The organism is Lactococcus sp. AK05 (assembly GCF_041026685.1).
In the GTDB taxonomy this organism is placed as follows: domain Bacteria; phylum Bacillota; class Bacilli; order Lactobacillales; family Streptococcaceae; genus Lactococcus; species Lactococcus lactis.
Genome location: NZ_JBFTEI010000003.1, coordinates 1 through 57,671, shown reverse-complemented (window position 1 = coordinate 57,671; position 57,671 = coordinate 1). Strand labels below are relative to the sequence as shown.

General features: G+C 33.7%; 56 protein-coding genes (1 of these 56 running past the window's edge). 10 read left to right on the top strand and 46 right to left on the bottom strand.

The window, feature by feature from the left end:
• A protein-coding gene (locus AB6B24_RS07435; RefSeq protein ID WP_047206600.1) for a zinc-binding alcohol dehydrogenase family protein crosses the window boundary here: on the top strand, positions 1-660 show its 3' portion. The gene continues 327 nt to the left of window position 1, outside the view; 660 of the gene's 987 nt are visible here — the last part of the coding sequence; its start codon lies off the left edge, out of view; the stop codon is at positions 658-660.
• A gap of 31 nt (positions 661-691) precedes the next feature.
• Here the strand turns inward: AB6B24_RS07435 and AB6B24_RS07430 are convergent, their stop codons facing one another.
• A complete protein-coding gene (locus AB6B24_RS07430; protein WP_003129657.1) occupies positions 692-1,354 on the bottom strand; it encodes a YoaK family protein in 663 nt (220 codons plus the stop codon).
• A 209-nt stretch (positions 1,355-1,563) separates the two neighbouring features.
• Here AB6B24_RS07430 and AB6B24_RS07425 point away from each other — a divergent pair, with 209 nt between their 5' ends.
• From AB6B24_RS07425 to AB6B24_RS07410, 4 genes are all read left to right on the top strand, one after another.
• Positions 1,564-1,782: a zinc ribbon domain-containing protein gene (locus AB6B24_RS07425; RefSeq protein WP_003129656.1), complete on the top strand. Its 219-nt coding sequence runs from the start codon at positions 1,564-1,566 to the stop codon at positions 1,780-1,782.
• 106 nt (positions 1,783-1,888) lie between these two features.
• Positions 1,889-3,883 (top strand): ATP-binding cassette domain-containing protein, encoded by a 1,995-nt coding sequence (locus tag AB6B24_RS07420; protein WP_195935648.1) that lies wholly within the window; start codon positions 1,889-1,891, stop codon positions 3,881-3,883.
• Between the two features lie 206 nt (positions 3,884-4,089).
• Complete coding sequence (locus AB6B24_RS07415; protein WP_311804133.1) at positions 4,090-4,734, top strand: DedA family protein; 645 nt, start codon at positions 4,090-4,092, stop codon at positions 4,732-4,734.
• Between the two features lie 70 nt (positions 4,735-4,804).
• Complete coding sequence (locus AB6B24_RS07410) at positions 4,805-5,416, top strand: TMEM175 family protein (protein WP_015426050.1); 612 nt, start codon at positions 4,805-4,807, stop codon at positions 5,414-5,416.
• 18 nt (positions 5,417-5,434) lie between these two features.
• Here the strand turns inward: AB6B24_RS07410 and lmrA are convergent, their stop codons facing one another.
• From lmrA to AB6B24_RS07185, 45 genes are all read right to left on the bottom strand, one after another.
• Positions 5,435-7,189, bottom strand: coding sequence for a multidrug efflux ABC transporter LmrA (lmrA, locus tag AB6B24_RS07405; protein WP_311804176.1), 1,755 nt, complete (start codon positions 7,187-7,189; stop codon positions 5,435-5,437).
• Positions 7,190-7,290: 101 nt separating this feature from the next.
• Positions 7,291-7,965, bottom strand: coding sequence for an SGNH/GDSL hydrolase family protein (locus tag AB6B24_RS07400; RefSeq protein ID WP_029343579.1), 675 nt, complete (start codon positions 7,963-7,965; stop codon positions 7,291-7,293).
• A gap of 26 nt (positions 7,966-7,991) precedes the next feature.
• Positions 7,992-8,480, bottom strand: coding sequence for a flavodoxin domain-containing protein (locus AB6B24_RS07395; RefSeq protein WP_311804132.1), 489 nt, complete (start codon positions 8,478-8,480; stop codon positions 7,992-7,994).
• Positions 8,481-8,505: 25 nt separating this feature from the next.
• Entirely contained in the window at positions 8,506-9,381 is an 876-nt protein-coding gene (locus AB6B24_RS07390; RefSeq protein ID WP_003129644.1) for a MarR family winged helix-turn-helix transcriptional regulator, read from the bottom strand.
• Between the two features lie 293 nt (positions 9,382-9,674).
• Complete coding sequence (gene cydC, locus AB6B24_RS07385; protein ID WP_311804131.1) at positions 9,675-11,396, bottom strand: thiol reductant ABC exporter subunit CydC; 1,722 nt, start codon at positions 11,394-11,396, stop codon at positions 9,675-9,677.
• Positions 11,396-13,258, bottom strand: a complete 1,863-nt coding sequence (gene cydD, locus AB6B24_RS07380) for a thiol reductant ABC exporter subunit CydD (protein ID WP_259745963.1) — start codon at positions 13,256-13,258, stop codon at positions 11,396-11,398. Before cydD ends, cydC begins: the two co-directional genes overlap by 1 nt.
• 282 nt (positions 13,259-13,540) lie before the next feature.
• Positions 13,541-14,536, bottom strand: a complete 996-nt coding sequence (gene cydB / locus AB6B24_RS07375) for a cytochrome d ubiquinol oxidase subunit II (protein ID WP_003129639.1) — start codon at positions 14,534-14,536, stop codon at positions 13,541-13,543.
• Positions 14,536-16,011, bottom strand: coding sequence for a cytochrome ubiquinol oxidase subunit I (locus tag AB6B24_RS07370; protein ID WP_369164417.1), 1,476 nt, complete (start codon positions 16,009-16,011; stop codon positions 14,536-14,538). The genes cydB and AB6B24_RS07370 overlap by 1 nt, the downstream gene beginning before the upstream one ends.
• Before the next feature lie 56 nt (positions 16,012-16,067).
• Positions 16,068-16,364 (bottom strand): hypothetical protein, encoded by a 297-nt coding sequence (locus tag AB6B24_RS07365; RefSeq protein WP_047206605.1) that lies wholly within the window; start codon positions 16,362-16,364, stop codon positions 16,068-16,070.
• 2 nt (positions 16,365-16,366) lie between these two features.
• A complete protein-coding gene (locus AB6B24_RS07360) occupies positions 16,367-16,771 on the bottom strand; it encodes a hypothetical protein (RefSeq protein WP_047206606.1) in 405 nt (134 codons plus the stop codon).
• Positions 16,772-17,024: 253 nt separating this feature from the next.
• On the bottom strand, positions 17,025-18,518 hold the full coding sequence (locus AB6B24_RS07355) for a peptide MFS transporter (RefSeq protein WP_153241831.1): 1,494 nt from the start codon (positions 18,516-18,518) through the stop codon (positions 17,025-17,027).
• Between the two features lie 225 nt (positions 18,519-18,743).
• Entirely contained in the window at positions 18,744-20,546 is a 1,803-nt protein-coding gene (locus tag AB6B24_RS07350; RefSeq protein WP_311804128.1) for a glycoside hydrolase family 13 protein, read from the bottom strand.
• Positions 20,547-20,635: 89 nt separating this feature from the next.
• A complete protein-coding gene (locus AB6B24_RS07345; RefSeq protein ID WP_311804127.1) occupies positions 20,636-23,038 on the bottom strand; it encodes a glycogen/starch/alpha-glucan phosphorylase in 2,403 nt (800 codons plus the stop codon).
• Between the two features lie 88 nt (positions 23,039-23,126).
• The gene (glgA, locus tag AB6B24_RS07340; RefSeq protein ID WP_311804126.1) at positions 23,127-24,563 is read right to left on the bottom strand and encodes a glycogen synthase GlgA; all 1,437 of its coding nucleotides are present in this window, start codon (positions 24,561-24,563) and stop codon (positions 23,127-23,129) included.
• Positions 24,564-24,654: 91 nt separating this feature from the next.
• Complete coding sequence (gene glgD / locus AB6B24_RS07335; protein ID WP_146977879.1) at positions 24,655-25,794, bottom strand: glucose-1-phosphate adenylyltransferase subunit GlgD; 1,140 nt, start codon at positions 25,792-25,794, stop codon at positions 24,655-24,657.
• The gene (locus tag AB6B24_RS07330; protein ID WP_047206612.1) at positions 25,784-26,926 is read right to left on the bottom strand and encodes a glucose-1-phosphate adenylyltransferase; all 1,143 of its coding nucleotides are present in this window, start codon (positions 26,924-26,926) and stop codon (positions 25,784-25,786) included. Before AB6B24_RS07330 ends, glgD begins: the two co-directional genes overlap by 11 nt.
• A gap of 99 nt (positions 26,927-27,025) precedes the next feature.
• A complete protein-coding gene (locus AB6B24_RS07325; RefSeq protein WP_311805717.1) occupies positions 27,026-29,029 on the bottom strand; it encodes a 4-alpha-glucanotransferase in 2,004 nt (667 codons plus the stop codon).
• Between the two features lie 215 nt (positions 29,030-29,244).
• The gene (nusB, locus tag AB6B24_RS07320; RefSeq protein ID WP_029343571.1) at positions 29,245-30,216 is read right to left on the bottom strand and encodes a transcription antitermination factor NusB; all 972 of its coding nucleotides are present in this window, start codon (positions 30,214-30,216) and stop codon (positions 29,245-29,247) included.
• A complete protein-coding gene (locus AB6B24_RS07315; protein WP_038599769.1) occupies positions 30,209-30,610 on the bottom strand; it encodes an Asp23/Gls24 family envelope stress response protein in 402 nt (133 codons plus the stop codon). Before AB6B24_RS07315 ends, nusB begins: the two co-directional genes overlap by 8 nt.
• A gap of 146 nt (positions 30,611-30,756) precedes the next feature.
• Complete coding sequence (gene efp, locus AB6B24_RS07310; RefSeq protein ID WP_003129623.1) at positions 30,757-31,314, bottom strand: elongation factor P; 558 nt, start codon at positions 31,312-31,314, stop codon at positions 30,757-30,759.
• A gap of 131 nt (positions 31,315-31,445) precedes the next feature.
• A complete protein-coding gene (locus AB6B24_RS07305) occupies positions 31,446-32,504 on the bottom strand; it encodes a Xaa-Pro peptidase family protein (protein ID WP_311804120.1) in 1,059 nt (352 codons plus the stop codon).
• A gap of 100 nt (positions 32,505-32,604) precedes the next feature.
• Positions 32,605-33,489 (bottom strand): 16S rRNA (adenine(1518)-N(6)/adenine(1519)-N(6))-dimethyltransferase RsmA, encoded by an 885-nt coding sequence (gene rsmA / locus AB6B24_RS07300; protein ID WP_023188909.1) that lies wholly within the window; start codon positions 33,487-33,489, stop codon positions 32,605-32,607.
• Between the two features lie 110 nt (positions 33,490-33,599).
• The gene (gene rnmV / locus AB6B24_RS07295) at positions 33,600-34,220 is read right to left on the bottom strand and encodes a ribonuclease M5 (protein ID WP_311804119.1); all 621 of its coding nucleotides are present in this window, start codon (positions 34,218-34,220) and stop codon (positions 33,600-33,602) included.
• On the bottom strand, positions 34,198-34,731 hold the full coding sequence (locus AB6B24_RS07290; protein WP_311804118.1) for an adenylate kinase: 534 nt from the start codon (positions 34,729-34,731) through the stop codon (positions 34,198-34,200). The genes rnmV and AB6B24_RS07290 overlap by 23 nt, the downstream gene beginning before the upstream one ends.
• A gap of 37 nt (positions 34,732-34,768) precedes the next feature.
• Positions 34,769-35,542, bottom strand: coding sequence for a TatD family hydrolase (locus AB6B24_RS07285; RefSeq protein WP_311804117.1), 774 nt, complete (start codon positions 35,540-35,542; stop codon positions 34,769-34,771).
• A 145-nt stretch (positions 35,543-35,687) separates the two neighbouring features.
• Positions 35,688-36,827, bottom strand: a complete 1,140-nt coding sequence (locus AB6B24_RS07280) for a site-specific integrase (protein WP_014570452.1) — start codon at positions 36,825-36,827, stop codon at positions 35,688-35,690.
• Positions 36,828-36,909: 82 nt separating this feature from the next.
• Positions 36,910-37,116 carry an excisionase Xis gene (xis, locus tag AB6B24_RS07275; RefSeq protein WP_014570451.1) on the bottom strand — a complete coding sequence of 69 codons (207 nt, stop codon included), beginning with the start codon at positions 37,114-37,116 and terminating at the stop codon, positions 36,910-36,912.
• 54 nt (positions 37,117-37,170) lie between these two features.
• Complete coding sequence (locus tag AB6B24_RS07270; protein WP_003131802.1) at positions 37,171-37,662, bottom strand: antirestriction protein ArdA; 492 nt, start codon at positions 37,660-37,662, stop codon at positions 37,171-37,173.
• A gap of 24 nt (positions 37,663-37,686) precedes the next feature.
• The gene (locus tag AB6B24_RS07265; protein WP_369164411.1) at positions 37,687-38,181 is read right to left on the bottom strand and encodes a hypothetical protein; all 495 of its coding nucleotides are present in this window, start codon (positions 38,179-38,181) and stop codon (positions 37,687-37,689) included.
• Positions 38,182-38,275: 94 nt separating this feature from the next.
• On the bottom strand, positions 38,276-39,316 hold the full coding sequence (locus AB6B24_RS07260) for a phage tail tip lysozyme (protein WP_369164409.1): 1,041 nt from the start codon (positions 39,314-39,316) through the stop codon (positions 38,276-38,278).
• Between the two features lie 9 nt (positions 39,317-39,325).
• The gene (locus AB6B24_RS07255; RefSeq protein WP_334202359.1) at positions 39,326-41,440 is read right to left on the bottom strand and encodes a metal-dependent phosphohydrolase; all 2,115 of its coding nucleotides are present in this window, start codon (positions 41,438-41,440) and stop codon (positions 39,326-39,328) included.
• A complete protein-coding gene (locus AB6B24_RS07250; protein WP_369164408.1) occupies positions 41,440-44,049 on the bottom strand; it encodes an ATP-binding protein in 2,610 nt (869 codons plus the stop codon). Before AB6B24_RS07250 ends, AB6B24_RS07255 begins: the two co-directional genes overlap by 1 nt.
• Complete coding sequence (locus AB6B24_RS07245) at positions 44,046-44,441, bottom strand: TcpE family conjugal transfer membrane protein (protein ID WP_128267683.1); 396 nt, start codon at positions 44,439-44,441, stop codon at positions 44,046-44,048. The genes AB6B24_RS07250 and AB6B24_RS07245 overlap by 4 nt, the downstream gene beginning before the upstream one ends.
• Positions 44,442-44,454: 13 nt before the next feature.
• The gene (locus tag AB6B24_RS07240) at positions 44,455-44,721 is read right to left on the bottom strand and encodes a TcpD family membrane protein (protein ID WP_032398603.1); all 267 of its coding nucleotides are present in this window, start codon (positions 44,719-44,721) and stop codon (positions 44,455-44,457) included.
• Between the two features lie 11 nt (positions 44,722-44,732).
• The gene (locus tag AB6B24_RS07235; protein WP_311875583.1) at positions 44,733-45,968 is read right to left on the bottom strand and encodes a translation initiation factor IF-2 N-terminal domain-containing protein; all 1,236 of its coding nucleotides are present in this window, start codon (positions 45,966-45,968) and stop codon (positions 44,733-44,735) included.
• Positions 45,955-46,137 carry a hypothetical protein gene (locus tag AB6B24_RS07230; RefSeq protein ID WP_311807024.1) on the bottom strand — a complete coding sequence of 61 codons (183 nt, stop codon included), beginning with the start codon at positions 46,135-46,137 and terminating at the stop codon, positions 45,955-45,957. Before AB6B24_RS07230 ends, AB6B24_RS07235 begins: the two co-directional genes overlap by 14 nt.
• A gap of 203 nt (positions 46,138-46,340) precedes the next feature.
• Positions 46,341-46,601 carry a hypothetical protein gene (locus tag AB6B24_RS07225; protein ID WP_003131790.1) on the bottom strand — a complete coding sequence of 87 codons (261 nt, stop codon included), beginning with the start codon at positions 46,599-46,601 and terminating at the stop codon, positions 46,341-46,343.
• A 128-nt stretch (positions 46,602-46,729) separates the two neighbouring features.
• On the bottom strand, positions 46,730-47,041 hold the full coding sequence (locus AB6B24_RS07220) for a hypothetical protein (RefSeq protein WP_369164406.1): 312 nt from the start codon (positions 47,039-47,041) through the stop codon (positions 46,730-46,732).
• An 86-nt stretch (positions 47,042-47,127) separates the two neighbouring features.
• Positions 47,128-47,457: a hypothetical protein gene (locus AB6B24_RS07215; protein WP_014570442.1), complete on the bottom strand. Its 330-nt coding sequence runs from the start codon at positions 47,455-47,457 to the stop codon at positions 47,128-47,130.
• A gap of 134 nt (positions 47,458-47,591) precedes the next feature.
• On the bottom strand, positions 47,592-48,746 hold the full coding sequence (locus tag AB6B24_RS07210) for a replication initiation factor domain-containing protein (RefSeq protein WP_369164404.1): 1,155 nt from the start codon (positions 48,744-48,746) through the stop codon (positions 47,592-47,594).
• A gap of 475 nt (positions 48,747-49,221) precedes the next feature.
• Entirely contained in the window at positions 49,222-50,904 is a 1,683-nt protein-coding gene (locus AB6B24_RS07205; RefSeq protein ID WP_369164402.1) for an FtsK/SpoIIIE domain-containing protein, read from the bottom strand.
• Between the two features lie 3 nt (positions 50,905-50,907).
• A complete protein-coding gene (locus AB6B24_RS07200; RefSeq protein WP_251906260.1) occupies positions 50,908-51,384 on the bottom strand; it encodes a DUF961 family protein in 477 nt (158 codons plus the stop codon).
• Between the two features lie 17 nt (positions 51,385-51,401).
• Positions 51,402-51,701: a hypothetical protein gene (locus AB6B24_RS07195; RefSeq protein ID WP_014570437.1), complete on the bottom strand. Its 300-nt coding sequence runs from the start codon at positions 51,699-51,701 to the stop codon at positions 51,402-51,404.
• Positions 51,702-51,851: 150 nt separating this feature from the next.
• Complete coding sequence (locus AB6B24_RS07190; protein ID WP_369164400.1) at positions 51,852-52,928, bottom strand: hypothetical protein; 1,077 nt, start codon at positions 52,926-52,928, stop codon at positions 51,852-51,854.
• A 184-nt stretch (positions 52,929-53,112) separates the two neighbouring features.
• Complete coding sequence (locus AB6B24_RS07185) at positions 53,113-53,379, bottom strand: helix-turn-helix domain-containing protein (RefSeq protein WP_369164399.1); 267 nt, start codon at positions 53,377-53,379, stop codon at positions 53,113-53,115.
• A gap of 704 nt (positions 53,380-54,083) precedes the next feature.
• On the opposite strand from AB6B24_RS07185, the gene AB6B24_RS07180 reads away from it, so the two are divergent.
• The 5 genes from AB6B24_RS07180 (at position 54,084) to AB6B24_RS07160 (ending at position 57,478) form a co-directional block, all read left to right on the top strand.
• Complete coding sequence (locus AB6B24_RS07180) at positions 54,084-54,440, top strand: helix-turn-helix domain-containing protein (protein ID WP_128267675.1); 357 nt, start codon at positions 54,084-54,086, stop codon at positions 54,438-54,440.
• 68 nt (positions 54,441-54,508) lie between these two features.
• Positions 54,509-55,360 (top strand): ImmA/IrrE family metallo-endopeptidase, encoded by an 852-nt coding sequence (locus AB6B24_RS07175; protein ID WP_369164397.1) that lies wholly within the window; start codon positions 54,509-54,511, stop codon positions 55,358-55,360.
• A gap of 165 nt (positions 55,361-55,525) precedes the next feature.
• The gene (locus tag AB6B24_RS07170) at positions 55,526-55,894 is read left to right on the top strand and encodes a GntR family transcriptional regulator (RefSeq protein ID WP_047207077.1); all 369 of its coding nucleotides are present in this window, start codon (positions 55,526-55,528) and stop codon (positions 55,892-55,894) included.
• Positions 55,891-56,748 carry an ATP-binding cassette domain-containing protein gene (locus AB6B24_RS07165; RefSeq protein ID WP_369164395.1) on the top strand — a complete coding sequence of 286 codons (858 nt, stop codon included), beginning with the start codon at positions 55,891-55,893 and terminating at the stop codon, positions 56,746-56,748. Before AB6B24_RS07170 ends, AB6B24_RS07165 begins: the two co-directional genes overlap by 4 nt.
• 1 nt (position 56,749) lies before the next feature.
• Positions 56,750-57,478, top strand: coding sequence for an ABC transporter permease (locus tag AB6B24_RS07160; RefSeq protein ID WP_237579350.1), 729 nt, complete (start codon positions 56,750-56,752; stop codon positions 57,476-57,478).
• Positions 57,479-57,671 lie beyond the last annotated feature (193 nt).

The following is a 57,671-nucleotide window of genomic DNA, read 5'->3' as shown; positions in this document are numbered from 1 at the left end:
AAAAATTTGGCCAAAGAAAAAGCAGTCGCTATGCCTCTAACAAGTTTGACTGCCTATGAACTTCTCTTTGAAAAACTAGAAGTGACTGATGAATCTAAAGGAAAATCACTCCTCATTATTAATGGTGCAGGGGGTGTTGGCTCAGTAGCAATCCAAATGGCCAAAAATGCCGGATTGACAGTGATTGCTACGGCATCAAATCCCCAAGCGATTGAATGGGTCAAAAATTTTGGCGCCGATTATACCGTCAATCATCATGAAAATTTGGTTACTCAAGTTCATGAACTTGGCTTTAAGTTTGTAGATTATATTTTAATTTTAAATGCCGTTGTTGAACATATGCCAGCGGTAAATGAGTTAATTGCTCCACAAGGTTCGATTGCAAATATTGTTGAACCGGGGCAAGCTATTAATTTAGATCAACTAGCTCATAAATCTGCACGTTTTAACTTTGAATGGATGTTTACAAAAGTAGTCTCAAATACATCTGATTTACAAAGTCAACATGATATTTTAAATAAAGTTTCTGAATGGCTAGATAATGGCGTTCTAAAAAGTACAATGACTCAGAATCTCGGGCCAATTACTGCTGAGAATGTGAAAAAAGCTCATGAACTCATTGAAGAAAATCATACAATCGGAAAAATTATCCTATCTTAACGATTAAAAAAATCCTCTTATTTGAGGATTTTTATATTTCATCAAAACGAACAATTAGATAAACGGCCCCTATCATGAAAGTAGAGCCCATCATCGTCCAACTTCCAAACCAATTTCCAGCAAGTGTTGCAATAGCTGCTCCAGCAAAGAAAATACTGATAAGCGCGGCATATATACCAACTGACCGGAGTTTTTGTTTATCTTTGGTAATGATATACTGGGCAAGATTTGCCGACATGGACTTCATATTACCTGTCATAAAGATACTTCCGTAAGCACGACCATGAACTTTTGTAAAAGTATCGTATTGAATCGCCATAAAATAAGAGAAAATTCCAACATAAAAGGAAACAGGAATCTTCAAGCCCAAACCATAAGCCAAGGCAAAAATTGTCACCCCTAACCATTGAACCAATAACAAATAAGAGGCATCAAAACGGCGACGTTTCATCAAATAGTGAGAATAAAATCCCCGAGTCATTACTCCTAATATAAAGAAGATAATCGGAATTGCAAAATCCCAAAACCTAGCAAAATCTCCTTTGGCAATATTAATCCCCGCCTGAATAACATTCCCTGATTGTGCACCAATAAAACGGTCATTAAAATGAAAAAATGAGAAACCATCCATAAAACCTGCATTTAATGCAAAAATTAATGCAATACGCAGTTTTTCTTTAACTTGTCTATCCATAATTAGAATTATATCACAAAGATTATTTTCATTGTTTTTCAATAATGGTTTGAATTTCACTTTTTTATTTATTATTCTGGATTTAAGTAATATATTAAATAGTGAAGCGGATTCAAAAGACTAAAAGAATCAACTTTTTTGAGTTATAATGGATTTAAACGATTAAGAAGACAAGCGATTTTTCACTTTACTAACGAGGAGGAGTCAAAATGAACGGTTATCAACAACAATACACTTGTATCAAGTGTGGCAATCATAATTTTGAAGAAGATCAACTTCAAGCAACCGGTGGAAATTTTTCAAAGATTTTTGATGTTCAAAATAAGAAATTTATTACTATTTCTTGTTCTCAATGTGGTTATACAGAACTCTACAAAGCACAAACGAGTACGGGAATGAATATTTTAGATTTTTTACTGAACGGTTAGCTCAGGTAGTCAATAAATTTGAAAATAAGACTTAGGTCTTATTTTTATTTAAGAAAATTAAGTTATAATGTAAAGTACATACTTTAAGAAAAGGAAGAGAGTCTTTATGGCCGTTTTGGAATTAAAAAATATTAGGAAATCCTATTTTCTTGGAAAAGAAGAATTTCCTGTCCTCAAAGGAATCAACCTCGAGTTTGAACGTGGTGATTTCGTCAGTCTCCTAGGAGAATCTGGGGGAGGTAAGTCAACTCTGATGAATATTATTGGAGGACTTGACCGTAAATATGAGGGGGATGTCATCGTTGACGGCCTTGCTCAAAAAACAAAAAAAGAAAAAGATATGGATGCTTACCGTCGAGATACAATCGGTTTCATCTTCCAATCTTTCAATCTTGTTAGCTATTTGAGTGTATTAGATAACATTTTAATTAGTCTTAAAATGACAAGCTTATCTGATAAAGAACGTCATGAAAGAGCAATTGAGCTCACAAAACAAGTCGGTCTTTACGAACACCGTAAGAAAAATCCATCACAACTTTCTGGAGGACAAAAACAAAGGGTAGCAATTGCGCGTGCCCTAGCTTCTGACCCTGAAATTATTCTTGCTGATGAACCTACTGGTGCTCTTGACTCACAAAACACGAAAGAAGTTTTAGCGCTCTTACGTCAAATTGCTCAATCTGGTAAAACAGTAATCGTCGTCACTCACTCACAAGAAGTTGCTGATTACGGTACAAGAATTATCCGTTTGGCCGATGGACAAATCACAGGTGACGAACGTCTGAAAGAACCCTATCCTGTTGAATCACATCAACGGATGAACTCAAAAGCGTTGTCATATCGTGATACCTTCAGAACAGCCTTTAAACACTTTACTCACTCTTGGAAAATTAATTTATTAATTGCAATCGGAACAGCAATCGGTCTGTTCTCAGTCATCTTTTTCTTAGGACTAGGAAATGGTGCAACCAAATATATGAATGACACCATTACTTCAAGTGTCAATCCGAATGTGGTTACCATCTTCAAGCGGACAACAACTGATAATAAATTAGGAAATGAGCAAGCACTCCAACAAACGCAACAGGAACTTGGGAATGCTGCTACTAACCTTGACAGTGCTCATCTTTCAAAATTGAAAAAAGTTGATAACGTCAAAAAAGTTGAGCCAACTTATTCAATTTCTGGTTTAGGAACACTTACTGCCAGTGATAAATCTAAATCTGGTTTAATGACTCTTGATACTTGGACTCAATCAAATATTAATGATGATTACGTTGCCGGTTCAAAACCTGCTGATGGCGAAATCGCTATCTATGCTAGTGATGCTAAAGAGTTAAATAAAGATTATAAATCATTAGTTGGCAAGAAAATTACTTTAAAAATTCCGGCTAAAACAGCTGCTGGAACAAGTGTTGAAGTTACAAAAGAATTCACTGTTTCTGGTATTTTGAAAAATCCTCAAGGACCTGCAAGCTCTTCTAGCAGCCTAATTGCCACTTACAATACTGTCAAAGCTGCTCTTGAATCTGCTAATGCAGATACTGATGCCACTTATGCAGTAGTTACAGTTAATAAAGTAGATAATGTCAAATCAACAACTTCTGACATTCAAGACTTGAAAATTGATGGAACAAAAGCATTCGTTACATATAGCGTTACTTCATTCCTCGATATCATCACTAATATTACAAATATCGTCAGCTATGTTCTTGCCGCTATCGCCGGAATCAGTTTGATTGTCTCAATCTTTATGATTGTTGTTACTACTTACATGTCTGTTGCTGAACGAACAAAAGAAATTGGTGTTATCCGCGCACTCGGTGGACGTAAGAAAGATATTTCTCGTCTCTTCACCGCTGAAAGCTTGATTCTTGGTCTGTCATCAGCCGCTATCGCTATTGGATTTGCCTACCTTGGACAATTCCTCATCAATAAAGCTCTAAGTAGTTTCCTTGACGGGGCAAGTATCGTTCAAATTTCTGGTGGACACATTATCTTTGCGATTATCGTTGCTGTATTAATTGCTCTCCTAGCAAGTTTAGCTCCAAGTGGACGTGCAGCACGTTTGAACACAATTGAAGCCCTCGCTTCTGAATAACATACAAATTCTTCTGTCAGTCATTTCAAATGACTGACAGAACTTGTAGATGAAGTTTATCTACTGACAGCCTCTGTCAGTAAAACTATGATTTCAAAAAATAGACCTTGCCAAAAGACAAAGCCTATTTTTTGTACTTTATATTGTTTGGTGGCCTTCCAGCCTTATGTTAGAATTAAAGTAATAGACAAATAAAAGGAGTATTAATGCAAGAAATAATTATCCAAGTCATGAACCAATTTGGCTACTTTGGTGTTGCCTTTCTCATTATGATTGAGAACATCTTCCCACCAATTCCTTCCGAAGTAATCTTAACTTTCGGTGGTTTCATGACTACTTATAGCGAACTGGGGATTATCGGCATGATTATCGCAGCCACTATTGGTTCTGTGCTTGGTGCATTGATACTCTACTTCGTTGGTCGTCTTTTAAGCGTTGAACGCTTAGAAAAATTAGTTTCTGGACGTTTAGGAAAAGTACTTCGTCTTAAACCAGAGGACATCACAAAAGCTGAAAAATGGTTTTTAAAAAGAGGATATGCAACAATCTTCTTCTGCCGATTCATTCCTTTAATTAGAAGTCTAATTTCAATCCCTGCTGGTTCTGCTAAAATGAAACTCCCCAGTTTTCTTATTTTAACAACCTTGGGAACACTTTTTTGGAACATTGTTCTAGTGTGCCTTGGAGCCGCTCTTGGTGATAACTGGGAGATGATTGCTGGAATTCTTGATTCTTACTCTTCAGTCGTGGTTGTGATTTTAGGGATTATTTTCATCCTTGCGATTCTTATCTTTGTCAAGAAACGATTTTTCCCAAAAAATAAAAACTATTCATCTGATACAGAAAAATAAGCTTTAATGCTTATTTTTTTTATAAAATTTTATTAACTTTTGTTATAATTGGTAATACAAAGGAGATTTTATGGTATCTAAAGGGCGTTTAGCCGGTTTTATTGATGCAATTATTGCAGTAATAATGACTATTATGTTATTAGAATTCGAATTACCTAAAACAGGTGGAATTCTTGATTTTTTGAAAGATAATCTCGTCTATCTGATTGCTTATCTTTTGAGTTTTATCTATGTTACAACTTCTTGGTTTAATCAACAATATATGCTTTCACAGGCTGAGAAAATCACTCGTCGAATCTATCATAGTTGCATGATTTGGGTCCTCTCATTATCAATGCTTCCTGTACTTTCTGCTTGGGCTGGACGCACAATGGACTTCTTTCATGATTTCGGAATCCACTCACCAAAAGCACCTGCCCTACTCTTTATCGTGATGATTTATATTTGGGGATTTGCATATAGTTATATGACCGATTGTTTTATTGCTGACAATCCTAAAGAAAAGGCTGAACTAATCGCTCAAATGGAAGTTTATCACTATTTACGGAATCCTTTTTGGAAGATTGGAATGGTCATTAGCTTCATTATCACTTTCTTCTATCCCCCTTTTGTATTCATTTATACAGCAGGAGAAATGATTATTGCGACAATAAGAAGTCAAAATAAAAAAAGCTCAACTTAAATCGTTGAGCTTTTTAGTTTATTGACCAACAGTCAATTGTTCTGAAACATACTTAGCATAGAGTGGATGTGTGGCAACAAGTTCATTATGTTTGCCACTCCCTGTGATTTGACCTTTTTCAATGAAGTAAATCTTATCCGCATCAACAATTGTTGAAAGTCTATGCGCAATTACGAGCGTTGTGCGACCTTTCATCAAACTATCTAAAGCCTTTTGAACCATTGATTCTGATTCACTATCTAAACTAGCCGTTGCTTCATCAAGCATCAGGATTTTTGGATTTCTCAAGAAAGCACGAGCAATTGCTAAACGTTGTCTTTGACCACCAGATATTTTCACACCTCGTTCACCAACTTCCGTATTAAGTTGATCAGGCATATTTTCAACAAAGCTTCTTGCAAAAGCTAAGTCAAGAACTTGCCAAAGGTTATCATCTGTATAGTCTCCTTCAAGTCCATAAGTTAAATTTTCACGAATGGTTCCAGCCATAATTGCTGAATCTTGACTGACAAAACCAATTTGACTCCGCCAATTTTCCAAAGAAATATTATCAATCGGTTGATCATCAATTGTAATTTCTCCTGCTGTTGGTTGATAAAAACGTTCTAAAAGAGAGAAAATTGTTGATTTACCACCACCTGAAGGTCCGGCAAAGGCAATAATTGAATTAGGTTGAGCTTCAAAAGAAATATCATGTAAAATTTGTTCAGAATCATCATAGGCAAAGTCAACATGGCGAGCTGAGAGGGTTTTCCCTTCCAAATCAAGACTTTCTCCTTGATGAAGTACTTCTTGTTCTTCATCAAGCAATTCGGTCAAACGACCAGTTGATCCTGAAGCTTTAGCAAGTTCTGTAAAGAAAGTTGCCACAGTTGGTACGGCTCCGATTAAGTTCATCAAATACATCATCATTCCAAGCAAAGTCCCAAGACTCATGACTCCTGTTGAGATGAGATAAATTCCGTAAGCAAGAAGTCCAAAGATCATCAGCATCATTGATAACATCATAACTGGTGACATCAAACCATCAAAGATGGCTTCTTTTACCCCAATTTTATAAAGTGCATTGACATCATTTTCTGCTTTTTTAGAGGCTTGTTTTTCAGCATTTGAAGATTTTACCAAGCGAATTTCTGATAATGATTCACTAGCAATCCCTTGGAAATTTGCTAAAGAATCTTGTCTAGTTCGCCCAATTTTTTGACCAAAAGTCATAATTGGGAACATAATGAGCATAACTACTGGAACAGCAATAATCATGGCAAGAGTCAAACGCCATTGCATCTGAAGCATGAAGACAATTGAACCAACCAAAAGTAAAATAGACGTAAAAGCTTGTGGAATACTGTTTGCAATTAAATTTTTAACTTGGGTGGTATCGTTGGCTAAACGAGAACTCATTTCTCCTGTTTTTACTTCGTCAAAATATTTTACTGGCAGATGAATCATTTTATCCCAGACACGCGTCCTTAGATTTTTTACAACTGATTCACCAAATATCCCAAGGACAATTGCTGCAATAGCAGAAACAGCAGCTGAACCAATATAAAGAGCGATAACTAAGGCAACTTTGCCACCGTTTACTCCATGTCCAAAACTATTAACAAGTGGTTGAACCATTTTGGGGACTTGTAATTGAATTAGTGTTCCAACGATTCCTGCTAGAATCCCAATGATAAAGAAAAGATAACGTGGCTTTGCAGCACGAATCAATTTGACGAAATGTTTAATGGATGTTTTGTCAACCGCTTTTCCTTCGATACGATTGGCCATTTGTGGACCTCTTTCCATTGTTTGCTTACTTCCTTTTTCTAATTATTGAATTTCAAGACGAAAAGAAATGATTTCAATTACTTTTCGTCTTGAATTATTTTTTATTCTTCCAAATAAACTTTGAGGTTTTCTAAGACAAGTTGATAGCCCGCTGGGTTTAGATGCGCTCCATCAAAAGTTAATTCTTTTTTCAAATTGCCATTTTCATCAGATAAACCATCATTAACATCAATAAAGTGAAAATGATGGTTATCTGCAAGTTTTTTTATTTTATCTGAAGCTTTTTGAAACTTTTCATTACTTCTCGTTTCAAATAAAGTTTTTTCATCTGAGTCTTGACCAAAATCAACCGTATTAATCGGATAGTAGCGCATCACATAAACTTGCGTTTGAGGTAATTTACTTTCTATTTGAGAAAGAATTTGATCATAGTTATTCAAAAACTCATCTTCTGGAATCTCAAAACCGATATCATTCGTTCCAATATTAATAAAGATTTTTGAAGGTTCCAAATTAAAAATCTGACTCTCCATGTGTTCTAATAAAAATGAGGTCGTCGTAGCTCTAACCGCCCGATTGTAGATATAGTGTGAAAAAGTAACTTCTCCAGCTTCCTCCCACTTCTCAATAGGAAATATCTCCATTAATGATGAGCCAACAAATAAAGTTTGTCCTTTTTTTGCTGATAGGTTTGCCTTGTCATAGCTTTTAAGAAGTTCTTCTTGAAAAGCTGCAAGCTGAGGGTTTATCGTAAGAGCTTTGGTTTCTTTTGACATTATCTTCTCCTATAAATTTAGCTATTTTAAATCCACTCTGCTTTGTTTAATTGAGCCACAAACTGTTTCTCAGCTTCCGGTAAAAACTCAATCGGGTGTTTTTTAGACTCTAGCTTTATCATTGATTTTGCAATAATTTTATCGTGCCAGTTAAAAGGGGTCAAATTATTTACCTCCCCTCCAAAGTTTGCGATAGCTACAGCATTTTTGCGCAAAGGTTCGGCGATTTCTTTTTTAATCACTTTCGTAAAACTATCATATTCAACCATTGTAACGAATGCCGCAAAAGGTTTCGTTTGCAAAATTTCTTGATATTTTTTTAAGAAACTGCCTACTGAACGTTCAAATTTATGACTATAAACAGGGCTGGCAACAATCACAGCATCAAAATCTTTAGGATTTACTACTTCAGCATTTAAATCCACAAGTGTGACCTGATTTAAATGTATCGCTAGCTTTCTAGCGCACTTGGCAGTATTTCCTGTCTTACCAGCGTAAGCGATGAGTGTTCTCATTTTCCGCTCCTTATCTATTCAATCCTTAGAAATCATCCCAGTTTTCTGGTTTTTTAGGTTCTTTATTTTTGTCTGTCTTTGGTTTAGAATCAAAATCTGGACGACGGTTTCCGTCAAAATCACCAAAACGATTTTTCATTTCATCTGAAAAGTGATCCCAATGTTCATTAAAATCGGCTTGATCTCTTCCACCAAAATTATTTCTAAAACTATCTTTGAGCTGCTTACCAAAGGCTTTCCAATCTTCACCAAACGGAGCTTGTGAGCGTTCGTCACGACGCATACGATTTTGTCCACGTTTCATTTCTTGAGATGAACGACGCATTTCACGTTGCCAATTTTGCATTTCACGGCGCATGTGATTCCCAAATGCATGACGGTCATGAGCATTCATCATATTTTCCATAAATGGATTTCCGAAAAATTGTGCCATTCGTTGGAAATCTTGATCATTACGTGCATCGTTATTTTCTACTAATTTTTCCATTAGAAAGGCTAATTGTTCTTGTTCTTCATCTGTTAGATTGCCAAAAATTGTTTCTGAAATATCATTATGCATTGTATCACGTGTTTCTTGAGCTTCACGACCTTTATCAGTCAAGAAAATGCGGCTGACACGTTTATCATTTTCATCTTGTTTACGAATAACCATTTCCGCTTCTTCTAATTGTTTAACCTGAGCTGTTACACTTGAAGGTTTAATATCAAGAAGTTCGGCAATTTCTGCATTGGTTAGACCATCTTTATTCCATAATTCAACGAGTAAACCTTGAGCTCCATTGCGGTTACCGCGATTTTTCATTTGTTTTGAAATCCCATCTGCTCTTAAAGCAAAAAGGATGTTTGGATTGTGCAATAGTTTTGAAAATAGATTCAATAAGTTGTTTGTTTGTTCTGACATTATGTATTCTCCTTATATCAAATTCTTTGTAATTCGTCATCAAAAGCATAGATTAGTCGTTTATCTGGGCCTTCAATAAGTCTGATGAACCAATTCAATTTTTGAATTATTATTTTTATCATCTTAATCATTGGTTCTCCTTTACTATCTTTTAATTTCTTGAAAAGTTTAAATTAATTAGTTAGTTTGTTTTTTATTTACCTAACAAAAAAGATTATAAAACATTTAATTAGTTTTGTCAATACAAAAACTAACTAAATTAAAAAAATCAGCCCATAGACTGATTTTTTATATTATTCATTTCCTAAATCAAGTTGATAAAGTTCTTTAAATGTTGGGTTATTCTCCAGTAATGACGCGGGTTTCCCATCAAATTTAATCGAGCCATTTTCTAAAAATAGAACTCGGTTCATATGATGAACACCTAATAAATGGTGAGTAATAAAAATAATTGATTTATCACGGAGCCGTTCAAAAAAGAGACTTAAGAGTTGATTTTCTGTGATTGGGTCAAGTGATACAGTTGGTTCGTCAAGAATTACAACATCAACATCTGATAAAAGAACCCGTGCCAAGGCTAAGCGTTGACGTTCTCCACCAGAGAATCGTTCTCCCGCTTCATCTACTGGTGTCAGAAGTTTTTGAGGTAATGATTCAACCATTTTACGGAGGCCAACTAATTCAAGAGCTTCCCAAATTTCAGCATCACTGGCATTGAGTTTCGCCAAAGTTAAATTAGAACGAAGGCTTGTCGCAAAAAGATAAGGGGATTGATTAATGACACCAATTTTTTCTTCAACATTTTTAGCTTTAGATGGCACAACACCAGAAAATTGAATACTTCCACTTTGGGGAACTAAATCTCCTCTGATTAAGCCGGCAAGTGTTGATTTACCCACGCCTGAACGTCCCAATAGAGCGATATGTTCTCCTTGTTTAACTTCTAAATTAAAATTATCAAAGATTTTTTTATTTTCTTCAAATGAAAATTGGAGATTATTGATGACTAAATCTGTAGAAACAATTTCCTCAGTCCTTACTTCTTCATCTTGGTCTGGTAAGTCATTTAAACGATTGATTGAATCGCCATAACGTTGCGTTTCAACCACCGCATCAGACAAAGGAGAAAAAGCATCAAATAAAGGGAAGGCAGCGAGACTAACTGCCGCAATATAATTAGGCGCGTCTCCTAATCTTAAAGCACCAGAAGACCAAATCATCAAATAAATCACTAATGCGCCATAGACAACTTGTAAAAATAAATTTCTTCTACGTCCGAAAGCTAATAGTTTGGCTTGAATTTTTCTAGCAGATAATTCAGAACCTCGATAAGCTGTCAGAAAATCTTCTTTTCTTCCTGAAAGCACCCAATCTTGTAATCCTAAAATATCATCTGTCAAATGAGAAAAAAGTTGATTGCGATAAATTTTGAGTTCTTCATCTAATTTTACTGTAAATTTCAAAGAAATTAATGGCAAGATAACAATCAAAAATCCTAAGAAGAGCGCTAAACCTAAAGCAAACCAAAGTGAGAAAAATCCTCCGGCAATAATTAGAGCAATCGATAAACTTCCAGCAATTAAAACTGGAAATAATGTTCTCAAAAAGAGGTCTTGTAGATTTCCAATATCTTCATTAAGAACACCCAATAAGTCACCTAAACGGTAACGATCTGCTAATGTAACGGCCGTTTTTTCCAGTCGCAAATAGAGTTTTTTTCGTAAGAGACTTGTGATTTTTAAAATCCAATTATGAGAAGTTAATCTTTCGACATAATGCATCACTGGTCGTCCAATCCCAAAAATACGTACAAAGAGAACTGGAACATAAATCATTAAGATATTTTCTGGTTTTGTTGCTGATTTAGAAATGACATATCCTGAGCTGAACATCAAAAGTCCCGCCATCGAAATTGTAATCGTTCCTAAGAAAATAGATAGAATAAAGCCTGAACGATTTTTTTTCAAAAATGGAGAAATCCAGTCATTACCAAACAAAATATTTTTTAATTTCATTATTTCTGACCTCCATTATCTGATGAAGCTTGGCTGACAGAGCTGTCAGTAGATTTATCATTTACTGACGAAAAGTTTGACCTCTCAGATTCTTTTTCTTCTTGGTCCTTTACTGATTTGCTCGTTTCATTGTCTAATAAATTTTTGTCATCATCAACACCACGCATCTGACTAAGTAATTTTTGATAGTAAGTATTTTCAGATAATAGTTGTTCAGGAGTTCCAATTCCTGCGACCTGTCCCTCGTTTAATACGATGACCAAATCCATTGATGAAAGCCAATGAAGACGATGAGTAGCAATGAAAACAAGTTTATTTTCAAGTAAAGGTAAAATATTTGCTTTAATTTCTAATTCGGTTTCAATGTCCAGATGAGCTGTCGGTTCATCAAGAAACAAAATATTGCGGGTATGACTTAAAAATGCTCTGGCTAAAGCAACACGCTGAGCCTGTCCCCCTGAAATTGTACGACCACTGGCCCCAATTTGTCCATCAAGACCAATTTCATCGATAAGACTTTCTAAACCAGCAAGTTTTGCCGCTGCTTTGATTTCGTCATCTGTAGAATCAGGTTCGTAAAAAGCTAAATTTTCACGAAAAGTTCCTGCAAAAATGTAAGTCTTTTGTGGAATGAATTGAACTGACTGACGATAGTTTTCGTCAGTTAAAGAAGTCAAACTTTGCTCATTTAGTTTAATTTCACCAGCTGTTGGTTTTAGAAATCCAGCCAGCATTGAAAGCAATGTTGATTTACCAGAACCTGAATTTCCGACAATGGCAATTTTTTTAAAGCCATTTACTGACAGATTGACATTTGAGATTCCACGCCCTGTGTCATAAATTTTTCCTAACTCTGTCAGTTGAAGTTGTGAATTTGCACTCCAAGTTACTTTTTCTGTAAGTACTGACAAAGTATTTTCCTCAGTTGAAAGAACTTCATTAACAGCTGCCAAAGCATTTTTTCCATTAAGCGTTGCATGATAATCACTTGCAAAATCACGCAGAGGAAGGAAATATTCTGGTGCTAAAATTAGAGCCGCTAAAGCTGGAAAAAGTAAAATATCACCACTCATTAACCGAAGTCCCAAAAAAAGTGCGACAACAGCAACTGAAAGACTTGCAAAAAAATCAAGGGCAAAGGTTGAAAGCATAGCAATTCTCAATGCGCCCATCGTTTCTTTACGAAAGTCTTCAGAAGTTTTATAAATTGAATTTGAGTAATCTTTAGACAATCCAAAATATTTCAATGTAGAAATTCCACGCAATGAATCTAAAAAGTGATTTGATAAATATTGGAACGTTTTATATTGACGTTCAGCACGTCCTTGTGCTGCGTATCCCAATAGAATCATAAAAATAATTGCAAAAGGAAATGTCAAAGTTAACACAATTCCACTTTGCCAATCAAGAAAATACACTGGAATCAAAATTAACATTGGGATGATCATCATATTTAAGACTTTGGATAGGACCAATTTAATATAATTTTCAACCTGATCAATTCCTGTGATTACTGTTGTTGCAGCTGAGCCCGAACCTAAATTTGCAATAGCAACTGGACCAAGTCGGAAAAATTTATCCAACATATCCCCCCGCAATTTTGTTGCTAATTGGTAAGCAAGTTTATCCAGAGCCTTTGAACGACCAAAATTAATAATTTCACGGCTCAAAAAGCAAGCAAAAAAGCCCAAAACCCAAGGAATGGTATGAGAAAATAATTGTCCTTGCCAAAGCTTAGTAATTGCAGTAGCTAGAAATAAAGCTTGACCGGCAATTGCAATGAATTGAAAAACTGCCAGAATCCCCAATATCGGAAACATTCTTCTTACACCTGGCAGTTCAAAAAGAGATTTATCAATCATGTTTAAAGTTACTGATGAGATAATATTTTACTGACAGAACTTATCAGCAAAGCTGATAGTTCCTCCATTTACCGATTGAATGACTTCCTTAATCACAATCAGTTGGCAGTTTCTAAAATCTGCTCATAGAATTTCTGTCAGTAAAATAAAATTCCTCAGTTCCTTTCTAAAAAATTTAGGTCAGAAAAATTTTCCTGACCATAATATGTAGTTGTCTTAATTAATTATATCAATTTACAAACTAATCTGAAAATAACTGGTTCAACCAGTTATTTTCATGTTTTATTTTTTAATTCTTTTTCTGAAAATGAAATAGGTCCAGCCCATATAGATGAGTACAAATGGTAAGATAACCAGAGTAATGATCGTCATTGTTTTCAAAGTATAGCCTGTTGAACTAGCATTTTTAATCAAAATACTGTGAGCAGGGTTAGTTGCAATCATTACACGTGGGAAAATCCCTTGGAAAATCAATGCAACAAGGGCAATGAAAGTCAAACCTGAAGCCAAGAAAGCAGACATTTCTTTTCCTGCACGAACAGATAAATGTGCCACAAGAGTTAGAATAACAATCAAAGCAAGTAAAACTAAAGTTCCAATAAAATGTTTTTCAAAGAAATCAGTGAAAATAGCTAGCAATACAGCAAATACAACTTCACCAGCATAAAGAACAAAATAGAGAATATTAGCTATCTTAGCAGCTCTCTCACGCAAAGCTCCCTCTGTTTTCAAAGCTAAATAATTTAAGCCATGAAGCCAAGCTAAGAGCATTACAGCAACACCACCAACGACTGACAAAAAGTTAACGTAAGTAGTAAAAGTAGCAGTCACATTTCCTTTAGCATCCATTGGAACGCCTTGAATCATACTTGTAAACATCAATCCAAAGAGAAATGGAATAGCAAAACTTGCAACGCCCAAAACTTTTGTCCAGAGCATTTTTCCTTTTTCCGTATGTGAGTGATGACGAAATTCAAATGTTACTCCCCGGAAAATCAAACCTACTAAAATCAAAAATAGAATAAGATAGAAACCAGAGAACAATGAAGCATACCAATAAGGGAATGAAGCAAACATTGCCCCACCGGCAGTTAATAACCAAACTTCATTCAAATCCCAAACTGGGCCAATTGATCCGATAGCTTGTTCAACCTCACGTTTGTCCTTGGCAATTGTGATTGCACTCATTCCTACACCGTAGTCAAAACCTTCGAGGAAGAAAAAGCCACTAAATAATACTCCAACAATAATAAACCAAAAAAGTTGTAATCCAGTCATTATTTATCCACCCCTTTCTCATCAGTTTCTTTTTGAATTTCACTATCTTCTTTTGATGAAGAAGCAAAATTTTCTTGACTAAATGAATCTAAAGAAACATAAGCTGTTTCCGCTCCTTCTACTCCTTGTTTCATTCTTTGAAGCGTAAAGTAAACCATCACAGCACCAAGGAAACAGAAAAGGAAGAAATAGACGATATTGGAGAATAAAAGTGAACCGACAGAAACATTTGGTGAAACTGAATCTTTGATTGTAAATAAACCATAAACGGTCCAAGGATAACGACCAAGTTCAGTAACTAACCAACCTGAGGTAATCGCAAGGAAAGGTGCAAATAGCATCCAACGATAAACTTGTAAGCCAAACTTATTTTGATATAGACTTGGTTTTTTCTTTCTAGTCCAAAATAGCCCCAGAGCAGAAAGTAAAATCATTAACATTGATAGACCGGCCATAATCCGGAAAGTCCAGAAGAGAACCGTTACTGGTGGGAAGAAATTACCGCCAATTTCTTTAGCTACATCAGGATATTTCTTTTGAAGTTGAGCGTTAATTTCATTCATCCCTTCAACCGAACCGCTTGGACGGTGATAAGTCAGAATTGAAAGCATGTAAGGAATTTGAATTCCAAATACTTCTTTGTGGTCAGCTTCATTAAAGAAGGCAACCATATCCCAAGCCGCAGGGTCAGGTGTTGTTTCATAAACCCCTTCAGTTGCAGCAAATTTCATAGGTTGAGAGTTTTTAACTTCAATCATTTGTTGGTCACCAGCAACAAAGTTACCAACTGCACCGATTAGAGCTACTAAAAGTCCCAAACGTAAAACTGGTTTAAACATATCAATTTCACGATTTTTAAGAATTTGATAAGCTGAAATACCAGCAACCACAAAACCACCAGTTACAAGGAAACCTGTTGCCACGTGGCTAAATTCCAAAATAGTTTGAGGATTTGTCAAAAGGGCAGAGAAACTTGTTAATGTTGCTCGTCCACCTTTAACTTCATATCCCACTGGATTTTGCATCCATGAGTTTGCCGCTAAAATCCATAAAGATGATAAGAAGGTCCCAACAAATACAATCCAAAGTGTTGCATTATGCAATTTCTTACCTAATTTATCCCAGCCAAACATCCACACTCCAAGGAATGTAGATTCCAAGAAGAAGGCAAGTAAAGCCTCAACGGCTAAAGGTGCGCCAAATATATCCCCAACATAGCGAGAATAATCTGACCAGTTCATTCCAAATTGAAATTCCTGGATAATACCGGTTACGACCCCTACTGCAAAGGATAAGAGCATAATTGATCCAAAAAATTTCGTCCGTTTTTTCCATTTTTCATCACCAGTTTTCACATAGATAGTTTCCATGATTGCTGTCATGAGAACCATTCCGACAGAAAGTGGTACAAAGAAAAAGTGGAAGATTGTCGTCATCGCAAACTGAAAGCGTGCGAGAGTTTCAATAGTAGGCATAATAACTCCATCTTTTATATTTTTTATTTTTAAAAGTAACTAATAACAATATAGATTTATAAACTGACATTATCATAAAATCTGATAAGTTTATTGTAGTTACTTTCATTTAACGAAATAGTAATAGTATCTATAGTATCCCTTTTCTCACCGCTGTATGATTGAGAGAAAAGTAATTGCGCATTACTAATAAGTTGAATAAGATACATATACATTTTTACAAGAGAAACTATATTAATATTTTTAATTTCAATTGAATAAATCCTAAGTTCTTCTTCAATGACAATTGAGTATCTATTCCCATCTTGAGTTATTTCAAGATAGTTTTCTAGTATTTTTTCTAGACTAGTCATAATTAAAATCCTATTTTTACACCAGGAGCAACTCTTGCTCCTTTTCCAAAAATATCTCCTGATTGCCCTGTCAATGTGACAGTTCCTCCAGAGCGTCTTGGAAAATTAACATAACCTGTAATCCAACCTCCCCATGAGTATCCTCCCACTGGATAATATAGAGTCCGGTATTTCTTATTGTAGTACTTTACAGTAATTTCACCTCTGAATGTATATCCGTCTGAAACTTCCTCCCTCACAGACCAACGAACTCCAGAACTAGTTTTATCTAGTTTAGAAACTCCACCATTCCCATAGACAGTTGTAGCATAAGCATTTTGGAACATTAAATTTGAAGAAAAAATACTTGTTAATAATATAATAATAAAGACTTTCTTGTTACTTCTTTTTTGGGTTCCTATACTCATTTTAACTCCTTTCTTATTTTTAATATTTTTTAATTTATTTTAGCATTTGTGAATGTCTTTGACCTTTTAACCAAAGGCACTAACATCTGCAAATAATTTAAAATCACGTTACACTATATTTTATCATAATGTAAGCGCAGATAAAAACGATTGATTTGTAAAAGAGTTTTAACAAGTGTAACTTTTCAGACACTTCTATAGTTTTTAAAATACAAAAAACCTATCTCTAAAGATAGGTTTTCTGAATTACTAATTAACGAACATCTCCCATTAATTTCAAAATAGGTTTTTTGATAATAAGGAGGATAATTCCCACGATAATACCAATAATACCAGTAATCGCAAAGAAGTGAACTTCTGTTGCTGCTTTAAAAAGTGGTGTAATTTGAGCATTGATTGCTTGTGAAGTTGAATCTGCCAAGAACCACATCGCCATCATTTGTGATTGGAAAGCAACTGGAGCTAATTTTGTTGAAACTGATAATCCAACTGGTGAAACAAGTAATTCACCTGCCATTTGGACAGCAAACATCAATACTAACCAAAGAGCACTTGCACGACCAGAAGTTCCGTTCAAGAGACCTGGAAGTGTCATAATCAAATAAGAGATCCCTGTCAACATCAAACCAAGACCAAATTTTACAATTGTTGAAGGTTGACGTTCACCCAATTTATTCCAAAGACGAACAAAGATAGGTGACAAGAGAACGATGAAGAGCGGGTTCAATAATTGATACCAAGAAGGGTCAATATGGAAAGTAATTCCAAACCAAGTTGGGTCCAAATTAGAACGTGATTCTCCCCAAACCGCAATAATTGTAGAACTTTGTTCTTCAATTGCCCAAAAGACAATAGCAGAAAGGAACAAAGGAATATATGCTGTTAATTTACGACGTTCATCTGATTCTACCTTTTTAGAGGTAAACATCATTACGAAATAAATAATTGGAACAACAATACCGATAATTGATAAAACATTAATGAAGTTATTAATAAAATTAGCTGGACTTGCTTGATAAAGTAAGAAGAAACCAATAATAGCGACAATAACAACAATTGTCAATGTAATAAGAAAATTACGTCTTGCTTTTGAATCCATTGGATTTGAAGGTTCGCGTCCAATTTCTGGGAAGTGACGAAGACGTCCATACCAATAAGCAAATAATGCAAAAATCATACCGATAGCTGCAAGTGAGAATCCTAAGTGATAATTCACACCTTGTCCAACTGTCCCAACAATCAATGGAGCAATCAGAGAACCCATGTTAATTCCGACAACAAAGATATTGAATCCAGTGTCACGACGTGAGTCATCTTTAGAATAAAGATGTCCAACCATATTTGAAATATTCGGTTTAAGCATCCCTGTTCCCAAGATAATTAAGAATAATGCCACGAACAGTGAAGATAAACCAAATGGTGTTGCTAAAGCGATGTGTCCCAAAGTGATTAAAACTCCACCAAGGAAGATTGTGCGCGAAGCGCCCAACAAGCGGTCAGCAATCCACCCTCCAACAATTGTTGAAAGATAGACAAGTGCACCATAGATACTTACAATCGCCATTGCTTGAGCTTTAGGAAGTCCTAAACCTGCATTGTCAGCAGTTGTCAATGCATAGAGGTAATAAACCAGAATGGCACGCATCCCATAGTAAGAAAAACGCTCCCAGAACTCAGTCTGAAAAAGCGTCAATAGGCCGCGAGGTTGACCGAAAAATGTTTTTTCTGTTTTGTTTAAGTTTTGCATAGATTATATTATAAAGTTTTCTATACAACTTGTCAAGTTGTCAAACAATTTTGCCTATACAGATTCTTTGAAAAACGCGGGAAAAAGAGGGACAATAACAAAATTTCATAGATATTTATTTATATTTTCTTCTTTTCTAAAATAAGATTTAGCTAAAAAATATAGTTTTTATCATTTTTTACTGACAAATAAATCTGTCAGTAAAAAAACTTGCATCAGCAAGTTTTAAATTTTCATCTTTAATTCTAAATTTGTTTTTCCACTAATCACTTTTTCTGTCAGTAATTTTTTTAATTCTGGTAAGAATTTCAGATTTTGTAAAAAAGTAATTTCTTGAACTTCTATATTAAGATCATCTTCACTCGGATTAATGAGTTCAACAAAAACTTCTGAATCTGTATATCGCAATATTCCTAACAACCTGTCAGTAAAAAAAGTTGAAAACTCTCCATATTTCAAGCTATTTTCTGACAGACGTTTTTGCGTCCAACTTTTATAAGCATTGTAAACATTGGGTGAAATGTTATCCCAAGGAAAATATTTACGATTCTCAGGGTCTTTTCCACCTGACAATCCTGCTTCATCTCCATAGTAAATACAAGGAATTCCTGGTAATACAAAAAGCATTGCTAACGCTACTGACAAATTCTTTTCTCCAACCATTGTCAAAATTCGTTCAGTATCATGAGTCCCTAGATTGTTTAAATTATTATAAAAAATATCTTTAGGATAATTCTCTTGCAAAGTCATCAATTGATGCGCGACATCTTGACTGGAACGATGACCATTTAATAAATTAATAATTAAATCACGAAACGGATAATTCATAGCAGCTTGCAAACTTCCACCAAGAATATAATTTCTTCTTTTTCCATAAGAAATTTTGTTGGAAGCATCTTCCCAAATTTCACCAATCAATATCTTATCTGAATAAGAGTCAAGATTTTCTCGAATTCCTTTAATAAATGAATCAGGGAGTTCATCAGCAACATCCAGACGCCAACCATCAATACCCAAGTCATTCCATTTAGCTAAAACAGAATTTTTCTCACCATAAATAAAATTGCGAAAAGAATCATTATCTTTGTCTATTTCAGGTAAATCTTTAATTCCCCACCAAGATTTATACTCAAAAGGATAATTTTCAAATTTAAACCAATCGAAATAAGGTGAATCAGGATTTTTTGCTGCTCCCTCATCATCGCCATAATCACCATTAATATTGAAATAAAGTGAGTTTTTTCCTACATGAGAAAAAACACCATCCAAAACCAAATGCATTTTTTCTTGATGAAGCAACTGAATCAATTCTTCAAAATCTTCCTGCCTACCCAGCATTGAATCAATTTTTAAGTAATCATTCGTATCATAGCGATGGTTACTTGTACCAGAAAAAATTGGATTAAGATAAATCGCATTGATTCCCAGTTCTTTTAAGTAGGGAATTTTTTTAATAATTCCTCTTAAATTTCCACCGAAAAAATCCCAACGTGCAATATCACCATTTTCTTCTTTAACATAGAAAGGACTATCCGTTTTTCTTCCATAGATAAATGAATTGGGTTTTGGGTGATTGATTTGACCATTTTCATTTCCATTATAGAAACGATCTGGGAAAATTTGATAGAAAACTGCTTCACGATACCAACTGGGAGCTTGATCTTCTTTTTCAAATACAGTCAGCTGATAAGGTTTAACATCATTTTCATCAGTATATAGAAGCCCCTCTCCTCCTATGCCAGAACAACCATAAAATCGCCTAGTTTCTCCCAAATCCGAAGACTCGACTATTTCAAAATGATAAAAATAAAGTCCTGGCTCTTCATCAAAAGGAATGGTAAGTCTAAAATTCCCACCTGAATCTTTGGTCATAGAAAATTCATAACGTTTCCCAAAATCACGTCGAATTACACATGTCACAAGTACAGAAGGTTGGTCAGTTGTAAATCTCAAGCTCATTGAGTTCCCAACCTTGATGGCCCCAAAAGGTTGTTTATAATCTAAATTCCACGGATTATAATAATACATCTAATTCTCATTTCCTTTATTAACACTTAAGGCTAAAGGCTCCTAAAATTTATTCTGTCAGTAACAAAAATTTCTGTCAGTAAATTTCTTCATTCTTTTTTAGCCTTTATATACCAAATGTCATCAGCATACTCCCTAACTGTTCGGTCAGAACTAAAACGTCCCACATTGGCAATATTCATTAAACTTGCTTGAGCCCATGCTTTTTGGTCACGGTAAAGTTTTTCAAGTTCAGCTTGTGCCCGAACATAATCATTAAAATCACGAAGTACAAAATATTCATCATTATAAACGGTGAGCGAATCAAAAATTTCACGACCTTCACTTTTAATATTTGGCACCGTTCCATCAATTAAGGCATTCAAAATTCGATTAACTACTGGATTTTGCTCATAAATATCACGCGCATTATAATTACCATTGCGATAATATTCATAAACTTCATCCTTAGTCAGCCCAAAAACAAAATTATTTCCATCCCCTGCCGCTTCAAAAATTTCAATATTTGCGCCATCAAGTGTTCCAATGGTTAAAGCACCATTTAGCATAAATTTCATATTTGAAGTTCCAGATGCTTCTTTAGAGGCCAAAGAAATTTGTTCTCCAACATTGGCTGCTGGGATAATCACTTCCGCCAAACTTACATTATAATTTTCCATAAAGACAACTTTAAGTTTATCTTTAATCGTTTGATCATTATTAATCATATTTGCTATTTCGTTAATTACTTTAATGATAGATTTAGCATAATGATATGAAGGAGCCGCTTTTGCCCCGAAAATAAATACTCGAGGAACCATATCTAATTCCGGATTATCTTTCAAATCAAAATATAATTTTAGAATATGCAAAGCATTTAACAATTGTCGCTTATAAGCATGCAGCCGTTTTACTTGAACATCAAAAATCGCATCAGGATTAACCGTAATTCCATTTTGTTCTTTAATCACCGCAGCCAATCGTAGCTTATCATCAAATTTAGCTTTTTGAAGTTGTTCAAGTGTTTTTTCATCATTTTTAAAATTTTTCAGCAGCTTCAATTCATCTAAATCATGACGCCATGATTTACCAATTGTTTCATCAATAATTCCAGATAAGCGTTCATTTGCAATCTGAATCCAACGACGGTCAGCAATTCCATTTGTCTTATTATTAAAACGTTCAGGATAAATTTCATAGAAATCATGAAGTTCAACATCCTTTAATAAATCAGAATGTAATTTGGCGACGCCATTGGTTGAATGTGAACCAATGATTGACAAGTTGGCCATATGAATTTGTCCATCTTTGATAATTCTCGTATTATGCACCAGTGTTGCACCCACTTTAGGAAGCAACTCAGCCGTACGTCTTCGGTCAATCTCCACAATAATTTGATAAATCCGGGGCAAAAGCTGTTTAATCATCTCTTCTGGCCACTTTTCCAAAGCTTCCGATAAAATTGTATGATTGGTATAAGACATCACCTTGAGGGTTGTATCCCAAGCTCGATTCCAGCCCACACCATATTCATCAACTAAAAGGCGCATGAATTCTGGAACACAAAGTGCAGGATGCGTATCATTAATATGGACAGCAATATAATCCCCAATTTTTCGAATATCTTTTTTTTGTGTTCCTTTATAGTGGTGCAAAATTCGTTGAAGTCCAGCAGAAACAAAGAAATATTCTTGCTTCAAACGTAAAAGTCGCCCGTCATAATTAGAATCATCTGGATAAAGTTCAGCAGAGAGCATCGAAGTTTGTCGCATATAATCCAAATTTTGAAATTTTGGGTCTAATTCCTCTGGCACTTCTGAGCGCCACAGACACATATTATTGACCGTTGTATTTTCAAAACCAACCATGGGCGTATCATATGGAACAGCTAGAACACGTTCCTGGTCCTTATAATGAGGAATAAGATTTCCTTTTCCATCATCTTCTAACCAAACTTCACCACCAAATGTGACTTCAACTGCTTTGTCTGCTCTACGTACTTCCCAAGGATTCCCATTATTTAGCCAAGAATCAGGTAATTCTACTTGGAAACCATCTACTATTTTTTGTTTGAATAATCCATACCGATAGCGAATGCCATTTCCATTTCCTGGAAGACCCGTTGAAGCCAAAGAGTCCATGAAACAGCTAGCTAAGCGCCCCAAACCTCCATTTCCAATGGCCATATCTGGTTCTATCTTAGCAATCTCATCCAGTTCAATTCCAAAATCATTTAACCCTTCTCGAACGGTATTTAAAATACCTAAGTTAAGTAAATTTGATTTAAGCATTTTGCCTGGTAAAAATTCGATCGAAAAATAATATGCTTGTTTTTTTCCAGTTTCATCCTTATATTGATTATCGGCTACCCAAATATTAGCATAGTAATGTTTCACAACAGATGCCAATGCATCATAAATTTCTTGATAACCTGCTTTTGTCAGGTCAGTCGCAAATTTTGAAGTTAGACGCTCTTCGAAATCTTGCTTAAATTGTTTTTTAGAAAGTTTCAATCGTCGCTCCTTTATTATTCTCAAACATCTTTTATTTTAAAATGAATTCTACCACAATTTAATCACAAGCGCAATCGTTTGCGAGATTTTATAATTCTTGATAGAGTTCAATGTATTGTTGAGCCTTCGTTCCCCAAGAAAAATCTTTACTCATTGCTGATAAAACCATTTTATTTAAGACTTCTGGTTCTTTTCCATAAACTTCAAGTGCACGATTAATCGTCTCCAATAAAATCTGTCCTTCAAAATCAACAAAACCAAATCCTGTTCCTTCTTTGCTAATAGGATTAAATGGAATCACAGTATCTTTCAAACCACCAATTTCATGAACGATTGGTAAAGTTCCATATCTCATTGCAATCATCTGTGATAGGCCACAAGGTTCAAAAGCAGATGGCATCAAGAAGAAATCAGAACCAGCATAAATTTCCTGAGCAAATTGAAGGTCAAATGCAATATTTGCTGACAACTTATCTGGATATTTTTGAGAAAAATATCTAAAACCTTCTTCAATTTCAGGGAAACCTGTTCCTAATAGGACAATTTGCACATTTTCTTCCAATACTTTTTCCAACTGACTCAAAACTAAATCAAATCCTTTTTGATTCGTTAAACGGGAGACCATCCCAATCAATGGAACATTTGGATTCAATGGTAATCCTGTTCGCTTTTGGAGTTCTGCTTTCATTTGACCTTTACCAGAAAGCTCTTCCTCGCTGAAATGGTAAGGAATTAATATATCATTTTCAGGATTATAGATATCATAATCTATCCCATTTAAAATTCCAGAAACTTTTCCATCTACATATTGCAAAATCGATTCTAAACCACAACCAAATTCTGAGGTCTGGATTTCCTTAGCGTAAGTTGGCGAAACTGTATTAACCCGATCCGCATATAAAATTCCTGTTTTTAACATATTTAGCATACCATTATGACGGACCACTCCTTCAAAATAGCGCTCCATTCCCATACCAAAAAGCTCACTTAAAGCATCTCCTTGCATCAAGCCTTGAAATTCAATATTATGAATGGTCAGTACTGTTTTAATTTTTTCATAGGCCTTAATCCAGTTGTATTTTTCTTTAAGTAAAAAGGGAACCATTGCAGTCTGCCAATCATTGACATGCAAAACATCTGGAATGAAATCTAACTTTTCTAAGAGTTGGCAAAGAGCCAAGTCAAAAAAGGCAAAGCGCTCTCCATCATCGCCATAACCATAGAGTTGTCCCCTACCAAAATAATGTTCATTATCTAGAAAATAATACTTCACACCCTCTTTTTCTAGACTTTTAACTCCAACATATTCGTGTCGCCAACCAACATCAACAAAATCATAAAATTCATCTTTTAAAAGTGAACGATATTCTTCTTTCATTTCATTCTTAAAATAAGGAAGGATCACAGCAACTGAATCTATCTCACTTTTTTTAGCCAATTCTTTGGGCAGTGCTCCAGCTACATCTCCAAGTCCTCCCGTCTTAAAAAAGGGGGCACATTCACTTGATGCAAATAAAACTTTCATTTTTCTCTCTTTCATTTCCTCTTTAAAATATAATTCTTTTTTTGAATTTTATTCAAGAACGCCGATAAATATTATCAGCGTCATTTGTCTTCTATAAGATATCTGCGGTAACAACTGTTCCTTTAGGAATCACTACTGGTTTTTCTGAACTACCAATAATTTTGACATTATTTTCGACAACCACTCCTTTATCAATGATGGCAAATTTAACTTGAGCGCCACTTTTAACTTCAGAGTTGGTAAAAACTAATGATTCTTCAATTAAGGCATCATCTTGAATCTTAACTCCACGAGAAATGAGAGAATTTTTTACTTTACCATTGATCATACAACCAGAACCTAATTGACTATTCTCCACTTTACTATTCTCAGAAAAATAAGTGGGAACTTCATTTTTAATCTTAGTATAAACTGGTTGGCTACTATATAAAAGAGAGGTAAAATTTTGGGGGTCGAGCATGACCATATTGGCATCATAAAATGACTTAATATTAGTGATATTACTCATATAACCTGTGTATTCATAAGTATTCACATCATAGTTCTTCATATAAACACGAATGAGACGGGCAATTGAAGTCAATTCTCCTATATCTTGCATCTCTTTTATAAAATTAATCAACCAATCAGTGTTCACGATAAAGAGATTCAAACAAAGAGCTTCTTTTTCTTGGGGATTTTCTAATTGATTAACATAACAGTTACTCATTTTCCCTGATTCATCAAAACGAAGAATAGTATCATACTCACTTGCTAAATCTGGAGAAACTTTTTTATAAACGGTGGTTATTTCCTTACCTGCCAATTTATGTATTTTAAGAACAGCCGTTAAATCGACATTACAAATAAATTTACTGCCCAAAAGAACCGTATATGGTGCTTTAGATTTACGCAGAAAATTTAACTGTTGAGCAAAATAATCCTTACCTTGTTCCCTTAAACGATCAAAATCTTGTTGAATATAGACAAAGTAACGACTATTAAAGCCATCCAAGCCCCATTCGCCACCTGAACCTAGATGGTCAAAAACAGATTGTGTTTCTCCCTCATTAAAGGTCATAAAAATATTATCTACATGGGCATTTGATAATGATGACAATGGAAAATCAATCAAACGATATTTACAATCAAAAGGAAGAGTAGCAATCGGACGAACCTCTGTTAAGGGGCTTAAGTGTTTGCTTGAAGAAATATTTGAGAGGATTGCTGCCATTTTATTACTATTGTTCATTTTTATTTTCTCCTTTAATTTCTCCGTGACCAATCACTGCGACTTCATTTTCACCGATTATTTCTACATTATCACCAATTTTTGCATTTTCACCAATGATTGCATTTTTGATTGTAACGTTTTCCCCAATAAATGTCCCAGACATAATGAAACTGTCCTCAATCACTGTTCCTTCTTGAACATGGACATTCTGTGAAAGGATTGAATGAATAACTGTTCCATCAACGTAACAGCCGTCACCAACAAGTGCATTTTTTACATTGGATTTTTCTGTGATAAACTGTGGAGCTGAAATATCATTATGTGAATAAATCCGCCAAGATTTATCTGTAATATTTAGTTCATTATTTAAATCAAGAAATTCCATACTGGATTGATGAAGAGAATCAATGGTTCCAACGTCTTTCCAATATCCCTTAAAGCGGTAAGCAAACACATTTTCTCCAGCTTCAATATAAGCCGGGATAACATCTCCACCGAAATCTTCCATTGGATTTCCTTTCGAGTAACCGTTCACAAGAACTTCGCGAAGCCTTTTCCAATTGAAAATATAAATTCCCATTGAAGCAAGATTTGATTTTGGTTCTTTAGGTTTTTCTTCAAATTCAATAATTCGGTCATTATCGTCGGTGTTCATGATTCCAAAACGGCTTGCTTCTTCAAGCGGAACTTCCATTACCGAAACTGTTAAACTGGCTTCACGTTCTTTGTGGCTTTCTAACATGGCTTCATAATCCATTTTATAAATATGATCTCCCGAGAGAATGAGAACATATTCTGGATTTTGCTGGTCAATATAAGAGATATTTTGATAAACAGCGTGAGAGGTTCCTTCAAACCATTTAGAACCTTCTTGTGAAGAATAGGGTTGGAGAATAGTGACTCCACTATTGATTCCATTTAACCCCCATGGTGCTCCATTTCCAATATGAGCATTTAGAGTTAAAGGTTGGTACTGAGTAATGACGCCAACATTTTTTACATTGGAATTTGCACAATTTGATAAGGCAAAATCAATGATACGATAACGACCACCAAAAGGAACAGCAGGTTTTGCAACATCTTTTGTCAATTTACCTAAACGCGTCCCTTGACCACCAGCAAGAATAAGACCAAGCATTTCAATTGCCATAATGAAACCTCCATTTTTTCACAAAATTTTTGTTTTTTTATATATTTATTATTATTTTATAATTTATACTTTCTAATTCAAAATGATTTACTTTGAAATTTAATAGGCTCTTTTACTTTCTTTGATAAATTTCTTTAAAAATTCAGTCCAATCCTGATTATCAATCAATGTTTCAAGTTGACAATGCAATCGGTAATTCCAGTAATGGTATGGATTTGCTGGAATATTAATTTGTTCGGATTTTGCATCTTCTTTTCGCAATTGTTCACTCATTGCTAACCAATCTTGAATAGGTAAGATAACCATCATCGCATTGGAGTTTAAATGTCTTTTAACTATCTCTTGGATAATTTCTGCACTTGCATAATAAGGAGCTTCGCCATACCAACCCATGACTTCATTGTAGTAACGTTGAATTTCCTCATGATTTTCTTCCCACCAAGCTCTTAGTGGACTTGTATCGTGACTTGAAGTCGTTAGGACCGATAAATAGGGAACTTCGTTTAAAGGACTGACAAATCGATTATCTGAAGGCATTCTCTCAATTATCAAACGTAGAATATTAAGATGATTCATGACATCTGGTACATTGGCGGGAACCATTCCTAAATCTTCACCACAAGCTAACATGTTCGTAGCATCTTTTAAAACTGGTAATTTTTCATAGGCCTTTTCTTTCCAAAATTCATAATTCCTTCCATAAAAATAGTCATTATAAAGTTTTTCAAGCCGTCCTTTATAGTCATCACCAAATTCTCGAAAGCTGATTGTTTGCATTAAAGAAATACGTGGATGATATTTCTCTAGATTCTCATCATCTTTTAATAATATTATATTTTCATGTAATTTATAAAGTCCTTCTCGCACCCAATCTTCTAATTGAGCTTTTTCTACTTTTTTCTGGTTATTATACTCATTTTGAAATGTATAATTTCCATTACCTATATAATCCAGAAATGTTTGAATAATCCAATCTCGATTATCTCGCCCAAAAATTTCATCAATTACCCAATCCTTGATGAAAGGATTAATAAACCGCTCGAGGCCCCATTGTCTTAATGGAATACCATAGTTATTTTCAATTTCTTCTGCTGACAAGGCAATAGCTGGTGAAAATTGGCCCAATAAACCTCTTACGGAATCCTCTGGCATCTGCCATATTCTAAAGAAACCAAGAATATGGTCCAGCCGATAAGCATCAAAATAATTAGACATGGCTGTTAACCGTTTTTTCCACCATGCATAACCATCTTCGGCCATTTTTTTCCAATTGTAGGTTGGAAAGCCCCAATTTTGTCCATTTACAGCAAAAATATCAGGAGGAGCGCCAGCTTGTTTATCAAGATGAAAAAGTTCTGGATGAGTCCAAGCGTCTACGGAATCATGAGCAATTCCAATTGCGATATCTCCTTTTAGTGCAATTCCTAATTGATGACAATAGTCAACGGCTTCTGAAAGTTGATAATGCAAAAGGTACTGCACAAAGATATATAAATCCAATTGGTTACTTTCTGAAGTTAACTTTTCAAAGAAATCTTCACTATAAGTGGCATACTTTCCCCAATTCATAAAATTAGCACTTTGATTGATATCTCTTAAATACGAAAATGCCGCATAGGCCTTTAACCAATCCTCATTTTGCTGATAAAATTGCTGATAATCTTTGCTTGCTTTAAATTTATGAGCTGAGTTTTGATAAATAATTTCAGCATATTCCCATTTTAAGGCTAATGCTTTTTCATAATCTATTTTTTCTAAAGCATTTAATTCTAATTCCGCGATGAGAAGCTTTTCTTGTTGAATTTTTGTGTAAGAATCCCAAAAGATGTGAATATCTAAATAAATTGGATGCAATGCAAAAACAGAAATGGCACGATAAGGATATGAATCACGCCAGTCCATAAAAGTACTGGTATCATTAATTGGTAATAATTGAATGATGTCCATCCCAGAACGGTGGGCAAAATCGGCTAACTCTTTCAAATCTGAAAATTGCCCTACCCCACTTGAGTTTTCAGTTCTTAGTGAAAAAACTGGAACTGCTATCCCTGTATGGTAAGCTTTTTCTCCGTAAGGTTCAATTGAAAAATTATTGGTGAGCATTTTTACTCCTTAATTCTCTAAAAATAGTGTAGAATCGCAAAAGAAAACGTTTTCTTTTATTATATATCTTTTAAAAAAAATATACCAATATTTAGTGTGATTTTTCAGAAAATTAATAAGTAATGTTAAATAAGATAACTCATTAATTACAAAAGCTAGAAAAACGTAATAAAAAAAAGCTACAGATAAAATTATCGGTAACTTTTTTATTAATTTTATTTTAAGAAGTTAGTTAATACACCATTGATGAATCGGCTTGATTTTTCATCACTAAAGTCTTTTGAAAGCTCAACTGCTTCATTGACCGCAACAACATCAGGTGTTTCTGTATATAATATTTCATAACTAGAAACTTGAAGGATTGCTTGTTCAACAAGAGTCAAACGTGAAAATGACCAAGTTTTTGCCAAATATTTAGAAATATTTGCTTCCAAATCTTCTTTTTTATCTAAAACTCCATCAACAAGTTGTGTAAAGTATTCAGGAGCTTCAAGATCTTCTGGACGGTCATTATCATAATTGAGAACAAAGCGTTTTGTATTTTTCAAAAGCTCTGACAATTGTGATTGAGCATTATTTTCTGCTTGTGCTAATTGTTCATCAAGTTCTTCTTTTAAAGTACTTGGAGTGAATAAATCACTTGTATATTTTTCAAGAACATTTTCATGAAGGAACGAGAAGGTTTTTTGGAAAGTTTCAAGAGATTGTTCAGCTGTCGCATTTTCTGGAAGATTTTTGAAAAATTCTAGAACTTTTGGCGCAACAGGTTCTTCATCAAGTTCAATTTGGAACAAACGAATCAATTTCAAATTTGCCATGACACCAACAAATAAATTTGTTGCTTCATATTCATTCATTTTCTTAGCGTAACCACCAAAATCTCGCATGAAAGCAAGAGCTTTAGCAACCGTTGTTTTCTCGATATCTTTAAGTCCAAGAATTTCATAAATTTCATAAATGGCTTCTAAAGGTTGAGAAAGTCCTTTTGGAAATTTACGAACAGTAATTCGTTCATCACGAAAATCAACGTCAAAACGAACAGTTTGAGAAAGTTCTTCTTCTAATTTCTCGACGTTTTCTCTAAAAGAGCTTACGACATTTGTTGCCATTTCTTTTTGGACAGCATAAGAAAATAAAACCTGGACCGCTCGTTGACGAATCTGGTGTTGAGTGAGCGTCTTAGGCATCAAAAAATCCCTCATCAAACAAGTCTTCAAGCGCTGGTTTTGGTTGTTTTTCAGTCATAATTCCGACAACGTGGATATTGACTTCATCAACAATAATCTCAGTAGCTTGGGCAACTGCTTCTTTCACTTCTTTTTGGATTTTTGTAGCAACGGTTGGTAGGCTTACACCGTAAGTAAGGTACACATAGATATCAACAGCTACTTTATCGTCTTTTGAGTCAATATAAACACCACGGCCTTCATTTTTCTTACCAAGGCGGTCTGAAAAACGTTTGTTACGAAGGGCGTGTACCCCTTCGATTTTGGCTGTTGTAATACCGATAATTACTTCAAGAACTTCAGGGGCAATGACGATATCCCCAAGTTCTTCAGAATGTACAGTTTTTTCTGCCATTTTGATTTCTCCTTTTGTCTTTGCAAATTTTTCCAATTGGAAAAATTTCACTTACAAAATGAATTTTCTTTACTGACGAAGTCTTTAAACTTCATAAAGTTACTGACAAAAGGCTGTCAGTAACTTTTTTCAGTAATCGTACTTAATTAAGCACGTTTCAAGTATTCACCTGTTTGTGTGTTGATTTCAAGTTTTGTTCCAGCTTCAACGAAATCAGGAACGTTAACAACAAGACCAGTTTCCATAGTTGCTGGTTTACCAGAACCTGTTACTGTTGCACCTTTAATAGATGGTTGTGTTTCAGTAACTTCAAGAACAACTGTTGTTGGAAGTTGAATACCAATTACTTCTGTACCGTAAAATTGAATTTTAACATCTGTATTTTCAAGAACATAAAGAAGTTCATCTTTAACTTGTTCTACTGGAATTTCATATTGTTCGTAAGTTTCATTATTCATGAAATTAGCAATACCATCCATTGAGTAGAGGTATTGTGCTGTTACAGTTTCAATAACAGCTTGTTCAAACTTATCTTCAGGACGGTAAGTGTCATCAAAAGTTGAACCTGAGCGTACGTCTTTAAGTTTCATACGCATGATTGTATTCCCTTTACCTGGTTTGTGATGACTTGCTTCCATAACGCGGAGAAGTTTTTCCCCATTCAAAAATGTCATGCCTGATTTAAGGTCTTTTGCTAAAACCATGTTTATGTTTCTCCTAGTATTTATAAATTTAGATATTCTGTCATTTTTCTTTTGTCAGCAATTTTTCTGTACACAAAAGAAGTGAAATGACAGGATTTAACATCTTATTTTATCACAAGTTATTGCTTTTTTCAAATAACGATAAGCTCTTTTGGGGCTTTTGTTAAGACTTCACAGCCATTTTCTGTCACTAATAAGTCATCTTCAATTCTGACTCCACCAAATTCAGGAATATAAATTCCTGGCTCATCTGTAATGACCATCCCAGCTTCCAAGTGATTTTCTGTCATTGATTGATTAAAATAAGGAATTTCATGAACATCTAAACCAAGTCCATGTCCAATTCCATGCGTAAAATACTGACCAAAATCGGCTTCTTCAATGACGGTACGCGGAACCTTATCATATTCGGCATAAGTCATTCCCGCTTTAACTTCTTTGATAAGTGCTTTATTAGCCTTACGCACGGTTTCATAAATTGTTCGCATCTTGTCGTCTACAGAACCCACGAAAATTGTTCTGGTCATATCGCTAGCATAATGTTCATAATAACAACCAAAATCAATGGTCACTGGGTCGCCAAATTGAATCATTTTACTGGTCGCAACGCCATGAGGCAAGCTACTTCTCTTGCCTGAGGCAACAATGGTTTCAAAGGAAATTCCGCTCGCCTCTAAATCACGCATTTTGAAATCAAGAAAATTAGCAACTTCAATTTCAGTTCGGCCCGGCTCAATGAATTTTAAAGCTGACATAAACGCTTCATCAGCAATTGCACAGGCTTTTTTTATCAAATCAATCTCTGTGTCATCTTTAAATTGGCGCAATTCCAAAACAAAATTACTTGTGGCTAAAAGTTCTAATCCTGGAGTCGCTTCAGAAAGTCTTTTAAAGAAAGCATAGTCAACTGTTTCTTCAAAAGCTATATTTTTAATTGATTCACTTGCTGACAGGTCTGTCAGTAAACTTATTGGATCTCTTGTTTCGATAATTTCAAAATCACTAATCAATCCACGCGCCATTTCACTATAACGGCTGTCTGTCATAAAAATATTTCGCTTCGCTGTCAAAAAAACTGTGCCCGCGGTTCCAGAAAATCCTGTCAGATAAAAGATATTCTTCATATCAGTAATCAATAAACTATCAATATTTTCTGTCAGCATTTTTGCTTTTAATTTTTCAATTCTCATTTTATTCTCCTTTAAATTAAGAATTAAACTTTAAAATATTTCTTCATTTTCTTACATGATAACACAAAAACGCTAACATGAGTTAACGTTTCCTTTTAATTTATTTTTTAAGCGGAAGTAGGGCATCAGCTAATTTAGCAAATTCTTCAATAGACAAGGCTTCACCACGAATTGTTGGCGATATTTCTGCTTGTGCCAATAATTTTTCAATTTCAGGTTTACTTTCTTTACCAAAAGCTGCTTGTAAATTATTCATCAATGTTTTACGACGATGTACAAAACTGCTGTGCATCGTTTTAAAGAACCATTCTTCATCTTCTACTTCAACCAATGGTGCTTCACGACGAACCATTTTCAAAATGGCTGAATCAACATTTGGTGCTGGAATAAAGACCGTTCGAGGTACAATAAAGGCTACACTTGCTTCCATATAATATTGAACAGCAATTGATAATGAGCCGTAAGCTTTCGTTTTAGGACTTGCAGCAATTCGGTCTGCCACTTCTTTTTGCATCATCACTACAAATTCTGAAAATGGAATTTTACTTTCAATCAAATGCATCAAAATCGGTGTTGTGATGTAATAAGGTAAATTCGCAACCACTTTGATTGGTAAATTTGGATTTTTAAATTTTTGAATTTCCGAAAGTAAATCAACTTTCAAAATATCAGCCGAAACCAAGGTAAAATTATCGTAAGGCGCCATCGTTTCTTCTAAAATTGGAATCAAAGATTTGTCAATTTCAAAAGCCATCACTTCAGCTGCTTCTTCCAATAAATATTGGGTCAAAGAACCAATACCTGGGCCAATTTCAATGACATTTACTTCTTTTGAAAGTACAGCGGTTTGAGTAATTTTTGTCAGAATATTATGGTCTGTCAGGAAATTTTGTCCAAATTTTTTCTTAAAATTAAAATCATGGCGACGTAAAATGTCCTGAGTACGGATAATATTGGAAATGCGGTCTATATTGTTTTCTGTCATTTTTTCTTTCTTTTACTTTTTATGTATTTTAAAACTGATATTAAGTTTTTGTCAGTAAATTTTACTGACAGAAACCATTGATGTATTCTATCAGCGACATTTATCTTCTGTCAGTAATTCTTCATTACATTTTCAATTTGTTCTTTTGTAATTTTAAACATGTTAAGTCGTTTCTTAATTTGTTTTCCATTCGCATAACCAATTCTGAGTTGCTCACAAAGAAATTCTCGACGTTTTCTACTGTCAGCGGCCATAACTAAGCCAAAGCTCATTAAATCATTTTGTGTCAGCTCTGTCAGTAATTCTTTTTTACTGACAGAACTTCTGTCAGAGGATGGTCCTTGCGTTTTAGCACTTCCAAATTCATCAGTAACTTTTTCTCCACCAAATACTTCTGCCAAAGCCTGATTCAGTGCTTCAAAATTTGCATGCTCAACTCCTAAAGAACCTTTTCCTTTAGGTATTGCCTCATCACGATTTAAAAACGCATGTTTAGCATTTGGAACGGCTTGCATTATGATTTTACGAATTCGTTCTCCTTGGAAATCTGGATCAGTAAAAACAATAATTCCTCGCTTATCTTCTAACCTCTTTAGTCGTTCTAAATCTCTGTCATCAATAGATGAACCTCCTGTTTCATAGGTCTCACAGTCAAAATAACGCTTAAGATTCGCTGTGTCATCTCGTCCCTCTACCACAATTACTTCATTAATTTTTTGCTTTTCTACCATAATTTGCTAAATATTTCTCTTTATCTTTTCGATTTTTAAGGATAATCACTTTACTTTCAACATTAAATTCTTTTATTTTTTGCTCAATCTGTGGAAACTCTTTTTCAGGAAAGGTCCAAACAAATTTTAAAAATTCCAGATATTCCTTGTCCCATTTTTCTTTAAACTCTTCAGCAATATCTGGACGATTTTTACCAAAAACACGACTCTTAATCGAGCGCTTAATCACCCGAAACATTGTTTTTAAACGGGGTGTCTTCAACCAGATTATTTCATCAGCAAAAGGTAATCGCTCATCTAAAGTTGAACCGTAATTTCCATCAATAATCACATTCTCATTTTGAAAAATAAAAATTCTTGTCGCCTCACGTAACTTTTCTCTGGCAATTTCACTTGGATATTTATGAAAAACCTTATCTAAATGCAAAATAGGATAACTTGTAATTTTTCCTAGTTCTCTTGCAAAAGTTGATTTACCACTTCCTGAACTACCAATAATCATAATTTTCATAAAAATAGCTCCTATCCAAATCAAAATAAATACAAATTTATTTTTTCAAACCAAAAATTCTCAAAGCATTTTCTGTTGTCGCTTTAGCCATTTCATCAGCAGAAATTTCACGTAATTCAGCAATTTTCTCAACAATAAATTTTGTGTAAGCTGGTCTATTTTCTTTTCCACGATATGGCATTGGCGTTAAATAAGGAGCATCAGTTTCCACTAAAATTTTATCCAAAGGAACTGTAGCCGCAGCCTCCTGAACATCAAGAGCCTTCTTAAAAGTGACTACACCTGAAAAAGAAATCATCATTCCAAGCTCTACAAATTTGAGTGCCTCATCGGCTGTCCCAGAAAACGAATGCATAATCGCACCAGCAGAACCAACGCCTTCTGATTTAATAATTTCATAAGTATCATCAAGAGCATCACGTGTATGTACTTGAAAAGGCAGACCCATTTCCTTAGAAATCTGAATTTGTCTTCTAAAAACTCGTTCTTGTTCTTCTTTCGGACGGACCATCCAGTGATAATCCAAACCAATTTCTCCAAGAGCAATAACTTTTTTTGCTGACAGCTTGGTCAGTAAATAATTTTCAGCTTGGTCATCAAATTCAGCAGCATCATCAGGATGCCAGCCAATTGTTGCGTAGCATTCTTCAAATTTCTCAGCCAACAAAAGTGCTGCATCATTTAATTCATAATTACCTCCAACATTATTAATTCTTGTCACTCCAAATGTTTGAGCTTGGACTAATTCATCTTGAATCCGCCCTTCAAATTCACTAGTATTTAGATGTGTATGTGTATCAAAAATTTCCATTATATTTTTATTTATACTTCCTTATTCTTCCTCAAAAGTCTCTAACAATAGTTTTTAGAAGAATTTCAAAAATTGATATTCCCTAATCTTCCTCATGATTCTTTTTGCTTTGGTTAATTCTTGGTTAGTCTCTTGGTTAGTTATTTTAGAGATTAATTTGGTTCAATTTTTGACTAATTTCATTTTTAATTGTACCACTTATATGAGAATAAATCCTCAGAGTGATTGACTCATCTCTATGACCAACTCGTTCCATAATTGCTTTAATTGGTACTCCAAGTTCCACAAGTAATGATACATGAGAATGTCTCAATAAATGGATACCGTATTTTCTTTCATTTCCTAATACTTTTTGACAATTATCACAAATAAACTTATAAAATACAGGTTGTCTGAAAATTCCACCAACCGCATTTACAAAAACAAACTTATCATCTAAACAGTTTTTTTGGAAATAATCAATAATTTCCAAGCAACGATTACTTAAACTAATTGTACGAATCGAACCTACCGTTTTAGGTGTTTGAATAACTCGATCATCATATTTTGCAACACGATATTCTAAAGTGTGGTCAATTCTTAGTAACTTATTTTTGAAATCAACATCTTGATAACGAATAGAAGCAAATTCACCGAATCTACATCCTGTTAGGAAAATAAATTCCATAGCTAAAGTGTATCTTATATTTTTTTTATAAGATTTGCAAAATATCAAAACAGAACTCATTTCTTCTTTACTTAAAAATTTTTCATTTGCTCGTTCTAATGTTTCAATTTCTAACCTTACTTTAGGTAATACTACTTTGTCAGCTGGATTTGAATCAATATACCCGATGTTTTCAGCATACTTGAACAAAATTCTAATGTAAATTCTGCGATTTTTTCTTGTTGAATTCGCAATATCTAATTCCATTAAATAACTTTGTATATCTGCGGTCGTCACTTCTGAGACTTTATATTTTGAAAATTTTTCGATAAATCCTTTTAAAGAAATTTGCTCCGCTACAAAACTTGCTGGCTTAACATCTTGTTTTCTAATTACAACCCATTCTTCATAAATTTCTTGTACCGTCTTATTTTGAACGATTTGTTCCTGAATCTCGTTAGCAGTTGGTACTTTTTTTGATTGCTCTATTTTTCTTGCTAATCTATTTTTAGCTTCTGATTGAGCAACCCTTGATTTTGATTTTAATGTGACCGTTACTTGTCGCCATTTATTCCTCTTTTCATCAAAGTATTTTTCAAAGTATCTATATTTTCCACTATCAAGTTGCTTATAAAACATATTTCCTCCTTTTACCAAAGATAAAAGAAAGCTATACAGCACTTATATTATATCATATCTGCATATTACTTTTATCTTTTTTCTAAATTGTACTTTCTCTTATTTTTTGCTTATATTCAAGAAAAGATTTATAACCCTGGACATTTATATAAACACGTTTATGACTTGGTCGTAATATATAAACATTAAATTCAGTCCGTCTCATTTCAGTTAAATCATTATTAAGTGTTTTTATAGGTACATCAAATAATTCTGAAATTCCCCGTTTATCTTTATAATTTTCTTCCATTTTTTTCCTCCAACAAAAAATAGAGCAAGATTTTTCTTGCTCTTTACTTAAACTTTAAATATCTCTAATATATCCATGACTTGTTTTTGAATAATCACCAATCGCTAAATCTCGACCATAAGCACCAAAGTTAAAATATCTTTGTAACGTTTCTACACTTAGAACTTCTAAACCGCCCATTTGCTCAATTAATTCTTGTGCCAAATCTTCATCATTTTCTGCTTCCACAAAGTCCAAATCATCTTTATTATTGATAATATCATCAATACTATAAATTTCAAGAAAATCTTTTAAATGTTCTATGTCAGAAATTTCTTCTAATTTTTCCGCATACTCATTGAGTTCCTGAATTGACGAATACTCGCCTACTTTATAACCGTAAAAATTTTCAAAGTCATGTATTGCATATTCTTCCCCATGCTCTACATCTAAAAGTAAATCTGATTTAATTCTCGAAAAATCAACAGGTAATTCATACCACTTACCCCTTGTTCTTCCATTGTTATAACTGTTTAAATTTACAACATAAATTTTTGGTGTTTCCATTTTTGTTCCCTCTTATTTTCTAAATTAATAATTTAAGATACTCAGCCAGTTCATATCACTTAAATTTTTACTTTCAGCAAGTATTCCACTTATTGAAAATCCTTGCTTTTCTATATCATCCGCATATCTTTTTAGATAGCGAACACTATTATCTAAATTGTTCGCAAAAATACTTAATCTTTGACGATACCGTTGTTCCAATTGAACAAGGAAAATAACATGGTCAGAAAATACATGAATAAATGCTTTGTCTATCTGCAAATAACCCAACATTTTTTCTTCTAAGATTCCCCATTCTTTTTTAGATTTTATAATACTACTTTCTTGTATTGCTTTAATTTTCCCAATTGCTATTTTTAGTTGTTCAGCCCATGCTATAACTTCAGATAAAGTCGCATAAGGGTAAAGTCTTAATTCTCCTTCTATTTCTCGCAGTCTGTGGTCAAAGTGTCTAAAATTATTCTCTAATATCCTTTCTGACATTTTCCCACTTGCTCTAACTTCTTCAAGTTCGGTCATACTCTCTCCTTTCCATTGTTCGGAAATAACTTTCAAAATCCTAGAATTTTCAACGTGAAAACTAAGTTAATACCGAACATTAATCGACTATTTTTTATTTTCCTATCACATAATGTAATTGACTAGCTTGTGCTTTTGTTAAAACTTGGAAAGTATAAACTGTACTAAAGCCTGTTCCTGATTGTGAAATCAAGACTGAACCGTCTGAATGTATTGCTTCCACAAAAGCCACGTGACCGTAAACTGGGTCTGCATTCCATTGACCGCCTACTGTTTGACCACCGCTAAAGCTAACCGCACTATGGAGTGTCGGAGTTGTCGTTACTGTATAACCTGCTTGTTTTTGCCAATCAGCCCCATTTCCCATATACATTCCAAAAGTAATACCGAAATCTTTTGCTCGATTCCATGTGAACCAAGTACATTGTTTATACTCATAACTTGAAGCAATATAACCGCTTGTGTTAATTGGTTTATCCAAAGTCCAACCAGAAGGTATATCTGGAGTAATTCCTGAACCGCCACCAGTTCCACTATCACCACCAGTCGTCATGAACGTGTACCAATATTCCGCAAAACCTTGACGTTTTGGAATGCTATCAACCGCCCCTGCACGTTCCCACTTTCGCATAATATCTTCAGTCGTTTGCTTAACATTAGTTCCTTTGACTAATTGTTTAAGTAACGTTGAATCTGTACCGTCTTGCTCAAACATGAATTCAACTTGAAGATTAGTATCTGTCCAAGATTTTTTCTGACTTTTCGCATAGTTTAGCAAGTTTACTCGCCTGCCACTATCCCATTGAGCCAAGCCGAAAGCATAACCGCCTAAAGTGGTATCCATTGCTTTTGCTTCATTATAAGTTGCATTAGATTGAATAATTGAAGGTTGAAGTTCACTTTCTGCTTGATTATTACCAAGTAAAGCAGCCGCCCCTTCTTTCGTTCCACCTTCTTTTAGAACTCTATCCCAAATCACTTTGGCAGTTTGTTGCTGTGGTGTATTAGTATTAATATCTGTATCTGAAGAAGAATTTGAACCAACAAATAATGAAAAGAAAGCTAATATTGGCAATAAAAGCAACAAAAAAGGAAGGCTAACTAATATAACCTTCCGCTTAATTGCTTTTTCCATTTTCACCCCCTATTTTTCATCAATCACAAATGGATTGTTAAGTTTTTGATTGGTATCATTATTATCCCAAGGATAGTTTGGTTTACGTTTAAAACTACTATGACTGACTTTTTCCTTTTCAAATCTTTCAGCCATTCTACCTGCTGATTGTTTCATTGCTCTTTCATCTAACTTTTCTTTAGCTAAAGCTTTTTGCTTATTTTTAGCTAATTCTGATAGATTCGGTTTTTCTTGATCAGGAACAGCTTCACGCAATCTACGCTCAATTGCTCTCGCTTGAAGTTGTGTTTTGTTTTTATCATAAAGAGCTTGAATTGAAGCATTCTTTTCTTTATTTTTTTGTTCCACTTTTTGAGCAAGATTTGGGTTAGTTGCATTTTTTCGTTGTTGATACTGTTTGCGATAGTCAGCTACTTTTCGTTTTAACAGATTAGGATTTTCAAATTTCTGTTTGCGTTTTTCCAAACGTTGTTTGATTTTTTCTTCTTTAGCCTGTAGTTTTTGACCTTTTTTAGTATCAGGATTTGCTTTATCTGTTTTATTCATAGTACGGTCTGCTTTTTTATTCAAGCCACCATGCCACAAACTACCAGTTCCACCTGTAAATCTTTGTTTAGCTATTTCTTTCGCCTTACCAGTTGCCATTTGACCAGCAGTTAAACCTGCGACCAGTCCTGCTGAAGAACCTGCCAAAAGTGGAGCTTTAATCATATTTGAGCCTTTTCTACGAACATTTGAAAGTAAGCCATCCATACGACCTGCAAAACCACTATTACTGAGATGTCCTGCTTTGAAAATATCTAAAATTTTTTGACGTTTCTTAAATAGGATAATATATACAATGAATTTTATAAGGGTGATAAAGAAATAATCACTCCCAATCATTGACGTTACTGTAGAAGAAACAATACTATCTAAAACACTAATTAAAGCTGTACCAATAACGACTACATTAGAAACAATAAGCGCCCCACCTGTTGCTTTTGTCCATCTTAAAATTACTACGTCAAAGACAGGAAATAAGGAAAGAATCCCCACAAATGGTAGTAAAAGTAAGAGAATTAAGAAAAACATTCTCATTACAAAAGCCATTATCGCAAAAGCTAGGTAAATAAAACCGACTAATATCGCATTGAAAATACTTGCTAGAGCAGTTAATACTTTTTCACCCATTTTTTTCGAGGTCAAATGTGAATCTTTTAAATCAGATTGAATCGATTTTATCTTGTCATTATCATCCCCTGAAGTTAAGAGATTGACAATATTATTTTCAGAGATATTAGATGAACCATCCGCATTTATTTTCACATTGTCAAAATTAAGGTAAAGAAAGGGAACTTCAACCATTGTCGTTTTTAAATCATTAGAATTTTTCGCAGAAACACCTGCTACCTTAACCGTTGACATCAAAGTAGTTGTAACATCATTTAAAGCAGTATTAACTTGTTCAGTTAACTTTTGACCACCATTAATAAATAGACCTACCAGTATCATCACAAGCGCCAATTTTCTGACCCCTTCAAAAAAGCGACGTTTAAACCAGTAAAATAAAAGACTACTAATAACAGCTATCGCAATAATTGGATAAAGTTGAGGGTTGGAAAATTGATTATAAATATTTTGAACCGTCACGAACAATTGGGCTGTCCATTGAGTGATTAATGAATCACTATTTAACTTTTCATTAACCGCATTTACAAAACGATAAATTGTTTTTGTAACGAAAAATTGAGAACGAATGAAAAAGGTTTGCATTCCTGCATTCATTGAACCTGTCAGAAATTTTCCATCATCAAAATACATATAAGAGGTATAATTATCTAAATTTGCTCTTGCTTTTTTTCTTTCTGCTTCAGTCATGACTTTACTTGGAGAATCATCTGAACCATAATCATTTAAATCATCACCAATTGGCGGTTTTATTATGCCATCATTAATTGATGAATTAGAAGATGAATTATCCTTTGAGTTATCTTTTGAATCATTTTTAGAACTATTCTTATCACCTGAAACTGAAAAATTAGGAGTAGAGGGCGGAGTAAAGCCTGTATCCGCAAAAGTATGCAGGGCTGAAGGCATAAAAAATGCTAATAGCCCTACAAATAACAACATTTTCTTTTTCACTATGCCACCGCCTTTGCTGATTCCATTTCACTAAACGTTGTTTTAAAGCATTCATTCAATGCTGAATTTTGACCATGAATTACAACACGACCAATCCGACCGAAAGGGTCTTTAGCAAGGGCTTGACCTTTAGTTTGATTTTCATACCAAGTTATCACATCTTCGTCATCATCAGGTAAACCAAATGCTTGAAGAACTGCCTTTGTATTTCCAGTTTCTTTAAAAGCAAAAATTGTTCCAAAAGCTGTATCATCTTCATCAGACGAACCATCTTTTACACTTTGAGTAATCAAAGCCAAGAAATTATTTTCCGAACGTCCAACACGTTTCATCCGCATTAAAATACCTTTTCCAATATCCGTTGTATTAAAGAACCAACCTTCATCAAGGAAAATAACCGTTTCTTGGTCTCGATTTCTTGCACCAAAGAATCGACAAAAATCACCTAACGCATACATGATAATATCTGACATTTTATTTTGAGCTGTTTTTACTTCACCAGATTTAGCTAGATTAAGTCCTGTAACTCCTAAAACGGTGATGTGGTCGTCCATACTAACTGACGGATTTTTACCTTCTGAAAAGACAAGTTCTAGCATTGTACCTGATATTTTTGAAAGGATATTTTCCGAACGGTCTTTAATAAGTTCTTCTTTTGATTTTGCCATTTCTTTAAAAACATTAAGCAATCCAACAGTTTCACCTTTTGCTCTTCTTTCAATGACTTGTTGTAAATGATAGTTAAATGAGTTTTCAAATCTATCATCTTCAGTCAATTTTGTACCAATCAGCCCTTCAGTAACTTGTGTAGAAAGTTCTTTTGCTTGTTCACTTTCCAAAAATACAATAGGGTCTAATGCCCCAATATTCTTTTTATCTTTTGTATTTAGACTGACAAAATGAATATGATTAATATAATCAATCAAAGGCTTATGATAAGCAAACTCTAGATTTCTAATTCTTCGTTCCAAAATTTCATCATCTTCAATAAGAGCGACTAAATCCGCTATTTTTTCTTCCATTTCTGGCAAATAAGATTCTAATTTATCCCTCACATATAAAAACTGTGATTTCATCTCATCTTTAGGGTCAATATAAAGGCTCAACCCTTTTAAGATGGAATGATAAACAAATGCAAGTTTTGCGAAGAAAGATTTACCTGAACCTGTATCACCAAAAATACCCACATGAGGACTATCTCCTAATTTCCCTTCAATATCTTCTTTATTGGCTTGAAACATATTCCAGAAAAACGGAGTAGATGAACTTGCAATTGCCTTTTCATAGTTTCCTGCCCAATTTAAAGTGGTATGGTCAACACGTCCAAAGTAAAATCCAATATCTGAACCCACTTTTTGACTGACAAAAAACAAGTTTTCAACAAAAGCAGACACTTTCATATTTTGAACCCAATATCTGTCTGAACGTGTCAATTCTTCAGTTGAACGCATTTTATAAAAAAGATAAGGCTGATCCCATTGACTAGGAACAATTTTAACTCCTAAACCTTCCATGGCAGTCATTAACATCTTCTTATAATAATTAATTTCTTCAGGAGTTGAACCAGTAATCGCAAAAACAGGTAAGAAGTCTAGGAAATATTCCCCATTATCTACCCCAGAAATAATATCTTCAAGAATCATATACGCACCAACAGATGAAGATTTTGTCACATTTCCTTTTTCATCTGCTTCTGAAAGTTCCGTACCAATTCTATCTCGATTTCTCTCTGCGGTAGCTTCCATTCCTAAAGCCCCTTTATTTTTTCTAAATCGAGCCTTGATACGAAATTCAACTGGAAATGGTAAAGTTTGCAAGTGTTCGATAAGATGAATATTATTAACCACTTCTGGATAATCAGCCAATGGTAAGAATTTTAATAGGCTACTTCCTTGTGGATGATGAATTTCTAATAGTCCATCGGAGCGAACATCTATCGTTGTATCATCCATATTTTCAATGGCATTTTTAACATCAGCTAACACTTCATCTTTATTGACTTCAATACCACGTATATAATTAAGTGAATTATAAAGGAGCGTTTCTTCTCTCTTCAAAGGGCGAGCCTGAAGTAAATTTAAATTCATTTCTAAATCTGAAGCCGTTTGTTTATAGGATTCATTCCAATTAAGATTGAATTCTAATTCTCTACGAATCAAATTTACAACAGATTTTCCGAAACGTTGCCAGCCTTCTTTCATCATTTTTCTTAAATCACCTGAAAATGAGAAATCACTCAAAGGAACAGTTAAAAAGAATTTATAATGATGTAAGTTTCCTAATTCATTCATTAATTCTGAATAAGACTGCTCTAATAGATACTCTCCAAATTCACGAGTTCTAGGGTCGCAATCTTTTAATAATACTTCATATGATTTCAGTAAATCTTTTGAAAGTGGCTTCACTAAAATTTCAAAGCCTAAATTTTCGTATAAACTGGTAATGACTGCTTGTGTCGCTTGTTTGTGTGCCTCTTTTCCTTTATTATCCATCATTGAGATAATAGACGCAGGCACTTCAAACATTGCAAATACTGTGCCATCATCTTTTAAAACTAAATTATCATGCACCGATAATACGTGATTTTCCCATATTGCTTTTTTCTTCATTTTTCTTCTAATTCCTCTTTTCCTTTTCTTAATGGATGAATCCATCCCTTATATATGCTCTTACCTGCAAATCCAAAGTTAAATAAAAAGACAATCATATCTTTAAAATAAGCAGGTGGTGTCTTATCGTCAGGACGAATTTCAGAGATAAATAATGCACTTTTATAGCAAATTATCCCTAGCACCATTAATCGAAAACCAACAGGAAAAACAGTAAATTTTGAAAATAAAAGTTTCCACAAAGCAAAACCAATCAATCCAAAGTAAATAAAAAAGGACAACCGCCAAGCCTTACCTAGCGACCATCCTTCAAAAAGTTTTTGGATTCTTAATGGTTGAGAAAGTGAACTTTTATTAGAATATTTCAGTCCTTTTTTATTTTCTTTTGACAATCTTAACTCCTTTTTATTTAGCACCAATCATTTCAAATAGTTTTTGACCAACTGGTTGTAAAACCGTTTGAGGGTCTAGTGTGAGAACAAACAAAACCGCTGCAACAACAATCATCATTATCATTTTACCTGTTGCCTTCTTTTGCCATTCTTTACCTGCAAAATAAATCCCTCCTGCAAAAATGACATATTTTGCATTTTCTTGAAAAAAGTTCCAAAAGCCTGTCAATCCAATCGCACCATAAGTAACGCTGATATGATTAATTAGTATCTCTTTCAATTTGATTTCTCCTATTCTTTCTTACCTTCAGGTAAAGTGTGTTTAAAGTCAGTCGCAAAATATGACTGCTTTTGTTTTTCAATTGTAAATTGATAATTTTCTACGTGTGTTCCGAGTGAATTTTTCATTGTAACTTGAACAACTGCATGATATTTATCTCCCCCTTTTGATTCATAAGTGGCTTGGTCTAAGGATTTAAACTCTTGCCCCTTATTAAGCGAAAGTCCTTTTGAAATTAGTTTCAATGTATCACCATCAGTTGTATAAGCAGTAAACAATGATTTTGTGAACTTGTCTAAATCTTTTTTGACTGAAGCACTATTGTTATCAGTACCTGACCATGTTTTAGTAGGTACTTGATTTTCAGTTGCCTGTAAATCAGGAACACTTGAAAAATAAGGCTCATCTGAAATATAGTAAGCTGAACCTACTTTTTGGTAAGGAATCGTAAATAAAGTTGTTTCATCATGATATTTCACCACATTTTGTTTTGTTGTATCTTTCCCCTTTTTGACTTCTTTTGTTGTGACTTCACCTGCACTATAAGTCACTTTATAAGTCGCTTCATTGTCAGTCAAACTCATCATGACCGCACCCTCAAATTTTGAAGGTGTACGTTGAATTCCTTGACTAATCACTGGTAGATTTTGAACAAAGTAAGAATTAATATCTTTAACTGCTTGTTCTTGGTCTTTTTCATCTTCAGGGAATGTGAAATAAGTTTGCACAAATCCGTCAAGATAATTTTTCGCTTGTAAATCAAGTCCATTACCTGAAGCTTTTTGCGTAGCACTCACTTCTTGATAAATGATTTTCTGTGTTGGTTTGTATCCACTTGCCATCAAACCAAACAAGACCACGTTTGACAATATTAAGAAACCGACCCCACCCACAACCAAAGCCCCTACCTGTTTAGCTGAAATCCTTTTAAGTTTAGGCGGTGTTTCATTGGGCAACTTCCTTAACATTTTCGGCTTATTCTTTTCAGGCTTTCTACCTGCAAGGAGAGAAAACTTCGATTCTTTTTTTTTAGGAACATCAATTGTTTCCACTTCAGATTCTTCTTCGCCAATAACTTCTTGAGTATCTGATTTTTTATAGAAATTTTCTAGTTTTAATACTTCAGCGTCACTCAAAGATTTTGATGTTGATTTAGCTGAAATTCCAAATTCTTGAGCCTTAGAGAGTAACTCTTTTCGCTCAACCCCTAACTTGTCAGCTAATTCATAAATTTTAATTTTGCTCATATTCCTCACTTTCTTTTTCAACAGCTTTAAAAGATACATCACTTCTTAACCATTTTTCAGCCACTTCTTCAGCTTTCCTCTTAGTATCAAAAGTAGTAGCAAATTTTAAGTGTTTAGTCGCTCCACCATTGGCACAAAGATAGCTACCACGCATTTTTACAACGTACATTTTCACCTCTTTTTTCAATTTAAAATAATATCTCACCAAAATAATTTGGCGGAGTTCTTGATTTATATTTTGTTTTTTTCATTTTTGGAGCTATACTATAAAAGTAGACACAAATGAGTGTGTTATAATCTGTCTAGGAAGACACAAAAACGAAAGCAAAAACACTATTATAATTTTTAATAAAGAATCATCTTTTTTCATTTCTAACCCTTTCTAATTTCCCAGTTAGGTTTTTGAATATTAGATTTTGGTAAAAATCTAGGAGCAATCGCAATTGACAGCGGAGTTGAGATAGGATTGTATTTCTCACACAGCCACATTACTTTGTTTTCATTAATTCCAGACCAAAATTGATTTGTACCGTCAGGAAAAAGAATTTGTATATCATACAAATCTTTATATGGTGCTTTGTGAAGTGAAAAATCAATCTGTGGTTGTGCTTTGCTCATATTTGTTACTGTCATATTTTTATTTCTCACTCATGGTGAGTATCCTTTCTCTTGCCTTACCATGAGTGAGGCTTTTAACATTGTTACTTTTCAGATAAGGAAAGGCAAACCCTACCCTTATTTCAAAGATTTACGTGGACTATTTATTTAGCGCTACTACGTGCTTGCGCTTGCGCTTCTTCCAGTTTTCCTTTTAATTCATTAAATGATTTCTTTGTGAAATTGTATGATGATGAAGCCTTGACAAGATTTCTAATCAAGTCATTTGTACGGTTCGCAATAACTTCGACTGTATCATCTGAAATAGAAGTATCATTTTCTACAATACGGAGCGCTTTCCCTTTTCCTTTGAGCTTTTGAGCAGCATCTTGAAAGGCATTTTCTGCATTGATAACAGCTTCAATTTCATTTAAATCAGTTGTAATTTCGTTAAGTTCTGTTTTTAAAGTTGGCATATTTTATCTCTTTTCTTTTTTTATTTCCCACCACAAAATTTGCCTTTCCTTATCCGAAAAATAACTTTGTTTTTATTTATGAAAAATCATAAAGTGACTTGTGCTAAATCATTATCAATTAAAAAATAAATTGCCATTTTATAGCCTTCAGGCAAATCCGCAATTTTTTTATCTTGATAGAGTGAATAATATTTTTTACGTGTCATTGAATCAGGCGGAAACATCAAGCCTATTTCATTAAGCAATCCCAACGCTTCAGTTTCATTTGGAATATAAAAAAAGAGCTGGTCATAAACTCCCTGCTCAAATTTTTTCAAATTAAATTCATATCCACTCATTTTATACTGGAGCATTCGGACGTTGTTTGGAACTCTTAACATTCTTTTTTGAAAATGTTCTACATTAGGTCTAATCACCCCTCTCTCCTCCTTTAACTAATTATCAATCAAATATATCCGCAAGTATTGCAATAACAACCACAAATACAATAATAGCTACGATAACTTTAATTACTATTTCATCAACTGGAAAACCTGTCAATTTGAATAAGCTATCCATTTGCACCCCTTATCATTCTAAATTCCTTCAAGAACTTTTCTTGTCTTTCTGTGAGTTCTGCTTCATTAAAAATTTCTTCCAAACGACTTTCACCTGTCAGTTCTTCAGCTTTTTTTAACAATAGATAAGTTGATACAGGCCCACCACGTTCAAACCATGTATATTTTCGGTTCAAATCAGGCACTTCAGGACAAACAGTAAAATGATAAGCATCCATTCTACCCATCATATCGTACCATTCACTATCTAAGTTTCCTTCCTTATCATAAAATGTCAGATTATCATTAATAATTTTGACCCCTTCATCGGCTAAATCAAAATCTTCCTCGATATATCTTTTTATAAAGTCGGTTGATATTTCTTTTCGCATGGAAATTTCATAACGATTTCGCAAACCATACATTTCACGTATCGCTTCAACCGAAGTCATTTCTTGACTTGCTCTCTCAAAATCTTTTTCGTAGAACCGAAAAAATAAATGAGTTTGTTTAGATCCAAAATAAACAGTTAGACCGTCATTAATCATTCCTTCTTTTGTCCTTCTTCCACCAAGAACCGCAGAATAGTTTTGTTTGCGACCATTCCACCGACCCTCACGGGCAGAAGTTAAAAGTTTGAACAAATCAAAATTTCCTTCTTGCGGATTATATTGTTCATCAAGTGCTAAATCAAAACGTGTGATTTTTACAAAATCATCATTATCTGGTGCTTTTTTATTGGCATAGAGAAAACAATCGTTAAAAAAATCGTACCAAGTACGCTGTTTTTGATGATATTTAAACTCATATTCCATTTCACGGCACGCTTGACCACTCATTTCAATTAGCACACCTGCTTTTATATCTTTATCGTGATAATAAACGTTAATGTGACCGTAACTAATATAGAAAGGGTATTGATAACGGTTATACTCATTGAGCTGAAAATTCTCAACGTTTAAACCTAAAATCTTAGAAACTACTTCACGAACATTTAGAGTCTGAAAACGAATATTTGTATAGTCATTTGTACCCACAAAGACCGTCGAACTCTCTCTTTTTTTGAAAAAAGAATTTCTGATTTTTTCTTCAAATTGTTTAGAGAGTGGACGGTCGCCATTTTCCATTTTTCGATAATAGACTAAAGATATACCAAGTAAGTCAGCCATGAATTGTTGAGTAACATTTGCGCTAGAGCGTATATCGTTTAATTCAATCGTTCGTTCCTCACTTTCTAAACATAAATCACAGGTGATACAACCTAGAGCCTTGATATAACTAGGATAGTTAGACTTGTATCACTTGTACCCCCCCTCATTAGCATTTGGGGGGGCAAGTCCAAGCTGACGGCAAGCCGTCAGCCGTGCAATCACACGCTCACTCCTTACGCTACGCTCGGAGCTATGCTTACGTTCTTGCACTTTTTCAAAAAAAGCATCACGTTTTAAACGCAATAGCCTTAAAACAAAACCCAATATTTTCCCTCCAATTCTTTCAAGAATAAACCGCTGTCGCGCACTACCGTTTGCGAGGGCAATTCGACCGTGGAAAATGACTTGCCTACGGCAAGTTGTCTAAAGACAAACAGAAACAAGTTCCTATCATTTACTCACCGCCGATTCCGTGGTGTTTATTTTTTTCTAACTAAGCAACTTCTTTGTTAAAAGTCACAAATTCTTTTTCAAACTCTGCTTCATCAGCCAGGACAGTATCAATGGCTTCATTCAAAGTACATTCTTCTGTTTCTTTGGTTAAGAAAACAGTTTGTAAAGCAATAAAATCATCTTCATTGTAAGGTGATTTTTCACTTATAGAATATCCACCACTTGTTAAACGCTCTATTGCTGTTTTTACAGTTTTTGAAGGTTGACTTAACTTGCGAGATAAAGAGGTAATCGTATAAGATTTTTCTTCCAAAACCCCACTTTCTGCTCGTTCCTGTTCAACGTTAGAAATTGGTGAAGCTTCAAGCTGAACTTCAGTAGTATCAGCTAAAACTGGTAATTTTGAAAGCTCTTCATGAAAATCATATCCTTTATCAAATGGCACAGACGGACTATAAAATTCACGTGCAAGTTCACCATTATTAGCAACATAACCACGACCAATTTTACCCTTGATATATTTGAAAACTTTTTTCTCATTTTCATCTCCAAATACCATACGATAGCCTGAACCAGTCAAACGACCAACCGCCAACCGCTTCATAAAGTTATCACGCAAGGCTGATTTGAGATACTCAGCATCTGGACGTTGCATGGCAAGAATTAAGAAAACCCCTGACTGACGTCCCTTTAGAACGATTTGAGTTAAAATTTGAATTACTTCATCAAATTCTCTAAAATCTAAACTAGAAATAAAAGCAGCCCATTCATCAAAAAGAACAAATTCAGGTGTCAAACCGTAATCAGAATATCGTTTTCCTGCCTTATAGTCAGGGTGATTTGTCATATAATCATAGCGTTCGTCCATAAATTGCATTTTTGAGCGTAAACACTCAATCATAGACTCTTTATCAAAGAACACACGATTTTCAAATACTGGAACATCTCTCATTCCCACAAAGTCAGAACGTTTAGGGTCACATATATCCACATGACCTACTTTTGCAAGGGCTGATAAAATCGACATCAAAAGAACTGTTTTTCCGCCCCCAGTACCTCCTGCAATAAGCAGATGTGGATCAGCTTCATAATTCCAGTAAACCCCATTCATTAACTTTAAACCTAGCTTTTTATCGACTATGACATCATTAACTGGAATACGATTGCGTTCTCCGTCAATTGCAAAAACATACTCAACAAATGCCTTTTTAGAAAGAATTTTACTTTCATTAATAAAATTTTTTTCTTGATAATCAGCAAAAAAAGTTGTTTCTAAACCGTCAGCCAAATCAAGAAATTTTTCTTGATGAACCCCACCGTCAATCGGAAAATAAGTATGAAGTTCATACGTGTTAGGTTGCTTCAGATAAATAGGTGCTAGCTTTAACTTTTCATGACTTCCTTTTTCATCTTTAACCGTTTCTTTTTCAACTAAATTATGCTTCACAACATAGTTCAGTAACAATCTTTTATAATTGTTTTTTGAAAAGAAAAGAAACTTGTGATAAAGCAAAATCAATAAACCAAAAGCCACCGAAAATGCAATGAGCAAAATACCTACAGCATAAATTGCTATCACTTTTGGTGGCAAGGTTTCAAATTTTTTATAAAAGAGCCCTACAGGACTAGCGACAAGTAAACCAGTAATCAATACAAAAAATTCACGGTCATACTTATCTCTAAGTTTTAAACGAGAGCCTTTATTTATTGTACGTTTTGCCATTTATCATTTCTTCGGTTCATTGTTTTTAGCTTCAGGCTTTGGAGATTGTTCAGGTTTTGAATTAGATTTACCTACTTTTTCAATCCCTTCAGCATTCCATTTTTCACCTGAAAAGTAATTGGTTCTGAACTGACCGTTTCCAGTAGATACGAGTTCTTTATCAGACCAAAAATTAATTGAGCGATTCGTCAATTTAATTTCATCTTCATATTCAAGCCCTGAAAAATCAGCTTCAGCAGGCATTTTTACAACAATTTGCTTGTCTTGTGCATCAGAATAAATGTTGACCTCATAATAATCAACTTTATCCGTTGGATAACGTTTAATTTCACCAGTTTCTTCGTTTGGTTCTCCGTCCTCGAAGACCATTACTGGTTCAGCATGCAAGAATAAAACTTTACCTAATGCTTTGTCAAAATCACCGATTTCTTCAGTCAACTTGTTTTCTTTTTCAAAAACTTTACTTAATTTTAACGACATTTAATTTCCCCCTATAATTACGCTAATTTGAGCGCTTCAGCATAAACAACATATTCTTGTGAATATTTGCCTTTTGGTGTGCGATTACGAACATAAGCAACCGTGACATCTGTCAAAACAACTTCTTGACGACGAGTAGGTTTAGCCCCTTTACCATTTGGTACACGTAATTCAAAACCTTGCGGTTGTAACGGACTTGTAGCTCGATATTTCGTATAACCTGATTCAGTAGATGTTTTTGCGACTGGTTCAATGGTCTTATCGACAGTAACTTTTGAACCTAAGAGTTTCGTTGCATTAATTGGAATTTTAATCATATTTCCACCTTTCTTTATTAGTTTAATGACATCTCGGTCAATTTATGCGAACGTAGGGACTTGAACCCCATTCAACCGTACTAATTCGTTCGCTTAAAGAAAAAATCACTCTCATTTAAGAAAGTAATTTTTTTAAATAAATAAAATATTTTATGCAGGCTCAACACCATATCTTATACTATGTTCAAATACTAAATTAATAACTTCAGCTGAATTTACCGTGGCATCTACATAGCTTTGAGCTTCACCTAAAGTATTGAAAGTTTGAGAATATCTTCTCACTCCGTCAACTGATACCCAACCAACATATCGTGTTTGTGGCTGATTATTATTGTTATTGCCACCATTTGACCCATTATTATTTGTATTCGAGCCATTACCGCCTGTATTTGTGTTTGTATTAGAATTACTTTGTCCGCTATTACCTTGACCTTGATTACTTGACCCTGAATTAGTATTGTTTTGAGAAGTATTTGAACCACCTTGAGAATAGTTATTTTGACTTCCTCCACCGTAGGAATTAGAACCACTAGCAACATCATTATTTACTGTACTTTGTGAATCAGTACCTGCATTAACATTAGCATTATTATTAGTTGCATTTCCAGTTGAAGCTGATTGTTCTTTATTAGTATTGGTTGCCTTCGCTTTTGAATCACTCTCACTCTTAGCTTGTTGTGCCTTTGTAGCATCATCTGTTTGTTTTTTAGAAGTCGCAAGTTGTTTATTCAAACTGTCTTTCAAACCTTTTGAATAAGAGCTAGTGAGCTTATTTACAGATTGTTGAGCTGTTTTAAATTTATCTTGATTCATAGCGTCTTTTTGATAGTTACTAACGGCTGTCTTTGCTTCATTTTCTAACTTCACACGATTTTTAATACCAACTACTTGATTATCAAACGCTTTTTTTACTTCAGCATTTTTTACTTTAAGAATTGAATCTTCAGCTAGTTTAATGTTTTTGTCGGTAGGAGTTTTTTCAGCAATATCAAGTAATTTCTTACTGTCTGCTTCATTAATTTTTTCAAGTTTTCTTGCTTTTTCGGCTCTAGCCTTACAAAGTTTAATTTTTTTATTTTTTAAAGCTTCGATTTTTCTTTCTTTTGCTTGATGATTTGCATGATTAACTATTCCAGTAGTAACACCACCGATTAAAACAATCGCAACTGCTCCACCAATAATTTGCTGTTTTTTAGTCCAATTCAAAGTGTTTAAATTCTTATTCATAAATACATTCCTATCTTTACTCTAATTTAAGTTTATTATATCACAAACCAAATGTTTTATTAAAGTTGATTAACATTGTTTCTTTGTTTTATAATTAACGTAACATATATATTACTACATATAATTTTTTCGATATTCTACTAAGCCAGCTTTGGCTTTCAATTCTTCAATAGTTTCATCACATTCAATATTTTCTAACACATTCAATATTTTCTAACATATCTAGCAAATATTCCTCACCATTTCTAAGGTGACTAATTCCTAACATGTATAGAGGAGAAACTTTGAAGAAGTTAGCAAATCTCACAATAGTTTCATTGTCAGGTGTTCTACTTCCATTTTCCCAACGATTATAAGTTGATTCATTAATATCTAAACTCTCTCTCACTTGTTTTCGTGTTAAATTATTGCTGTGTCTTAAATGAATCAATCGTTCAGAAAAACTCTCCATAATAACTCCATTCTTTTTTCATTAAGGGAACAACTGGAATTGAACCAGCACCATTACTTATAAAAGTAATTACTCTAGCCTATTAAGTTATATTCCCATAAAAAAATCTATCTTAGTTATAAATCAAATTTCCTACGGACAGTATCAACAAATCCCTAAGCGAATTAAATTTATTAAGATAGATTTTTACTAAAACCATTATTTTTCTAAAATAAAAAAACTGCCATTTTTGACATTTTAAACGATTAGTTTTTTGTCATTTCGGACAACTATTTAAACTTTATATTTTCAAATTTTATTTGTTTAATATCAAGAGAGTATATCCCTGTCTCTCATTGACAGACTACTCCCCTTAAACGGTATATTCAGAATGTCTCACGACAATACGACCTTTCGGTTATCGGGGTGCATTCATCGGCTCTCTCCCCTATCTAGTTATACGGAAACTAGAAACCTATTCAATTGAGTAAAGTTTATTTTAAAGCTTAGTGCTTGCATTGACTTATCTCCTTTAAAAATGTTAAAATTAATAATGTCTAACGTTATTAATTTAACATTTTAGTGGGAGTTGCCTCAGCGCGCTTCCGCTTCTTTTTTGTTGTAGTTTTTAACTTATTGGTTAACTACAATTATATTTTAACGTATCCGTTAAAATTTGTCAAGCATTTAATCAAAAAATTTTAATTTTTTTGGAGGAAATAAAAATGTTCTATGAAAAGCTTCAAGAATTAGCCAAAAGTACAGGTAAATCATTTAATCAAATAGAAAATGATTTAAACTATTCAAAAAACACACTCTACCATTATAGAAAAACAAATCCTACACAAGATAGACTTTTAGAACTGGCAGATTACTTTAATGTCAGCGTTGATTATCTTTTAGGACGTACGGAAAGTCGTAAAGAAGATTTAACTGAACAAGAAAACGACCTTGTACGTGCTTTTCGTATTGAATCAGAAGATATGACTGAAGAAGAGCAAGCTCAATTTAATAAATCTCTTAAAGATATGATGAAGATTGCTAAAGACTTATTAAATGATGATTCAAACTGGAAAAAATAATCTATATCCTTATGAAAAAGTTTGAATACAGAGTTGTTAGTCCTAATGCTTATGGAAAATGCCTTGATATGGCAAATAGTCTCCTTGATAAAATTTCAAAATACACTCAAAAATCTATTTCTAAAATTTCACCTTCAGACATAATAGATTATTTTGAAAATAACTTTAATATTCTTTTTGTTTTTTTTGAATCAGAACCAACTTCAACAATCAAATATAATGATATTGTCTTAAATTTCAAATATCAAACTCTCAATAAAGATTTGGTTAATAGAATTTCTGGTGCTACCATTCCTAAAAATAATAGAAATGTTATCATGCTTAATCAAACTATGCCTAAACCTAGAGTTTTTTTTACAATTTTACATGAACTTTCTCATTTATATTTTCATGATATGAGTAATAACAAACAAATTTTCGCTTCAAAATTTTCAGGAGTATATCCTGATGAATTAATGCCATTTGAAGATGAAGCCAATATTATCGCTTCACTTTTGTTTTGTTCAACTCCAAAATTAGAAATGCTTTTAACTAGAAATTATTCTTTTGACAAAATTAAAAGTATAACTGGTATGAGCATTAAAGGACTGCATAGCAGACTTTTAAATTATTTAAATCATATCTTAGGATTGAGTAATTCTGAATCAATAAAGCTTGTGTTGAAGCTCAGAGATAACGATTATAAAACGGCTATTCAAATTAAATATCTTATCAATAATAAAAATAATCAACTTAGAAAACACAAGACTTCATTAATAAAAATAAGCCGTGGATTTGTTATCAATCAAAACGCTTGTGTTTCCTTTTTAAAGAATTTATCCATGAATCAATTAATCAATGAACTAGAATACGCCCATTCAACTAAAAACTTTATCTTAGAACAATTAGTAATGAATGAATATTATCAAAAACAACAATAATTCTTATTTGAACTTATAAAAAAGCTACTAGACTTCAATAGTTTAGTAGTTTTTTATTTTTATTTGATATTGTAAAAAAATTTTATACTTTAGAACTTGACATAATAATTAAAACGATATATACTTAGTTACATAACCAACTAACCAGTTAACGAAAGGAGAAATATGAACTTTAATTTTGATAGTGATATTGCTTTGTATCAACAAGTAGCCGAAGAAATTTCTGAAGGAATATTTAATGGTTCTTACGCAGAAGGAACTCAAATTCCTTCTACTACTGAGATTTCAAAAAATTATAAAATCAATCCCGCAACGATATTAAAAGGTATGAATCAATTAGTAGAAGAAAAACTAATCGAAAAGAAAAGAGGATTAGGAATGTTTGTTACAATTGGCGCACAACAAAAAGTTTTAAATCAAAGAAAGGATAATTTTATCAATAAAGAACTACTTAAAGTCCTTGATGAAGCAAAAAAATTAAATATTAGTCAAGAACAACTAATAGAATTAGTAGAAAGAGGGTATGAAAAATGAGTTTAAATATTGAAAATCTTTATAAGACATATGGTAAAAAAAATGTCTTAAGTGATATTTCTGTTAACTTTCAAGCAGAAAAAATTTATGGGCTATTGGGAAATAATGGTGCGGGTAAAAGTACCTTATTGAATATTATTAATAATAGAATTTTTGATACCAAAGGTAAAATAACTCTTGATGGGCGGCTTGTCACTGAAAATGAAAAATCACTAAATAATATCCATCTAATGAGTGAGGATGATCTTTACCCATCAAAACTAAAAATCAAGTCTTTATTTCATTTAATGGAGGGTTTTTATGGTGATTTTGATTGGAAACTTGCTAATGAAATGTTATCAGAGTTTGAGCTGGAACCTACTAAAAGAATGAGTAAGCTTTCAACAGGTTATAGAAGTATAGCTAAACTCATCATTGCATTATGTGTTCCCTGTGAGTATATTTTCCTAGACGAGCCAGTTCTTGGTCTAGATGCTAATCATCGTGAATTGTTTTATAACTATTTAATAGAAACATACCAAGAGAACCCACGAACCTTTATTATTTCAACACACTTAATTGAAGAGATATCAAATCTACTTGAGAAAGTAATCATTTTAGATAAAGGAAAAATTATCGAAGACGATAGTGTCGAAAATATATTAGAAAATACCTATATAGTCACGGGATCTATTGAAGAGGTGGAAACTTTCACAGACCAACTACAAATCTTAGAAAAAAGAACTCTGGGAGGATCTCTTACTGCTTTTGTAAAAGGTGAGTTACCTCAGAACAAATTAGGTAACATAAAAGTAGAATCTATGAGTTTACAAGATTACTTTATGAAAATTGCAAGTAAAAAGAAAGGAAATTAGTATGAAATTTCAAGTAGCAACTCGATATATCCTCATTCACCAATTAATCTCTTTAGGTATTTTCTTTATCTGGTGGATTTTATTTGGAATCCTCTTTCCAGTTTTTGGACTATACGTTTCTGGAAGTAACGATCCAGTTTCATCTGATGTGCTCATACCGATAGTATTTTTCTCAATTATTATTTCTTTCCTAAGTATGAACTCAGATTTCAAATTTTTTATTCAATGTGGTCTTAAACGTTTTTCAATTTTTATCGTTAATTTATCTGCGATAGCTATTTCTTCACTTTTAAGCTCTATCATTGCATTATTACTATCAAAACTCTCAATCGATAAATTTAATCTAACAATTTTCTTAATCTCTAAAGATGCCTACCATTCAGATAACTTTTTACTCTCTCTTCTCTTAGTGTTCATCCTACTATTTTTCTTTTCATCATTAGGACTAGTACTAGGAACTTTTAATGATATTTTTTCTGGATTTAAAAAAATTATTATTTTACTTTTGGTAATGAGTATTCCTATTGTACTTTCAATTCTTATACAACTTGGAAATTCAGCAATGAAAAATAAGTGGTTCAACTTTCTAAAATCAATCATTGGTTACTCAAGGGAAAAAGGATTCTCTCCCCTTCCATTTATTACTACACTATTTATTGGTTCCATTGTTTTACTATTCCTATTCTACTTCATGAACCGTTCTCATGAAGTTCGGCGTAAAGGCGTATAATCAATCCATTAAAATATATAAGAGAACTACTAAACAAGATAAGTTTAGTAGTTCTCTTGTTCTTTTTTGATTTCATCCCAAGCCCAATTTCTTTTTTTCATAATAGCGTCTGAATTTGCTTCAGTTGCAACGTCAGAGTGATATTTTTTTGAGAGGAATTTATATTGATTCTTTATCTCAGAAAAAGTTGAAA

Excerpts from the sequence above, each read along its gene's own strand:
- AB6B24_RS07390 (WP_003129644.1), bottom strand. The coding sequence starts at position 9,381 with ATGTCAGAACAAACAAACAACTTATTGAATCTATTTTCAAAACTATTG.
- AB6B24_RS07230 (WP_311807024.1), bottom strand. The coding sequence starts at position 46,137 with ATGTACGTTGTAAAAATGCGTGGTAGCTATCTTTGTGCCAATGGTGGA.
- AB6B24_RS07165 (WP_369164395.1), top strand. The coding sequence starts at position 55,891 with ATGAGTTTAAATATTGAAAATCTTTATAAGACATATGGTAAAAAAAAT.
- AB6B24_RS07355 (WP_153241831.1), bottom strand. The coding sequence starts at position 18,518 with ATGCAAAACTTAAACAAAACAGAAAAAACATTTTTCGGTCAACCTCGC.
- AB6B24_RS07175 (WP_369164397.1), top strand. The coding sequence starts at position 54,509 with ATGGCAAATAGTCTCCTTGATAAAATTTCAAAATACACTCAAAAATCT.
- AB6B24_RS07185 (WP_369164399.1), bottom strand. The coding sequence starts at position 53,379 with ATGGAGAGTTTTTCTGAACGATTGATTCATTTAAGACACAGCAATAAT.
- AB6B24_RS07180 (WP_128267675.1), top strand. The coding sequence starts at position 54,084 with ATGTTCTATGAAAAGCTTCAAGAATTAGCCAAAAGTACAGGTAAATCA.
- AB6B24_RS07290 (WP_311804118.1), bottom strand. The coding sequence starts at position 34,731 with ATGAAAATTATGATTATTGGTAGTTCAGGAAGTGGTAAATCAACTTTT.
- AB6B24_RS07160 (WP_237579350.1), top strand. The coding sequence starts at position 56,750 with ATGAAATTTCAAGTAGCAACTCGATATATCCTCATTCACCAATTAATC.
- AB6B24_RS07410 (WP_015426050.1), top strand. The coding sequence starts at position 4,805 with ATGGTATCTAAAGGGCGTTTAGCCGGTTTTATTGATGCAATTATTGCA.
- lmrA (WP_311804176.1), bottom strand. The coding sequence starts at position 7,189 with ATGGCCAATCGTATCGAAGGAAAAGCGGTTGACAAAACATCCATTAAA.
- AB6B24_RS07260 (WP_369164409.1), bottom strand. The coding sequence starts at position 39,316 with ATGGAAAAAGCAATTAAGCGGAAGGTTATATTAGTTAGCCTTCCTTTT.
- AB6B24_RS07265 (WP_369164411.1), bottom strand. The coding sequence starts at position 38,181 with ATGACCGAACTTGAAGAAGTTAGAGCAAGTGGGAAAATGTCAGAAAGG.
- xis (WP_014570451.1), bottom strand. The coding sequence starts at position 37,116 with ATGGAAGAAAATTATAAAGATAAACGGGGAATTTCAGAATTATTTGAT.
- glgD (WP_146977879.1), bottom strand. The coding sequence starts at position 25,794 with ATGAACAATAGTAATAAAATGGCAGCAATCCTCTCAAATATTTCTTCA.
- AB6B24_RS07205 (WP_369164402.1), bottom strand. The coding sequence starts at position 50,904 with ATGGCAAAACGTACAATAAATAAAGGCTCTCGTTTAAAACTTAGAGAT.
- AB6B24_RS07200 (WP_251906260.1), bottom strand. The coding sequence starts at position 51,384 with ATGTCGTTAAAATTAAGTAAAGTTTTTGAAAAAGAAAACAAGTTGACT.
- AB6B24_RS07195 (WP_014570437.1), bottom strand. The coding sequence starts at position 51,701 with ATGATTAAAATTCCAATTAATGCAACGAAACTCTTAGGTTCAAAAGTT.
- AB6B24_RS07190 (WP_369164400.1), bottom strand. The coding sequence starts at position 52,928 with ATGAATAAGAATTTAAACACTTTGAATTGGACTAAAAAACAGCAAATT.
- AB6B24_RS07210 (WP_369164404.1), bottom strand. The coding sequence starts at position 48,746 with ATGGCTGACTTACTTGGTATATCTTTAGTCTATTATCGAAAAATGGAA.
- AB6B24_RS07360 (WP_047206606.1), bottom strand. The coding sequence starts at position 16,771 with ATGAGTATAGGAACCCAAAAAAGAAGTAACAAGAAAGTCTTTATTATT.
- AB6B24_RS07415 (WP_311804133.1), top strand. The coding sequence starts at position 4,090 with ATGCAAGAAATAATTATCCAAGTCATGAACCAATTTGGCTACTTTGGT.
- AB6B24_RS07365 (WP_047206605.1), bottom strand. The coding sequence starts at position 16,364 with ATGACTAGTCTAGAAAAAATACTAGAAAACTATCTTGAAATAACTCAA.
- glgA (WP_311804126.1), bottom strand. The coding sequence starts at position 24,563 with ATGAAAGTTTTATTTGCATCAAGTGAATGTGCCCCCTTTTTTAAGACG.
- AB6B24_RS07280 (WP_014570452.1), bottom strand. The coding sequence starts at position 36,827 with ATGTTTTATAAGCAACTTGATAGTGGAAAATATAGATACTTTGAAAAA.
- AB6B24_RS07395 (WP_311804132.1), bottom strand. The coding sequence starts at position 8,480 with ATGAGAACACTCATCGCTTACGCTGGTAAGACAGGAAATACTGCCAAG.
- AB6B24_RS07235 (WP_311875583.1), bottom strand. The coding sequence starts at position 45,968 with ATGAGCAAAATTAAAATTTATGAATTAGCTGACAAGTTAGGGGTTGAG.
- AB6B24_RS07370 (WP_369164417.1), bottom strand. The coding sequence starts at position 16,011 with ATGCCTACTATTGAAACTCTCGCACGCTTTCAGTTTGCGATGACGACA.
- AB6B24_RS07420 (WP_195935648.1), top strand. The coding sequence starts at position 1,889 with ATGGCCGTTTTGGAATTAAAAAATATTAGGAAATCCTATTTTCTTGGA.
- AB6B24_RS07315 (WP_038599769.1), bottom strand. The coding sequence starts at position 30,610 with ATGGCAGAAAAAACTGTACATTCTGAAGAACTTGGGGATATCGTCATT.
- AB6B24_RS07425 (WP_003129656.1), top strand. The coding sequence starts at position 1,564 with ATGAACGGTTATCAACAACAATACACTTGTATCAAGTGTGGCAATCAT.
- AB6B24_RS07350 (WP_311804128.1), bottom strand. The coding sequence starts at position 20,546 with ATGTATTATTATAATCCGTGGAATTTAGATTATAAACAACCTTTTGGG.
- nusB (WP_029343571.1), bottom strand. The coding sequence starts at position 30,216 with ATGCCTAAGACGCTCACTCAACACCAGATTCGTCAACGAGCGGTCCAG.
- rnmV (WP_311804119.1), bottom strand. The coding sequence starts at position 34,220 with ATGGTAGAAAAGCAAAAAATTAATGAAGTAATTGTGGTAGAGGGACGA.
- AB6B24_RS07220 (WP_369164406.1), bottom strand. The coding sequence starts at position 47,041 with ATGCCAACTTTAAAAACAGAACTTAACGAAATTACAACTGATTTAAAT.
- AB6B24_RS07325 (WP_311805717.1), bottom strand. The coding sequence starts at position 29,029 with ATGCTCACCAATAATTTTTCAATTGAACCTTACGGAGAAAAAGCTTAC.
- AB6B24_RS07270 (WP_003131802.1), bottom strand. The coding sequence starts at position 37,662 with ATGGAAACACCAAAAATTTATGTTGTAAATTTAAACAGTTATAACAAT.
- AB6B24_RS07225 (WP_003131790.1), bottom strand. The coding sequence starts at position 46,601 with ATGACAGTAACAAATATGAGCAAAGCACAACCACAGATTGATTTTTCA.
- AB6B24_RS07250 (WP_369164408.1), bottom strand. The coding sequence starts at position 44,049 with ATGAAGAAAAAAGCAATATGGGAAAATCACGTATTATCGGTGCATGAT.
- AB6B24_RS07305 (WP_311804120.1), bottom strand. The coding sequence starts at position 32,504 with ATGAGAATTGAAAAATTAAAAGCAAAAATGCTGACAGAAAATATTGAT.
- efp (WP_003129623.1), bottom strand. The coding sequence starts at position 31,314 with ATGGTTTTAGCAAAAGACCTTAAATCAGGCATGACATTTTTGAATGGG.
- cydD (WP_259745963.1), bottom strand. The coding sequence starts at position 13,258 with ATGATTGATAAATCTCTTTTTGAACTGCCAGGTGTAAGAAGAATGTTT.
- AB6B24_RS07400 (WP_029343579.1), bottom strand. The coding sequence starts at position 7,965 with ATGTCAAAAGAAACCAAAGCTCTTACGATAAACCCTCAGCTTGCAGCT.
- rsmA (WP_023188909.1), bottom strand. The coding sequence starts at position 33,489 with ATGACAGAAAACAATATAGACCGCATTTCCAATATTATCCGTACTCAG.
- AB6B24_RS07170 (WP_047207077.1), top strand. The coding sequence starts at position 55,526 with ATGAACTTTAATTTTGATAGTGATATTGCTTTGTATCAACAAGTAGCC.
- AB6B24_RS07430 (WP_003129657.1), bottom strand. The coding sequence starts at position 1,354 with ATGGATAGACAAGTTAAAGAAAAACTGCGTATTGCATTAATTTTTGCA.
- AB6B24_RS07330 (WP_047206612.1), bottom strand. The coding sequence starts at position 26,926 with ATGGCAATTGAAATGCTTGGTCTTATTCTTGCTGGTGGTCAAGGGACG.
- cydC (WP_311804131.1), bottom strand. The coding sequence starts at position 11,396 with ATGAAATTAAAAAATATTTTGTTTGGTAATGACTGGATTTCTCCATTT.
- AB6B24_RS07285 (WP_311804117.1), bottom strand. The coding sequence starts at position 35,542 with ATGGAAATTTTTGATACACATACACATCTAAATACTAGTGAATTTGAA.
- cydB (WP_003129639.1), bottom strand. The coding sequence starts at position 14,536 with ATGACTGGATTACAACTTTTTTGGTTTATTATTGTTGGAGTATTATTT.